The organism is Variovorax defluvii, from assembly GCF_039541515.1.
Taxonomy (GTDB): domain Bacteria; phylum Pseudomonadota; class Gammaproteobacteria; order Burkholderiales; family Burkholderiaceae_C; genus Variovorax; species Variovorax defluvii.
Genome location: NZ_BAABGJ010000072.1, coordinates 1 through 51,439, shown reverse-complemented (window position 1 = coordinate 51,439; position 51,439 = coordinate 1). Strand labels below are relative to the sequence as shown.

Here is a 51,439-nt window from a genome sequence, read left to right as displayed (position 1 = left end):
TTGATCAGTCGATCAGGTTGTTATGCCAAGTGACGCAATCAAACAAAAGCTGATTCCAGACTCTATGAATTCGCCGTCTTGGCCAAGCCAGGACAGCAACCTTTTATGCCTGATGACCATAGCGAGGTGGTCCCACTCCTTCCCATCCCGAACAGGACAGTGAAACGCCTCAGCGCCGATGATAGTGCGGGTTCCCGTGTGAAAGTAGGTCATCGTCAGGCTCTTACAGCCCTCAAAAAGCCCGACCACCAAACACGGTCGGGCTTTTTGTTTTTTAACGCACGCCTCACACCTCGCCACGCGCGCCTTGACTCACCTGCGGATTAGCGGATTACTCGTGAGCGTCCGGCCGTTCCACCTTGACTCGCGTCGGAGCCCGATCCTCAAGAGTCGGTCGCGGATCCAGCGATGGCAACGCATTCCACGAGGTTGAGTGCGGCCATGAGCAGGTATTTCTCGGCCTCGGTGCGTACGCGCAGCAAGTCGTGGTCGCCGAGGTATCCGTAGACGAACGCGAGCAGGTTGCGCTCGAGATGCTCGTCGCAGAATTGCTGGACGACCTGTTCTGCCAGATCGTCCGGCAATCCTTCATTGAAGCGGGCGCGGGCCGTCAAGCGCTGCATGCACGTCTCCTGCATCGCCTCCGTGACCATCGGCCACGCATGATCGCTGCGCTTCATCGCCTGGAACGTCACCAGCAGGATGTGCAGCGGCACCTCCAGTTGCACCATGCCCACGCCCATGCGATGCAGCGCAAGGATCGAGGCGAGCATGTTGGGCTGCTGAGCGAAGATCTCGTCGGCCAGGCGCACCTTCTGAGCCTGGTTCATGCCATTGACGTCGATGGCCGCCTGGCCCAGCACAGCCTGGGTGATCACGCCCATGGTCGTCAGCTCGGCCGCCAGCGATGCGGCAGCAATTCATCGAGTCGGTGGCTCGGGTGCGAGTGGATGCGCGCCAGCATGTCGCGCAGGTACGCCCGCGGATCCAGGCCGTTGAGCTTGGCTGACTGAACCAGGCTCATCACGACCGGCGCGTTGGCTGGCCAGTTCGCTGCCCGCGAACAGCCAGTTCTTCGCGCCGAGCTTCCACGGTCTGATCTGGCGCTCGACCAGGTTGTTGTCCACCGCCACGGCGCCGTCGTGTCCTGGAACAGGGCCCGTTGCTGGGCCGTCATGGCCTCGGTCTTGGTGCCGAACTTCCAGCGCTTGAGACGGGCGAGCTCGAAGTTGACCTTCTCCAGCTTGGCGTGCGCCCGCGCGATCTCGCGGGCCTGGGTCTGCACCTGCTGGCGCAGCCGCGAGATCAGCGCGCCCGCCGCCGGCGGAAGCTGCGCGATGTCGATGAGGGAAGCAGCGGTGTCGCCGAGCATGCCCAGCATGTTGCACGAGTCGGCGCGCGCAGCGCATTGGCAGATGCGATGTCAACGCCAGCGCCAGCGCCGGGTTGCCAGCGCGCTCATGATCGGCTGATGACGCTGAGTTCGCCCAGACGCTGCCACGGCAGGCCAACAGTGAGGGCTTCGAACTGCTGTGCGGTCAGCCGTAGCGCTGCAGGCGCTGGGGCGTCCCCTGGCGGATGCTGCAGCCAAGTGAATCGTCCTGCGTGCAGGCACCAAACACCGAAGCCGTCGTGCACGAGCAGCTTGATGCGCGTGGCCCTCAGGTTCGCGAAGAGGTAGCCATGGTGCGCACGGGCCGAGCCGACGATGTTGAGCAACCGGTCGCCGCCGGCGCGCATGTCCTGCGGCTGGGTGTACAGCCACAGGGTGTCGATGCGGATCAACGGGCAGGCTCCTCAGGCGGCACATAGCGCGTCGGCCAGGGCGCGCAGTTGCGCGCCGTACAGCGCGCCTGCGCTGGCAGCGCATTGGAGCTTCATGTGCAGGCCACCGCGCTGAAGTTCGATGCGGATGTCGGGCGTGGGTGCCGGGGCGGTGATCACGGGCTCAGACCGCGGCAACTCGACAGGCACGAACTGCAGCGTCGGCGCGATGCCACTGGCCGCAGGCGCCGCGGCGCCGATGCGCTTGAGGCCGCGACCCGCGAGCCACTTGCGCACGACGTTGGTGTTCAGGCCATGCGCGATGGCCACGCCAGAGACTGAAGCGCCGGGCTGCCGGCACTCGGCCAGGATCCGCGCCTTGGGCTCGGCACTGTGGACTCGGCGACTGGAAGTATTGGGATGCATAGGCGTCCGCCAAAAATAGGTGGACGCCATCCTCGGAAGGCACGGCGTCGGGCGCAAGGTGGGATCGCTGGACGATCACGATTACTCCGCAGAGCCCCAGAGCCCCAGAGCCCCAGAGCCCCAGAGCCGACGCACGCCAGTCATGTTCAAAGCGTTGCGCCCGGTCGCAGTTGCCGTCTAAGGATCTTGCCCACATTCGTCTTCGGCAGGCTCTCCCTGAACTCGATGTGCTTCGGCCGCTTGTAGCCCGTCAGCTGTTCATGACAGTAGCGCATGACAGCTTCCTCGGTGAGCGCCGGGTCCTTACGCCGCACAACAAAGACCTTGATCGCTTCGCCCTGCTTCTCGTCGGGAATGCCGATCGCCGCGCACTCAACCACGCCGGGGCACAAAGAAATGACGTTCTCGAGCTCGTTGGGAAATACGTTGAATCCACTCACGAGGATCATGTCCTTCTTGCGGTCCACGATCCGGCTGTACCCGTTCCAGTCCATGATGGCGATGTCACCGGTGCGCATGAAACCGTCGGCGGTGAAGGCATTGGCGGTTTCCGCGGGCTGGTTGTAGTAGCCGACCATCACGTTGGGTCCCTTGATGCATAGTTCGCCTGCCTCGCCCGGCGGCAGCGAACGCCCTTCGTCGTCTTTGATCGCGATCTCGATGCCAGGCAAGGGCAGCCCGATGGTCCCCGTGAAGGCTGTGTTGCTGACCGGATTGTTGGTCCCGATCGCGCAGGTTTCGCTCATGCCCCAGCCTTCGATCATCGGACAGCCCGTCGCCTCGAACCACTGCCGTGCGGTTCCTTCGGAGGCTGCCATGCCCCCGGCTTGAGAGACGAAAAGATTCGAGAAGTCGACTGTCTTGAACTCGGGGTGCATCAACAACGCGTTGAAGAGCGTATTGACGGCTGGAAGCATGTGGAACGGGCGCTTCTTGAGCACCGCGATGAACTTGTCGAGGTCGCGTGGGTTCGGGACCAGTGTGAGATGCGACCCCTGCCGAATCGCCAACAGGCACAGCGTCAGCGCGAAGATGTGATACAGCGGCAGCGCCGCGATGCTGTTGACCTTGGCCAGATCGCCTGCACGCGCCAACGCCGGCGTGAACCAGGCCTCGGCCTGCAAGGTCGCCGCGACGATGTTGCGATGCGTCAGTACCGCCCCTTTCGACAAACCAGTCGTCCCGCCCGTGTATTGCAGGAATGCAATCGAATCCAGTGTGCTCGGATCGGGCGCCAGCGCGCGACCTTTGCCCTCCGCGATCACCTTGGTGAACGGCGTCACGGTGCGCCCCCTGTCTAGGGGAAGCTTGTACGGCGGCACCATTTTCGCGAGATGCCGCACCGCCAATGTGATCCAGGTGCCATAGAGCCCACCCAACAGGTCGCCCATCGACGCGATCACGACATGTTTGATCGGGGTCTGTTCGATCACTTGCTCCAGCGTGGCAGCGAAGTTTTCGAGGATGACGATGGCTGTTGCACCGGAGTCCTTCAACTGATGCTCCAGCTCACGCGCCGTGTACAGCGGGTTGACGTTGACGCAGGTATAGCCCGCGCGCAGCACCCCCGCCATCGTGACCGCGAACTGCGGCACATTGGGCAGCATGATGGCCACGCGCGTCCCAGGCTCAAGGTTGCGCGATTGCAGCCAGGCACCCAGCGCCTTGGAAAGCTCGTCCAGTTCCGCGTAGCTCATCCACCGCTCCATGCACACCGAAAACATCCGGCTCGCGTAGTGCTGGAACGACTCTTCGAACATATGCCCGAGGGATCGGTATTGCTCGGGATGCACCTCATGCGGAACGCCGGGTGGATAGCTCTTCAGGACGTTGGCTTGCATACGATCTCCTTTGGCGCGGATTGTCAAAGCGGGCTCGGACGCCTTACAGCGGGCTTGTCCTAGGGTGGTGCCGATCGCTGTCGCGCATGCGATAGTTGGCCGCATGGTTGCCATTGTTCAGCAATGTATCGTGATGGCTTGGCTGCTGGCCGCATCTGCCTGGTTCGTCAACTGGTGGCCGCAGGCGCCGGCCGTCGCCGTTGGCGGCTTGTTGATATTGAGCACGGCCCACGCCGGCGTCCTGGGCGTCGAGTTCATCGCCACACGCCGTGTCAGCCGCTCCGATTCCGTGGCGCGCGCAAGTGCGTTCGAGTGCGGCAGGGCGTGGATCGCCGAGAGCTGGATCGCTGCGCGCGTCTTCTGCTGGCAGCAGCCATTCCGCTCACGCGCTTTTCCCGATCACTTGCCGCAGGCCAACGGCCGGCGGGGGGTGATTTTTGTGCATGGTTTCCTGTGCAACCGGGCATTCTGGAACCCGTGGCTGGAAGAACTGCGAGCGAGGGATCATGCCTTCGTTGCGGTGAACCTCGAGCCAATCTGGGCTTCGATAGACCATTACGTGCAAACCATCGAGAGTGCCGTGCAACGCGTGACCGCGCAGACTGGAAGGGCGCCGGTCCTGATCTGCCACAGCATGGGCGGATTGGCCGCCCGCGCCTGGCTTCGCTCCTCCGATCCCTCGCGGGTCCATCGCATCGTGACCATCGGCACACCACATCACGGTACCTGGTTGGCACGCTTCAGCCACACCGCCAACGGCCGCCAGATGCGCATCGGGAGCAACTGGATGCGACAGGCGGAGCGCGACGGCGTGCCGGCCGGCCTCTTCACCTGCTGGTACTCGAACTGCGACAACATCACTTTCCCCGTCTCTACCGCCACGTTGCCAGGCGCAGACAACCGGCTCGCATCCGGGCGAGGCCATGTGGAAATGGCATTCATGCCCAGCTTGCGCCACCAGACCCTCGACCTGCTCGAGAGCTGAGAGGCTGCGCACAAGGGCAACCGCCGCACTTCGCGCCATTGGGCGCGCCTGCGCAGGCTGCTCGAGCTTTGATGTGCAGCTCCCTCAGAGCGAGAGCGAGGCTTCGCCCGGCAGCAGCGCGCCGGGCTCGATGTCCGCTTGCGTGCCCAACGCCTGGTACAGCGGCGTGAAGTCCGGCGCCGTGAGATCGAACAGCTGCGCGAAGCTGTCGATCACGAAGTAGTTCGCCTGGTAGGTGTCGATCTTGTAGCGCGTCCGCATCGCGCGCAGCAGGTCCAGTGGCAGCCGCAGCGGCTCCGCGCTGCGAACGGCGTGCTGCAGTTCCCCGACCGAACTCAGGATGCCCGCCCCATAGGCACGGACCCCTTCGGCCTGCCGGATCAGCCCGAACTCGACCGTGTACCAGTAGAGCCGCGCCAGCTTTTCGCCCGCGCCGAGTTCGTGGGCCTTGATCCCTCCCTGCCCGTAGCGCTGCACGTAGTCGGCGAAGGTCGGGTCAAAGAGCATCGGTACATGGCCGAAGAGATCGTGGAACACGTCGGGCTCGACGATGTAATCGAACTCTTCCGGTTTGCGGATCCAGTCCGTGACGGGAAACTTGCGATTCGCCAGCAGCGTGAAAAACGGCAGCTCCGGGATCAACCCCGGCACCGCCACGATCTCCCAGCGCGTCGCTTTGTAGAGCCGCTCGTTGATCTCGTCGAAGCGCGGAATGCGGTCCTTGACGCCCAGCAGCGGCAGCGAGGCAATGAACGCATCGCAGGCCAGCCCGGCCAGCTGTGCGGCCTGGCGTTCATAGAGGCGCCGGTAGGTGTCGTGGTCGGCCGCCGTATAGCTGGCCCAGTCCTGTGGACAGGTGTAGTCGGACAGGACCGCGCCCCCGCGAGAATAGTCACCGCGGGGCGGCCTGTCGGACTGGCCATACACGGCGGGCATGACGGGACCGATGGGCGTCTCCATGAAGTGGCTCCGATCAGAAGTGTCGACGAGGGCTGGCAATTACTTCGTGGCGCCGAGCACCCCGCGGCGCATCTGGTCCAACTCGATGCTCTCGAACAGGGCCTTGAAGTTGCCGTTGCCGAAGCCATCGTCGCCCTTGCGCTGGATGAACTCGAAGAAGATCGGGCCCAACTGGTTCTCGCTGAAGATCTGCAGCAGCAGTGCATCCTTCTTGCCATCGATGAGGATCTTGCGCTTGCGCAGTTCTTCGACGCTCTCACCGTGGCCGGGGATGCGCTTGTCCACCAGTTCGTAGTAGGTGTCGATCGTGTCCAGCAGCTTGACGCCGTTGGCACGCAGCCCGTCCACCGTCTTGTAGAGGTCGTCCGAGCCCATCGCGATGTGCTGGATGCCCTCTCCGCGGTAGAGGTCCAGGTACTCCTGGATCTGCCCAGGTTGCTCCTTGCCCTCCTCGTTGATCGGAATACGGATCTTCCCGCAGGGGCTGGTCATGGCCTTGCTCTTCACGCCGGTGACCTGACCTTCGATGTCGAAGTACTTGATCTCGCGGAAGTTGAACAGGCGCTCGTAAAAGTCCGCCCACTCGTTCATGCGGCCGCGGTGTACGTTGTGCGTCAGATGGTCGATGTACGTCAGGCCATGGCCCGCAGGCGCCAGCGCCTGTTCGGCGCTCAGGCCGGGCAGGGCCTCGAAATCGACGTCGTAGAAGCCTATGTTGCCGATGTCGCCGGGCTGGGCGCCGTTTTTGCCGCGCCAGCGGTCCACCAGGTAGATCAGGCTGTCGCCAATGCCCTTGATCGCCGGAATGTTCAGCTCGCCAGGCCCCGCCTTGTCGGCGAAGCCCCATGCGCCCAACGAGGTAGCGCGCTCGTAGGCTGCCTTGGCGTCATTCACGCGGAAGGCGATGGCGCAGACGCTGGGCCCGTGTTGACGCGCAAAGCGCTGCGCGAAGGAATCCGGCTCCGCGTTGACGATGAAGTTGATCGTGCCTTGGCGATACAGAAGCACGTTCTTGTGGCGGTGCTTGGCCACGGCCCTGAAGCCCATGCGCTCGAATACCTGGCCCATCGCGGCCGGATCGGGAGCGGCGTACTCGATGAATTCGAAGCCGTCGGTGCCCATGGGGTTCTCCCAAGGCGCGAATGCGGGGGCGTCGGCGGTGCTCATGCGGGTCTCCAGGTGAAGGAAAGGTGAAATTCAGTGTCGCGCGGCGTCGATGCAGCCGCGTATGGAACTGTAAGAGCGCGGTGAGTCACGATTTCAGCGTAATCACGCCCAAAAATCGGAGGAAACGCAGAAAAAATGCAAAAATGATGTTATGACTGCATTGGACAAGCTAGATAAGCAGATTCTGCGCAAGTTGCAGGAGGACGGCCGAGCAACCTACGATCATCTTGCGGAAGAGGTCAGTCTGTCTCCCAGCGCCGTGCTGCGGCGCGTCAAGCGGCTCGAGGAAAGCGGCGTCATCGACCGCTACGTCGCGCTGGTGAAGCCCGAGGCCGTGGGACTGGGCCTCACCGCCTACCTCAATGTGCGCCTCGAGAAGAACACTGAAACTCACAAGCGCAATCCGATGGACCTGTTCCGCGCGAGCGTGCAGACCTGGCCCGAGGTGGTGGAATGTGCCGCCCTGACGGGCGAGATGGATTACCTGTTGCGCGTGGTGGTCGCCGACATGTCCCACTACAGCCGCTTCATCATGGACACCTTGCTCAAGCACCCCAGCGTGGAGGACTGCAAGACCAGCTTCGTGCTGGACCGGGTAAAGGCGACGACGGCCGTCCCTGTCTAGTCACAAATAAAGTAACGATGTAAGCATTTTTATCATTTAGATTTGCACTAAAGTATTACGCATGAGTCCTTACGGGCTTGTTGGTTTAGGGATAACCCTTATATTGACCGCATGCACACCGCCAAGGCACTCCTCCTCGCATCTCTGGGCCTCGGTTCATTCTTGAAGGCGCCGATCGTGGAAGCGCAACCGCGCGCCGCCGCGCCCGCCCCCGTCATGGTGCCGATCCGCTCGATTGGCCCGCGCGAGCGAGAGCGCATCGCGCAGCATCTGCTGGCCCTGAATTCCCACGATCGATACCTGCGCTTCGGCTACGCCGCGTCCGACGAGCAGGTGCGGCGCTATGTCGACGGCCTGGACTTCGACCGCGACGAGCTCTTCGGCATCTACAACCGCCGCCTCGACCTGATCGCAATGGCCCACCTGGCCTTCGCTCCCGACGACCAGCACAACGACTGCGCGGAGTTCGGCGTTTCCGTCGCCGAGCACGCCCGCAACCGCGGCTACGGCGCCCGCCTGTTCGAGCGCGCGGTCGTGGTCGCCCGCAACGAGGGCGTGCGCATGCTGTTCATCCACGCGCTCAGCGAGAACGCCGCGATGCTCAAGATCGCCCGCAACGCCGGCGCCACGGTGGTGCGCGGCGGCGCCGAGTCCGAGGCGCACCTCGAATTGCCGCACGCCACCTTCGACAGCCGCATGAGCGAGATCGCGCTGGAGCACTACGCCCAGGTCGACTACCAGCTCAAAGCCCGCGCCAAGCAGTTCTGGGCCTTCCTGGCCACGCTGCAGGAAATCCGCAGCGGCGTGCGCGCCGCGCGCGACCAGTCTTCGCCTTGACCTTCCTGAACCTGGAGCCCCCGGCCGGTCGACGGCCGGCCTCCTGCGGCGGGGACGCATTCCGTTATCCTTGTACTTCCCCAACTTCGCCCTCCCGCAGTGGCCGACCCTCACCCTGAACGCGCACCCGTCGAGCGCGAAGACAAGCGCAGTCTTCTGCAGAAACTTGCCGAGTTTCTCCATCCCGGGCCGGATTCGCGCGACGAATTGATCGAAACCCTCGCCGATGCCGAGGACAACGACGTGATCGGCGCCGAGTCCCGCGTCATGCTCGAAGGTGTTCTGCGCATGGCCGACATGACGGCCGGCGACGTGATGGTGGCCGCGCCGCGAATGGACCTGGTCAACATCGACGCACCCTACGAGTCGCTGCTGAACCTGGTGATCGACACCGCGCACTCGCGCTTCCCGGTCTACGAAGGCGACAAGGAAAACATCATCGGCATCCTGCTGGCGAAGGACCTGCTCAAGCTGCAGCGCTCGCCGGACCTCAACATCCGCGCCCTGCTGCGTCCGGCCACCTTCGTGCCCGAGAGCAAGGGCCTGAACGACCTGCTGCGTGAGTTCCGCGGCAACCGCAACCACCTCGCGATCGTGATCGACGAGTTCGGTCGCGTGGCCGGCCTCATCACCATCGAGGACGTGCTGGAGCAGATCGTCGGCGAGATCGAGGACGAGTTCGACATCGCCGAGGACGAGGGCGACATCTTCGGGCTGGCCGACCACACCTACCGCGTCTCCGGCGACACGCCGATCGAGCGCGTCGCAGAGGCCTTCGGCATCGTCTTCGACGAGCAGATGCTCAGCGAGGATTTCGACACCATCGGCGGCCTGATCGCGCACGAGATGGGCCACGTGCCCAAGCGGGGTGAGCACTACGCGCTGGGCGCCTTCGACTTCGTCGTGCTCCACACCAAGGGCGGCGCGGTGCGCTGGTTCAAGGTCTCGCCGGCACGCGGCGACGACGCGTCCGATTGAAGACGCTGGCGCGCGCACTGGGTTTCGGCATCGCGGGCCTGGCTCAGGCCGCGTCCATCGCAGTTCCCTGGAACGGCCAGCCGCTCTGGTGGCTGCAGCTGATTTCGCTGTCAGCGCTGGTCTGGCAACTCGATGCGCTGCGGGAACGCAGCGAACCGAAGCCCGCATGGCGCAGCGCTGCGCTGTATGCCTGGCTGTTCTCGACCACCTGGCTGTGCGGCACCTTCTGGTGGCTCTTCGTCTCCATGCACACCTACGGCGGACTCGCGGCCCCGCTGGCAGCATTTGCAGTGCTGGCCCTGTCGGCCGCTCTGTCGCTGTACTACGCGGCGGCGGCGGCCTTCTATGTCGCCTTCGCGCCGCGGCATCGGGCCGGCGCCGTGCTGCTGTTCGCCGCCGGCTGGACCCTGGCAGAGTTGCTGCGCAACAGCTGGTTCACTGGCTTTCCCTGGGGCGCCGGCGGCTACGCGCATGTGGAGGGACCGCTGGTGGCCTACGTGCCGTGGCTGGGCGTGTATGGCGTGGGCGCGGTCGCCGCCGCCGTCGCGGCATTGGCTGCGTCGGCCCTGAGCCGCAGCGGTCCGCGGGCCGTTCCGCTCGGACTGGCGTTGGTCTTGTTGGCCGTGCCGGCGCTCATCGGCAAGCTGCGCAGCGCCGGCGATGACCCCGCGCTTTCACGCGGCCGCCTCGAGGTCGCACTGCTGCAAGGCAACATCCCCCAAGACGAGAAGTTCATTCCCAGCGGTGGCATCGCCACCGCGCTGAAGTGGTATGGCGAGCAACTGCAGCGCGCCACCGCGCCATTGGTGATCACGCCGGAAACCGCGCTGCCCCTGCTGCCGACCCAGTTGCCGCCCGGCTACCTCGAGGCCATTGCCGCTCGCTATGCAAGCGGGACGCAGACGGCGGTGGTCGGCCTGCCGCTGGGCGACGGCCGCGACTACACCAATACCGTACTGGGCTTCGGCCCCGGGCGGAGCAGGCCCTACCGCTACGACAAGCACCATTTGGTCCCTTTCGGCGAATTCGTGCCCGGGCTGTTCCGCTGGTTTACGGAGATGATGAACATCCCGCTGGGCGACTTCGCCAGTGGCGGCTTGGCGCAGCCGCCGCTGGCCTGGCAGGGCCAGCGGATCTCGCCCAACATCTGCTACGAGGATTTGTTCGGCGACGAGATCGGCGCCAACTTCCGCGACGAGGCGCAGGCTCCCACGATCCTGCTCAACGTCAGCAACATCGCCTGGTTCGGCGACACAGTCGCCATCGATCAGCACCTGGCCATCTCGCGCATGCGGGCGCTGGAATTCCAGCGGCCCATGGTGCGTGCCACCAACACCGGCGCCACGGCGGTCATCGACCACCGCGGCCGCGTCACGCATGCGCTGCCGCGGCTCACTCGCGGCGTCCTGGTGGCGCCCGTCGAAGGCCGGGGCGGCCTCACGCCCTATGCGTTCTGGGTCTCCCGCTTCGGGCTCTGGCCGCTGTGGGGGCTGACGCTGGCGATCGTCGCGTTCGCCGCGGCTGTGCCCTTTGTCATGCGGCGACGGGCCAATCGCGCAGCTTCCCCGGGTTGAGCAGTCCCTGGGGGTCGAAGCGTCGCTTGAGTTCGATCACCTCCGGCGGCAGCGGACCGCCGGCCTTTCCGTCTTCCACGATGTTGACGTGCGGGTTGTTGATGTGCACGCCATGCTCGCAATGCAGGCGGATGATTTCGGCGAGCCGCTCCTCCGTGGTGAAGCGCACCAGCTGCAATCCGCTGCAGGTCATCAGGCCAGCCGCGTTGCGCAGGAATTCGAGGTGCATCATGACTTCGCCCGCGAAGCGCTTCTCCATCGCGATCACCTGCTCCACGTGCTGCCCCGGCGTGAAGCCGCTTTGCAGGTAGGTCAGATTCTTGGCCACCTTGAGCGCATGCAGCGTCGTGTGGTTCCAGGTGAATTCCACCAGTGTGCGGTTGCTTTTCTGCACTTCAATCGCGGTCTTGCGGTAGCTCCTGCGGCCGCCGTGCGCGGCGACCAGCTCCAGCATCGGTGCCTCGGAGGACTCGGCCACCAGTGAGAGCACCGCGTGGCAGCCGCGCGGCAGGTATTGCGCCAACTGCGCCAGGTGGTCCGGTACCGGGCTGCCGAAGAAGGCGACCTCGCGCTTCATGATGCCCGGCGCATGTGCCAGCGCGTCGGCGAAGCGCAGCGCTGGCTCGAAGTCATCGAAGACCACCAGGCTCTCGAGCCAGGGATGGGCGGGCGCGAGCGCCACTTCGAGTTCCAGCACCAACCCGTTGGTGCCCCACAGGTGGTGCATGCGCAGGGCCTCTTCGCCGCGCAGATCGAACACCTGCGGCTCGGCCTCGATCGTCATGGCACGCAGCCCGAGCACGTTGCCGGTGGCGCCGAGCGGCCCGTGGTTGATCGAGCCCACGCCGCTGAAGCCGCCGCCGAAGAGTCCGCCCAGGGTGGCGCTGCGGTAGGTGGAGGGCACGCAGCGCAGCTCCTGGCCCGTGGGCCGCGTGTACTTCTCCAGCTCGCCGAGCCGGAAGCGGAGGCGGGGGCGTTCATCGGAGGATCAGTCCTATGAGAGTTCGCTCGCATGCCACGAGCCCAGTGCGACCTTGGTGAGCCACGCCATCAACACGAAGAGTGCGACGCCGGTCAGCGAGATCAGCAGCAGGGCCGCGAACATGCGCGGGATGTTGAGCTGGAAGCCCGATTGCAGGATCTGGTAGGCCAGCCCCGCGCCGGTGCCGCCCGTGCCAGCCACGAACTCGGCCACCACCGCGCCGATCAGCGCCAGGCCGCTCGAGATGCGCAGGCCACAGAAGAAGTAGGGCAGGGCACTCGAATACCACCTTCCAGTCATGCAGCACCTGCATCAGAAGCTCTTCGTAGAGCTCCTCCTTGCCGGCGATGTAGTAGTGCAGCTGCGGCTTGGTCAGGCCGGCGCGCGCCGCAATCGCCTGGGTCGACGTGCTCTTGAGGCCATGCAGGCTGAATTCGGTGATGGCCGCGGAGCGGATGGCGGCCATGATGCGCTCGCGGCCGGGGCGGGCGCGCGACAGCGGGCCGTCCGGGGCCGGCATCTGCCGGGCCTCGGGCGCAGCGGGAAAGGTGGGCTTGGTCATTCGGGCGGGCGCCGGGGCAGCGGCCCGGCGATGGTAGCGCTTCGTTCGTACACGCCCGTTGCGGCGGCATCGACGCATGCGAAGGAAGCATTGCAAACTTGCGACGGCAATCCCTGCTTCCGGTATCGTCCCTGCGCTTCGTGAAATTCTTCACGCAACAGGAGCTTCTCATGTACTTCGCCCCCCGCTTCCGTGCCTTCGCGGCCACCGTGGCGCTGACCGCGGCTGCAGCCATCGCCCATTCACAGCAGGCCCTCCCCAACGTCGTGATCCTTGCGACCGGCGGCACCATCGCCGGTGCCGGCGCATCGGCCGCCAACAGCGCGACCTACGCCGCCGCCAAGGTGCCAGTGGACAAGCTCATCGCCGGCCTGCCCGAGATCTCCAAGGTCGCCAATGTGCGGGGCGAGCAGGTGTTCCAGATCGCCTCCGAGAGTTTCACCAACGACAACCTGATGGTGCTGGGCAAGCGGGTCTCGGCGCTGGCCAAGCAGGCCGATGTGGACGGCATCGTGATCACGCACGGCACCGACACGCTGGAGGAGACGGCCTATTTCCTGAACCTGACGGTGCGCACCGCCAAGCCCATCGTCGTGGTCGGCTCGATGCGCCCGGGGACCGCGCTGTCGGCCGACGGGGCGCTCAACCTGTACGACGCGGTCAACGTCGCCGCCAGCAAGGACGCGGCGGGCAAGGGCGTGCTGGTGACCATGAACGACGAGATCCAGAGCGGGCGCGATGTCAGCAAGCAGGTCAACATCAAGACCGAAGCCTTCAAGAGCCAGTGGGGCCCGCTGGGCATGATCGTCGAGGGCAAGAACTACTGGTTCCGCGCGCCGGTCAAGCGCCACACCATGGACTCCGAGTTCAACATCGACGAGATCACCGCCCTGCCCGCGGTGGACATTGCCTACGGCTACGGCAGCGTGCCCACCACCGCGATCGACGCGTTTGCCAGAAGCGGCGTGAAGGCCCTGGTCTACGCCGGCACGGGCAACGGATCGGTGGCCGACCGCGTCGTGCCCGTGCTGCAAAAGCTGCGCGGTGACGGCGTGCAGATCATCCGCAGCTCGCGCGTCTCCGATGGCTTCGTCATTCGCAACGCCGAGCAGCCGGACGACAAGTACGACTGGGTGGTCGCGCACGACCTGAAACCGCAGAAGGCCCGCATCCTGGCCATGGTGGCGCTCACGAAGACCAACGACCCGAAGCAATTGCAGCGCATCTTCTGGGAGTACTAGGCTCACGCCCAGGCGCCCCCACTTCGTGGGTCCGCCAACCCCCTACCGGGGGCGACACCAGCGGCCCGTGAGAGCCGCTTTTGCGGTGCCCCCGAGAAAGGCGGGCTCACGGCCGGGCAACGGGTCCACGGCCGCGGCAGCGCAAGCCCTGCGGCCGTTGCTTCGTTCGGGCGCTCTTAAAATGGCCGGTTCGCCGCGTCGCCGACGCGCGCGGCCACCAGGCCCACCATGCTGACCTTCCAACAGATCATTCTCAAGCTGCAGTCCTACTGGGACGCCCAGGGCTGCGCACTGCTGCAACCCTACGACATGGAGGTGGGGGCCGGCACCTCTCACACCGCCACCTTCCTGCGCGCCCTCGGCCCCGAGCCCTGGAAGGCCGCCTACGTGCAGCCGAGCCGCCGCCCCAAGGACGGTCGCTACGGTGAGAACCCCAACCGCCTGCAGCACTACTACCAGTACCAGGTGGTGCTCAAGCCGGCGCCGGCCAACATCCTGGAGCTCTACCTGGGCTCGCTCCAGGCACTGGGCTTCGACCTCAAGAAGAACGACATCCGCTTCGTCGAGGACGACTGGGAGAACCCCACGTTGGGTGCCTGGGGCCTGGGCTGGGAGGTCTGGCTCAACGGCATGGAGGTGACGCAGTTCACCTACTTTCAGCAGGTCGGCGGCATCGACTGCCGGCCTATCACCGGCGAGATCACTTACGGCCTGGAGCGGCTCGCGATGTACCTGCAGGGCGTGGACAACGTCTACAACCTGACATGGACCGAGGGCCTGAGCTACGGCGACGTCTACAAGCAGAACGAGGTCGAGCAGTCCACCTACAACTTCGAGCACAGCGACGCCGACTTCCTCTTCACCGCGTTCGCGGCCCACGAGACGCAGGCCAAGCACCTGATGGCGCAGCAGCTCGCGCTGCCGGCTTACGAGCAGGTGCTCAAGGCGGCCCACAGCTTCAACCTGCTGGATGCGCGCGGCGCGATCAGCGTGACCGAGCGCGCCGCTTACATCGGCCGCATCCGCAACCTCGCGCGCAGCGTGGCGCAGAGCTACTACGACAGCCGCGAGCGCCTCGGCTTCCCGATGGCGCCACGCGAATGGGTCGCCGAGATCACGAAGAAGGCGGCCTGAAGCCATGACCCTCAAGAACAACCTGCTCGTCGAACTCTTCGTCGAGGAGCTTCCCCCGAAGGCCCTGCGCAAGCTGGGTGAAGCCTTTGCCGGCGTGCTGCGCGACCAGCTGGTCGCCCAGGGCCTGGCCGATGCCGGCTCGGTGCTCACCGCGTACGCCTCGCCGCGCCGCCTGGCGGCCCACCTCACCCAAGTCGGCACGCAGGCGCCCGACCGCGCGCTCTCCCAGAAGCTGATGCCGGTGAGCGTGGCGCTGGATGCTTCCGGCCAGCCGACCCCGGCCCTCCTGAAGAAGCTGGCCGCCCTGGGCGCCGACGCGTCGGCCGTGCCCGGTCTGCGCCGTGCGATGGACGGCAAGGCCGAAGCCCTGTTCTTCGAGAGCACCGCCAAGGGTGCGACCCTCGCCGAGGGCCTGCAGAAGGCGCTGGCCGAGAGCATCGCCAAGCTGCCCATTCCCAAAGTCATGAGCTACCAGCTCGAGTCGGGCTGTGCGCTGCCCGGGTGGAGCAGCGTCAGCTTCGTGCGCCCCGCGCACGGGCTGGTCGCCCTGCACGGCGACACCGTGGTGCCTGTCGAGGCCCTGGGCCTGAAGGCCGGCCGCGAGACGCATGGCCATCGCTTCGAGGCCCTGCACGATCCGATCGTCCTGCGCGACGCCAACAGCTATGCCGTGCAGCTCGACGAAGAAGGGGCGGTGATCCCCGGCTTCGAGGCCCGCCGCAACGAGATCGCGCGCCAGCTCGCCGAGGCGGCGCTGTCCGTCGGCGCCGGCGCCCAGCCCATCCAGGACGACGCGTTGCTCGACGAGGTCACGGCGCTGGTCGAACGCCCCAACGTGCTGGTCTGCCAGTTCGAGCCCCAGTTCCTGGACGTGCCGCAGGAGTGCCTCATCCTCACGATGAAGGCCAACCAGAAGTACTTCCCGCTGCTCGACGCCGCGGGCCGGCTCACCCACAAGTTCCTGGTCGTCAGCAACATCCGCCCGGAGGATGCGAGCGCCGTCATCGGCGGCAACGAGCGCGTCGTGCGCCCGCGGCTGGCGGACGCCAAGTTCTTCTTCGACCAGGACCGCAAGAAGTCGCTGGCCTCGCGCGTCGAGGCGCTGGGCAAGGTGGTCTACCACAACAAGCTAGGCACCCAGGGCGAGCGCGTGGAGCGCGTGATGCGCATCGCCCACGCCATCGGCGAGCAGCTCGGCGCGGCCACCGCCAACCTCACGCTGGCGCCGCATGCCGTGCAGGCCGCCCAGTTGGCCAAGGCCGACCTGGTGACCGACATGGTCGGCGAGTTCCCCGAGCTGCAGGGCATCATGGGCCGCTACTACGCCCTGCACGATGGCCTGCCCCACGACGTGGCCGATGCCGTCGAAGACCACTACAAGCCTCGCTTTGCCGGCGATGCGCTGCCGCGCGGCCCGGTGGGCATCGTGGTGGCGCTGGCCGACAAGATGGAAACGCTGGTGGGCATGTTCGGCATCGGCAACCTTCCCACGGGCGATCGCGACCCCTTCGCGCTGCGCCGCCACGCGCTGGGCGTGATCCGCATGCTCATCGAGCGCCACCTGCCGCTGGACCTGCGCGCATTGATCGCCCAGGCCCATGCCGCCTTCGGCGCGCCCAGGGCCGGCGACCATCCCCTCTCCGACGCCACCGATGCGCTGGAGGCCTTCTTCTACGACCGCCTGGCCGGCAGCCTGCGGGAGCAGGGCGCCAGCGCGCAGGAGGTCGATGCCGTGCTCGCGCCTCTGCCGCAGCGCCTGGCCGATGTGCCGAAGCTGCTGGCGGCCGTGCGCGCCTTCGCCGAACTGCCCGAGGCGCCTGCGCTCGCCGCGGCCAACAAGCGCATCGGCAACATCCTCAAGAAGTCGCCGGAGGCCGATGCTCACGTCAGCGCGCTGCTGCTGCACGAGCCGGCCGAGAAGGCTTTGCACGCGGCCATGCAGGAGATCGTTCCGCTCGCCGACGCGCAGTTCGACGCCGGCGACTACACCGCCTCGCTGCAGACTCTGGCGGCGCTGCGCGAGCCGGTCGATGCCTTTTTCGACGGCGTGATGGTCAACGCCGAGCAGTCGGACCTGCGGCTCAACCGGCTCGGCCTGCTCATGTTGCTGCACCGGGCGATGAACCGGGTGGCGCAACTGGAGCGGCTGGCCACCTGATCGGGGCACCCCATGAAAATCGTCATCCTCGACCGCAACGGCACGCTCAACGTGCACCGCGAGGACTTCGTCAAGAGCGACATCGAGTGGACACCCCTGCCCGGGGCGTTGGAGGCGGTGGCGCGGCTCAACCATGCCGGGTGGCACGTGGTCATCGCGTCCAACCAGTCCGGCCTCGGCCGGGGGCTGTTCGACGTGGCCTCGCTCAACGCCATGCACGCCAAGATGCACAAGATGCTTGCGGCGGTGGGCGGGCGGGTCGACGCAGTGTTCTACTGCCCGCACTCCCCGGACGAGAACTGCGAGTGCCGCAAGCCCAAGCCGGGCCTGTTCCTGCAGATCGCGGAGCGCTATGGCATCGACCTCACCCACGTGCCCGTCGCCGGCGACAGCCTGCGCGACATGCAGGCCGGCGCAGCGGCCGGGTGCGAGCCGCACCTGCTGCTGACCGGCATGGGCGCGGCCTGCCGCGGCATGGTGCCGCTGCCGCCCGAGTACCCGCCGAACACCCGCGTGCACGAGGACCTGCCAGCGTTCGTCGACTTTCTGCTGGAGCGCGAAGAGCGCAATGCCCTGAACCTCGCCGTCTAGAGAAGGGATGAACGAACCCGTCATGTCCGCCGTCTTCATTCATCGCTTCTGACCCGCTCCCCGATGTCCCTTCTTCGATCCATCGTCCACGCGCTGTGGATGCTCGTCACCGTCGTGCCCTGGGCGATCATCATGATGGTCAGCTCGCTGTGGATACGTGGAGTGCCGCTCTACTGGATGGCGGTGCGCTGGCTGGGCTGGGCCATCGGCGGCGCGCGCGTGCTGCTCGGTATCCGCACGCGCGTGAGCGGCATGGAGAACCTGCCGCAGGACAATCTGGCCGGCGCGGTCCTGCTGGTCAAGCACCAGTCCACGCTCGAGACCTTCCTGATGCCCACGCTGATGCCGCATCCGCTGGCCTACGTGTTCAAGAAAGAACTGATCTACGTGCCCTTCTTCGGCTGGGCCATGGCGCGGCTGGACATGATCCACATCGACCGGAGCCAGCGCACGCAGGCCTTCAACAAGGTGGTGGCGCAGGGCCGCAAGCTGCTGGCGCAGGGCATCTGGATCATCATGTTTCCGGAAGGCACGCGCATCCCGCGCGGGCAGCAGGGCGTCTACAAGACCGGCGGCACCCGCCTGGCCTGCGAGACCGGCGTGCCGGTGATTCCGATCGCCGTCACCTCCGCCAAGGTCTGGCCGCGCAAGGCCTTCGTCAAGCATCCGGGCGTGGTGGACGTGTCCATCGGGCCGGCCATTTCCAGCGTCGGGCGCAGGCCCGACGAGCTGATGCGCGAGGTGGAGGCCTGGATCGAGGGCGAGATGCGACGGCTCGATCCGGAAGCGTACGTCTCCACGAAGACCGTATCCGCCTGAGGCGGCCGGAACAGACAGGCAATCGATCATGCGCGGCCTGCTGCAGCTCACCCTGGATTTCTTCGATCCGCCAGCCATCAACCCCTCGCCGCCGGTCCCGCGGGCGCCCGCGCGCGAGGGGCCCTCGCCACCTGCCATCCCGTTGGCGGACGCGCTCAGCCCGGCGAACTTCATCCATCCACGCGCCACGCGCGAGCTGCTGCTGGGCAACGCCCGCGTCGCCTACGAGTTCGCGCGCGGCAAGCGCCGCACCATCGGCTTCGTCGTCGGCGCCGAGGGGCTGTCGGTGCGGGCGCCGCGCTGGGTGGCGCTGCGCGACGTCGATGCCGCGGTGAGGGAAAAGTCGAGCTGGATCCTGCGCAAACTGGCGGAGACGCAGCAGCGCCATGCGAAGCTGGAGGCCACGCGCATCGATTGGAAGGACGGCGCGGTGTTCCCCTTCCTGGGCCAGCCGGTGGAGGTGCGCCTGGAACCGCAGCACGGCTTCGTGGGCGTAGGTGCTGTGCTGGATGCCGGGTCGGGGGAGGGAACCCGCATCCTGCGTCTGGCGTTGGCCAACAGCGCAGGCCCGGAGCAGATCCGTGATGGCGCGCAAGCCTGGCTGATGCGCCAGGCCCGCCGCATCTTCATCGAACGCCTGGACCACTTCGCGCCGAAGCTGGGTGTGAAGTGGACCAAGCTGTCGCTGTCGAACGCATCGACGCGCTGGGGGAGTGCGAGCGCGGACGGCACCATTCGCCTCCACTGGCGCCTGGTGCACTTCGGCATGCCGGTGGTGGATTACGTGGTCGCCCACGAACTGGCGCACCTGCGGGTGATGGACCACAGTCCCCGCTTCTGGGAAACGGTGGAGAGCGTGGTGCCAGACTACGGCACGCTGCGCAAGCAGCTCAAGGACCAGCCTGTTCCGAAGTGGTGAAGGGCCGTCTGTTTCCCGGGAGGGGAAAGGCGGCCTCGCGGCATCAGCGTGCGTGCGTGACGCCGCCGTCTACCACCAGCGTCGACCCCATCACGTAGTCCCCCGCCCGCGAGGCGAGGTAGATGGCCGCCGCCGCCATGTCCTCCGGCTCGCCGATGCGCCCGGCCGGAATGCGGCCCTGGATCTCCTCGGCGCGGTCGCGCGCGTCCTTGTTCATGCTGGAGGCGAAGGCGCCTGGCGCGATCGCGCTGACCACGATGCGATCCCGTGCCAGTCGCAGCGCCATGCGGCGCGTGAGCTGGATCAGCCCCGCCTTGCTGGCGGCGTAGGAGTAGGTCTCCTGCGGGTTGACGGAAATGCCGTCGATCGACGCGATGTTGATCACCTTCGCCAGGTGGTCGGTGGCAGCCTTCTTGAGCATCGGCGTCAGGGCCTTCGTCAGGAAGAAGGGCGTCTTGAGATTGAGGTCCACCACCTTGTCCCAGCCGCTCTCGGGGAACTCCTCGTACGGCGCGCCCCAGGCGGCGCCGGCGTTGTTGACCAGGATGTCCAGCGTGCTCTCGTGCTTCGCGTAGGCCGCGACCAGCGCCTGGGCGCCCTCCACGGTGGACACATCCGCCGGCAACGAGACGCACTGGCCGAAGGCCGAAAGCTCCTTGGCGGTGCGATCGCAGGCCTCGGCCTTGCGCGCCGAAATGTAGACGCGGGCGCCCTGTGCGAGAAAGCCCTCGGCGATCATGCGGCCGATGCCGCGCGAGCCGCCGGTGATGAGGGCGCTGCGGCCCTCGAGGGAAAAGAGTCGGGTGGTGTCCATGCGCGCTGTGTCTCCTCGAATCAAGCTCTTGCCCGGGCGCCGCACTTCGTGCGCGCCGTCCCGCTGGGATGGACACAAGCTTAGTGGGTGAGCGCGCGACCGGGCGTCACTTAGGCGCCACGGCCTGCGCGTCTTTTGGGCCCACGGCTGGCACCACTTCCTGCAAGGTGCGCGCGAGCCGCTCGCCGTCCAGCGGCTTGTGCAGGACGCGCGCAGCCACGGTCGAGAACTCGCGAAAGCGCGTCGGCGCCGTCTCGCCCGTCACGATCACGGACGGCAGCGCTGGCCGGTGCCGTCGGATGCGCTCGATCACCTGCAGGCCTGTTTCGTCGCGCAAACGGTAGTCCACCGCCATCACGTCCGGCACGAAGCCCTCGGCCAGCGCCAGCTCGGCCTGGTCGCCGGTGGCCACGCCCCGGACCGACCAGCCCAGTTCTTGCAAGTAGGCACTCAAGGCGGACAGCACCTCGGCCTCGTCGTCCACCAGCAGCACCGAAATGCGCCTGCCGTCGGCGGTGTGCTCCGGGGCATGGGCGTCCTCCGGCGGGCGCTCGTCCAGCGGCACCGCGGCCGGGATGTGCAGTGTGAAGGTGGTGCCCCGGCCGGGCTCGCTCTCGAGTTCGATCTCGATCTTCAGCAACTCCGCGGTGCGCCGCACGATGGCCAGGCCGAGTCCCAGGCCATGACTGCGGTCGCGCGACGGGTTGCCGATCTGGTAGAACTCCTCGAATACCCGCTCGCGCTCCTGCTCTGGAATGCCGGGGCCGGTGTCGCTCACCCGCACCAGCACGCGGCCGTCCATGCCTTCGTCGGCCCACAACGTCACGCCGCCGCGCGTGGTGAACTTGATCGCGTTGTTCACCAGGTTGCCGACGATGCGGATCAGCTGGTCGGCATCCGTCAGGCCCCACAGCGGCGTGTCCGGTGCCACCACCTTGAGGAACAGTCCCTGCTGGGCCGCCAACGCCGCATACTCGTCGCGCGAGGCCCGCAGCACGGCGGCGATCTCGTGCGGCGCGAACCTGGCTTCGATGGTGTGCGCGTCCAGGCGCGAGATGTCCAGCAGGCCGTCGAGCAGGCCGCTGCTCTGGCGCAGCGCGCTGCCGATGCCGCGGCTCACTTCCTTGAGCAGGGGATCGTGCGAGCGGCGCGCGAGGATGTCCAGCGTGGTGGCGTTGATCGACAGCGCATGCAGCGGCTGGCGCAGGTCGTGGCTGGCCGCCGCGAAGAAGCGGGTCTTGGCCTCGCTGGCGGTGGTCGCACGGTCGCGCTCCTGGCGCACCACCTCGGACAGCACGGCGTTGTCGTCGACCACGCTCATCAGCTTGTGCAGCATCTGGCCCTGGTCGTGGACGGTGGCCAGCAGCATGAGGTAGACCAGCACGATACCGGCCGCGAACATGTAGCCCACCGCGCCGCCGCGCCAGGCCCAGCCGGCGGCCAGGAAGCAGAAGGTGATGGTGCAGAAGCCGACGAATGCCCGCTGCGAGCCGGCGACCGAGGCCGCGCCGATGGTGCAGCCGGCCATCAGCACGGCGGCGACTGCCAGCGGTGCGAAGTTGCCGGGCGCGTGGAAGACGAAGGGAACGATGGCCGCCGTGGAGACACCGTTGAAATCGAAGCCGCGCAGGAGCTTGGGCAGGTAATGGAGCTGCATCTCCGGCTCGATCCGCTCCACGGCCAGGCTCAGGCGCCAGCGGTACACCATGACGGCGCCGGTCAGTACCAGCCAGACCCAGGGCCAGACCTGCACGCCCTGGCGGTGGACGATGACGGCCACCAGGATGTAGCCCAGGTAGTTGAGCGGCAGGCGCCGGGAGTACTGCAGGATCAGCGCCAGCCGGCGCTCGAGCACGCGCCGCTCGACTCGCGCCTCGCGCGACATGCCGGTCAGCGGCATCGGCGAGGACGCGGAGTCAGTCAATGCGCACGCCCTCGCGGGAGGCCTGGTACGCAGCCTCGGTCCGGTTGCGCACCCCCAGGGCGGTGTAGACGGCGGTGAGGTGCGCCTTGACCGTGGATTCGGCAATGTTCAGTTGCCGCGCGATCAGCTTGTTGGGCAGGCCACGCGCGGCGGCGCGGTAGACGTCCATCTGCCGGGCCGTGAGTCCGGCCAGCCGCGGGTCGTTGGCGGGGCGCTCGCCGGCCGGTGGCGGCGGCGGCGCCGCGTTGAGCGTTTCCAGCGGCAGGAAAATGCGCCCGGCGAGCACCTGTTCCAACGCCGCGACCATCATCTCCGAGCTGTACTTCTTGGGAATGAAGCCGGCCGCGCCCAGATCCACCGTGTTCCGGATCATGGTGGCGTTGGTTTCGCCGGACAGCACCACGATGCGGGCCATGCAACCGGCATCGCGCAGTCGCTGGATCGACTCTTCGCCGCTGCAGTCGGCCAGATGCCAGTCCAGCAGCACCAGGTCGAACTCGGCCAGTTCCACCAGCTTGACCGCATTGCCCATGTCGCCCGCCGTCTCCACGCGCAGCTCGGGCACCAGGACGCTCAGCAGGTTCTTCATGCCCTGCAGAAACATCACGTGGTCGTCGATCATCAGTACGTTCATCGGGGGCCAAGTATTCATCAGATCGGATGCGGAATGAACGAGGCGCGACTTTGGTCGAAGCGTGCGTTCCCTCAGAGAGTGAGGGAAAAGGAACTGGCGAATTCTCGCGGCTGGCCGTCGATCGGGTCCCGGAAGGCCAGTGACTTCGCCAGCAACTGCAGCGGCCGATCGAAGTCGTCCGAGCCCTCGGGCAGCAGCGTCGGGTACAGGGTGTCGTTGCGAATCGGCAGTCCCAGCGCGGCGCAGTGCACGCGCAGCTGGTGCCGGCGGCCGGTGCGCGGCGACAGGCGCAGACGGGCCCAGCCTTCGTGGGCCTCCAGCAATTCGAATCGGGTCTCGGCATTGGGCTGACCTTCGACCTCGCGCATGCGCATGAAATGCGTGTCGTCCGCCAGGCGGCTGCGGCGCAGCGGCGGCAGGGCGACGGTGCCGTCCCAGGGCACGATGGCCTCGTACACCTTCTCGACCGCGCGTGCGGCGAACAGTGCGTGGTAAGCATGCCGCGTGGCCGGCTGCACCGAGAACAGCACCACGCCCGCGGTCTCGCGGTCGATGCGGTGCAGGGGCGCGAGCTGGTCCAGGCCCAGGCGGCGCTGCAGGCGCACCAGCAGGGTCTGCTGCACATACTTGCCGACTGGCGCTACGGTCAGGAAATGGGGCTTGTCCACCGCGAGCAGGTGCGCGTCGCGAAACAGAACCCGTTCCTCGAAGGGCACGGGGCGCTCCTGCTCGAGCCAACGGTAGTAGTAGACGTGCAGCCGCGGCTGGTAAGGGCGATCGGGCGTGACGGGCACGCCTTGCCCATCGACCACAGCGCCCGCGCGCATGCGCGCCTCCCACATGTCCCGCGAGATGGCGGTGAAGCGCTGCGCCAGGAAGTCGGCGATGGTGGGCCAGGGACCGGCAGGCAATGCCACCCGGCTCGGGCCGACGCCATCGCGGGTGGGCAGCGGCGCGGCAGGCTTGGGCGAGGGTGGTCTCAGCACGTGTTAGCCAAGCTTTGCGAGGAGCGAGTCGCTTGCGGTCCCGGTTCGAAGGGAACCGGAATTTGGCTGCTTTCACCCACAAGTTGTCGGCAAAAGACAAGGAGCTCATCGTGAGCCAGAACGATGACGGCCATCCGGACAACCTCTCCGAAAGAACTCGGAAGGCGCTTGCTCAGGCAATGGCCACGATCGAGACCTACCGCCGGATGCTGGAGGAGCGCGGCGTGACGCCGGAAGCCTGCCTCTGACCTGCTCGTCGGGGATAGGGTGTTGGCAACCATGGAGAACAAAATAAAGGTTGATGCCGAGGTTCTACCGAGCGAGCCGGATTTGTACACGCTGCAGCTCCTGAATACGCGTTTTATCAATGGATGCCGAGCCTCACCCAACGGGGTATCTCTTTGGGGACTTGGGTGCCTCGCCGTGGTTGCACTTCTAGGGCGAGACTCCGCAGAGCGAGAATCGGACACAACGCAAATGCCTCCAAGCCAGGGATACTGCGCGCGGCGCCACCGCGTCTCACGCGGCGGCCAGGGCGGCGGCGATCTCGGCCAGCAGGGGGCGGGCAGCGGCCGCGGGCTGGGTGCAGCGCGCCTGCAGTTCAGACAGCCGTGCCAACCGCCGCGCGTCGGCATCGCTCTCGGAGTGGCTTCGCGCCAGCAACTCTCCCAGCAGTAGCCCGAAGGCACGCGCCTCGATGCGCTGCAAGCTGAGGGCTGTCTCCGGATCGTCCGTCGGCAGGAAGGAGGCTGCGCCGTAGTCGCCCAGGCGCCCCGCGCCCTCGCCATCCCACAGGATGTTGTGGGCATAGAGGTCGCCGTGCAGAACGCCGTGCGCATGCAACTGCGCGGCCGCCGGGGCGATGCATTGCGCCAGCCGAAGGGCGGTGGACAGCGGCCAGCGGGCATCCTTGGCGTAGACGTCGCGGGTGCACGTTTCGAGGCTTGGTGGGCCCGCCAGGTTTCGAAAGCGCGGATCCACCAGCGCCAGCACCAGGCCTGGCGTTCCCTCGGGATGGCCTTCGATGCGCCCCAGGGCCGTGATCAGGCCCGGATGGGCACCGGCGGCCATGCAGGCCGCCATCTCGCTGTGCGGCCAGCCGTCGCTGGTGACGGCGCCCTTGAACAACTTCACGGCGACGGGCTGCAGACGGCCGTCGTCCTGCGTCCAGTCCGCCCGGTGAATCCAGCCGGACGCGCCTTCGCCCAGTCGCTCGCGCAGCACCAGCCGCTGCCACGACACCGGCGCAATGCCCGCCGCCTCCACCGCGGCCGCCTCGGCCCGGTCATCGAAAGGGTTGCCCGCGAAGGCAAGCCAGGCTAGCCTCGGCAGAACTGGCAGCCACCCGGGCAGAGCCTCGAGGCGGTTGGCCGAGATGCGCAGCAATTCGAGGCCATGGCAGGCGGCCAGTTCGACCGGCAGCGTCTGCAGGCGATTGCCGGCCAGCATCAGCTTCTGCAGCCGCTCGCAGCGGCCGATTGCCGCGGGCAAGGCCTCGACTTCGTTGTCGGTCAGGATCAGCCAGCGCAGTGCGGGCGGCAGCGCCCCGGCAGGAACCGTTCGGATGCGGTTGGCCTTGAAGCCCACCATCTCGAGCCGCTTGCAGCGCCCGAGCACGGCGGGCAACTCGGTGTAGCGGTTGTCGGAGCAGAACAGCACCTTCAGCCGGTGCAGGCGATCCAGGTCCTCCGGCAAGTCCGAAAGCGCATTGCCAGACAGATCGAGCACCTCCAGGGTGTCGGCCAGATCGAAGATCTCGCGCGGAAACTCGGTGAGTCCGCAGCACTGCAGCGCGACCCCTCGCGCGCCGGCCAGCTGCCCCGTGCGCAGCTGGTCCAGGGTCACATTCATTTGAAGAGGCCGAAGCGCCACACCCCGTCCGGGTCCCTGCGGCGCTGGAGTTGCCCTCGGAAATACAGCGTGTGCAGATGAGCCACGGTCTCGCCCATGGCGAAGGTGGTCTGGTGCACGTCGAGCGCGCGCTTGAAGAGGATCGGCAAGGCTTCGGCGGCGGACAGCGGCCGCGCGGTGCAGGCCTCCTGCAGCTCCGCCAAACGGTCCCGGTGGTGGTCCTGCAGCTGCCTCACGCGCTGGTGGATGCCCGTGAAAGGCTTGCCGTGCGAAGGCAGGCCCAGCGTGTCCGCCGGCAGCGAATTGAAGCGGGCGATGCTGTCGAGGAAGAGCTGCAGCGGATCGGCCTCCGGCTCGCCCGCATGCACGCTGACGTTGCTGGAGATGCGCGGCAGCATCATGTCGCCGCCCAGGAGCGCATGGAGTTCCTCGCAGTACAGCGAGATGTGCTCCGGCGCGTGGCCGTAGCCGCTGATGCAGCGCCATTCGCGCCCGCCGATGCGCACGATGTCGCCGTCCATCATCCGCACGTAGGTGTCCGGCACCGAGGGCACCATGTTGGCGTAGTAGCTGGTGCGACCGCGGATCACGCCCAGCGCCTGGGGGTCGCTCATGCCGTGCGTCGCAAAGAAGTTCGCCGCCGCATCGCCGCCGGCGAGCGTGTCGCCGCTGATGGTCAGTACGCGCGCCACGTGGTAGTCGGTGGAGCTGATCCACAACGGGGCGTTCCAGCGCCGGCACAGCCAGTCGGCCAGCCCGATGTGGTCCGGATGCATGTGGGTCACGATCACCCGCAGGATCGGCAGGCCCTGCAGCTCCTTGTCGAAGATCTGCTCCCACTGCGCGCGCGATGCGTCGTGCGCGATGCAGCAGTCGACCACCGACCAGCCCTCCACGCCGTCGATCTCGTCACGCAGCAGCCAGAGGTTGATGTGGTCCAGCGCGAAGGGCAGTGCCATGCGCAGCCAGCGCACACCCGGCAGGACCTCGAAACTACCGCCCGGAGCCGGAAGATGGTCGCCGTGAGGGTAGTTGAGTTCGCGTTCGAGGAGGTTCATGTACGATTGACGTTAACGTAAACGTCATGTGAAAGACCCCACATTGTAGGCAGCGGTGGCAATATCCGCTGTCGCCGCCGGAATGACCGCCCCGTCCATGTCCACGCAGACTTTCTCCATCGGCGAGCTCGCCCGCGAATTCGACCTGACCACCCGGGCCATCCGCTTTTATGAAGACATGGGCCTGCTGGCGCCCGAGCGCGCCGGGCAGCAGCGGGTCTACAGTGCGCGCGACCGCGCGCGGCTGACGCTCACGTTGCGCGCCAAGCGTCTCGGCCTCAAACTCAACGAGATCAAGGACATCCTCGACATGTACGACAGCCCGCGCGACACCGTGCCGCAACTGGAGCGCTTCCTCGGCGTGCTGGCTGGCCACCGTGCGCGCCTCGAGTCTCAGCTCGAGGTGTTGCAGGTCAATATCGCCGAGGTGCGCGCTCAGGAAAAGAAGGCGCGGACGGCGCTCGCCCGAGCAACCCGGCCGAAGAATCGCTGACGAGGCGCTCGCAAGCCCCGGAACTCCCCGTTTCCCTACTCAACCGGAAGAAGACCCATGGAAAATGACACGCCTGACAACCTGGAGGACCTCTTTGCCCACAACCGCGCCTGGTCCTCGCGGATGGAGCGCGACCGGCCGGGCTTCTTCACCAGCCTGGTGAAGCAGCAGACCCCCAAGTACATGTGGATCGGCTGTTCCGACAGCCGCGTGCCCGCCAACCAGATCACCGGGCTGGAGCCCGGCGAGGTGTTCGTGCACCGCAACGTTGCCAACATCGTCGTGCACTCCGACCTCAATGCGCTTTCGGCGATCCAGTTCGCGGTCGAGCGCCTCAAGGTCCAGCACATCATGGTGGTGGGCCATTACGGCTGCGGGGGCGTCCAGGCCGCGCTGGAAAACATGCGCATCGGGCTGGCCGACAACTGGATCCGCCACATCCAGGACGTGCGCGACCGTCACCGCGTGATGCTCAACGCCTTGCCGGAGGCGCTGCGTGCCAATGCGCTATGCGAGCTCAACGTGACGGAGCAGGTGATCAACGTCGCGGTCAGCACTGTCATGGAAGACGCCTGGAGCCGCGGACAGGCCGTGGCCATCCACGGCTGGGCCTTCGGCGTGCACGACGGGCTGCTGCAGGACCTGGGCATGACACTCGACGGCTCCAAGCCCATGGAGGCCCTGTACGAAGCGGCCGTGGAGCGCATCCGCCACAAGTGGAGCAAGCGGGCCGAGGAGCAGAAGGCCCAGCAGCAAGCCGGATCCGGCGAGGCACAGCCGGCCGCCTGAGCGCGCGGACATGTTCCCGCAGCGCCTCGACTCGCCCCTCGCCTACGACATCGCGAAGGCGATGCGCGACGGTTTCGACCGCCACTACCGTCTGTTCCGCGCCGAGTCGGCACGGGCCAAGCACCGGTTCGAGACGGCCGACTGGTCGGGCCAGCAGCGCGCGCAGCGGGAGCGCATCGAGTTCTATGACCTGCGCGTGAGCGAGGCCGTTGCGCGCCTGGAAAAGGAGTTCAGGGCCGGCGAGCAGCCCATGGACGTGTGGCACCAGGTCAAACTGCACTTCATCGGCCTCCTGGTCGACCACCACCAGCCCGAATTGGCCGAGACCTTCTTCAACTCGGTGACCACCAAGATCCTGCACCGGGCCTACTTCCAGAACGACTTCATCTTCGTGCGGCCCGCCATCAGCACCGAGTACCTCGAGCCGCGTGGTGCGCCGACCTACCGCGCCTACTACCCCGAGCCGCACACGCTGGCCGCAACGGTGCGCCAGATGCTGGAGGATTACGCGCTGCTGGGCCGCTTCGCCGACATCCAGCGGGATGCGGAGCGCGTGGCCGCCGCCATTCTCGGACGCTTCCACCAGGTCAAGCTGCGGGCCAACTTCCAGCTCCAGGTGCTGTCGGGGTTGTTCTACCGGAACAAGGGCGCCTACGTGGTGGGAAAGATCATCAACGGCTTCATCGAGCTGCCGCTGGCCCTGCCGGTCCTGCACGACAGCGCCGGGCGCTTCTACATCGACGCCGCCCTCTTCGGCGAGGAAGACCTGCAGATGCTGTTCAGCTTCGCGCGGGCCTACTTCATGGTCGACATGGAGGTGCCATCGGCCTACGTGCAGTTTCTGCGCTCGCTGATGCCGCGCAAGCCGCGGGCCGAGATCTACAACGCCCTGGGGCTGGCCAAGCAGGGCAAGACGCTCTTCTACCGCGACTTCCTCTACCACCTGAACTACTCGACCGACAAGTTCCGCATCGCGCCCGGTATCAAGGGCATGGTGATGCTGGTGTTCGACCTGCCTTCCTTCCCCTACGTGTTCAAGGTGATCAAGGACTTCTTCCCGCCTCAGAAGGACACCACGCGCGAGCAGGTCAAGAGCAAGTACCTGCTGGTCAAGCAGCACGACCGCGTCGGCCGCATGGCCGATACGCTGGAGTACAGCAAGGTCGGCTTCCCGATGGACCGCTTCGAGCCGGAGCTGATCGAGGAGATCCGCAAGTTCGCACCCAGCCAGCTGGAGATCGGCGACCGCGACGGCAACGGGGAAATGGAAGTGGTGCTCAAGCACGTCTACATCGAGCGCCGGATGATCCCGCTGAACATATACCTGCAGGAGGCCTTCGACCAGTTGGAGCACCCCGAGCATGCCCAGCGCGCCGGCAAGCAGCTCGAGCATGCGGTGGTCGAGTACGGCAATGCCATCAAGGACATGGTTGCGGCCAACATCTTTCCCGGCGACATGCTCTGGAAGAACTTCGGCGTCACCCGCGGCGGCAAGGTGGTGTTCTACGACTACGACGAGATCGAGTACCTCACCGAATGCAACTTCCGCCGCGTGCCCCCGCCGCGCAACGAAGAAGACGAGATGAGCGGGGAGCCGTGGTATTCGGTCGGCCCGAAGGACGTGTTCCCCGAGACCTTCGGCCCCTTTCTGCTGGGCAACGAGGCGGTGCGAAAAGCCTTCATGGCCCACCATGCCGACCTGCTCGACGCCAGCTTCTGGCAAAGCCACAAGCAGCGCATCCAGGCCGGCCAGATGCTCGACGTGTTCCCCTACGACGAATCGCAGCGCTTCCGTCACGACGGCCGCGAGACCTATTTCTGAATCCACCGTACCCCGACCTCAACCTGACCCCCCAAGGAGATCCACATGTCCGAATCCATCGTCATCGTCGGCGCCGCCCGCACCCCCATGGGGAGCTTCCAGGGCGACTTCTCTTCCCTCGCAGCCCATGACCTCGGCGGCGTGGCCATCAAGGCAGCGGTCGAGCGCGCAGGCATCGCGCCCGGGGCGGTCGGCGAAGTGCTGTTCGGCAACTGCCTGATGGCCGGCCAGGGCCAGGCCCCGGCGCGCCAGGCCGCCTACAAGGGCGGGCTGCCCGACAGCGCAGGCGCCGTCACCCTGAGCAAGATGTGCGGCTCGGCCATGAAGGCCGCGATGATGGCGCACGACATGCTGCTGGCCGGCACGCACGAGGTGATGGTGGCGGGCGGCATGGAGAGCATGACCAACGCGCCCTACCTCATGCTCAAGGGCCGCGGGGGCTACCGCATGGGCCACGACCGCATCTTCGACCACATGATGCTCGACGGCCTGGAAGACGCGTACCAGCCTGGCCGCAGCATGGGCACCTTCGGCGAGGACTGCGCCGCCAAGTACCAGTTCACGCGCGCCCAACAGGACGAGTTCGCCATCGCCAGCGTGGAGCGCGCCAAGGCGGCCACCAGCTCCGGCGCCTTCAAGGCCGAGATCGCACCCGTGCTCGTCAAGGGCCGCGCCGGCGAGACGCTGATCGAGATCGACGAGGGCCCGGGCAAAGTCAAGCTCGACAAGATCCCCTCGCTCAAGCCGGCCTTCAAGAAGGAGGGCGGGACCATCACGGCCGCGTCGAGTTCCTCGATCAACGACGGCGCGGCGGCGCTGGTCATGATGACCGAGAGCACCGCGAAAAGGCTCGGCGCCAGGCCGATCGCCCGCATCCTCGGCCATGCCACCCACGCGCAGCAGCCCGAGTGGTTCTCCACCGCGCCGGTCGGCGCCGTGGCCAAGCTCTTCAAGAAGACCGGCTGGGGCGTGAAGGACGTGGACCTGTGGGAGGTCAACGAGGCCTTCGCCGTGGTGCCGATGGCGCTGATGCACGAACTCGACGTGCCGCATGCGGCGGTCAACGTGCACGGCGGCGCCTGCGCCCTGGGCCACCCGATCGGCGCGAGCGGCGCGCGCATCATGGTCACTCTCATCCATGCGCTGCAGCAAAAGGGCAAGAAGCGCGGCGTCGCCACGCTGTGCATCGGCGGCGGCGAAGGCACCGCTGTCGCGCTCGAACTGGTCTGAATCCGCGCAGGCACGATAAGTGCAATTCGAGAGCGAGCGATGGCGGTGATGCGAGCAAGGGGCACTGTCATTCGATGTGCAGTCGACCCTTGCCGGAGTGTTCATGCCGTCTTCGATCTCGAAGGTCCAGTGTCGCAAGCTTCGCGCCCTCCTGGCGAAGGGGCGCATCGTTTCGTTCTACAGCTACCTCGCCGACCACGGCTACTACTACGCGTGCTGGGCGGCGGGCGATGTCGACAGCGCCGATGCCGGCTTGCGCGGCGGCTCGGTGCCCGGCCTGTCGCAGGAGACCGCACTGCGCTTGACCGAGACCGAGCTCGTCAAGATCCGCGAGGCCATGGCCAGCGCCTATCTCTCGGCCCTGGAAGCGCAGTTGACGCAAGGCGACCCCATCACGCGGGACGTCACGGCGGAAGAAACCGCCGCCTTCCATGGCGATGTCTTTCGTTCTCACTTTCTCGGCCTCAAGGACTGGACGCTCTATCAGCCCTTCGAGCAGCAGGAGAAGGCCGGCGGCATCGAGGCCGTAGAGCGCTACTGGCAAACGGTGTTGCGCACCAGCGCGCAGCTCAGCGCGCGGGCCCTCGCGAGGTCCGCCGCCTTGCTGCAGGCCGCCTGAACCTCCTGACAATTTTGCAAATGCCGACGCGGGTCGGTGACATTTCTTGGCCCGGACTGCCGATTCATGTCGGGCGCATGCGCTACCTAGAATGCGGTGTTAATCCATTCCAGGAGACGCCCGCCATGCATCCGGCCTTCCATCGCAGCGCACTGGCCGCGCTTCTCTGCGCCGCCTCCGTTGCCAGCGCCGCATCGAGCCAAGCCCGTTTCGACGCTTCGAAGTAGGCCTCATCCAGGAACTGCCATGCTGCTGACACCCGACCAGGAAGCCATCCGCGACGCGGTGCGCGCTTTCGCACAGGAGCAACTGTGGCCCCACGCGCCGCGCTGGGACCGCGAGCACCTGTTCCCCAAGGAGGCCCATGCCGGCCTCGCGGCACTGGGCGCCTACGGCATCTGCGTGCCCGAGGAGGACGGCGGCGCCGGCCTCGACTACCTCAGCTTGGCGCTGGTGCTGGAGGAGATCGCGGCCGGCGACGGCGGCACCAGCACCGCCATCAGCGTCACCAATTGTCCCGTCAATGCCATCCTCATGCGCTATGGCAATGCGGCGCAGAAGAAGAAATGGCTGCAGCCGCTGGCGCAGGGCCAGATGCTCGGCGCCTTCTGCCTGACCGAGCCGCAGGCCGGCAGCGATGCATCGTCGCTGCGCACCACCGCGCGCAAGGAAGGCGACGGCTGGGTGATCGACGGCGTCAAGCAGTTCATCACCAGCGGCAAGAACGGGCAGGTCGCGATCGTCATCGCGGTCACCGACAAGGGGGCGGGCAAGCGCGGCATGAGCGCCTTCGTCGTGCCGACCGACGCACCCGGCTACACCGTGGCCAGGCTGGAGGACAAGCTCGGCCAGCATTCCAGCGACACCGCGCAGATCAACTTCGACGGCTGCCGCATCCCGGCCGGGAACCTGATCGGCCAGGAAGGCGAGGGCTACAAGATCGCGCTCGGCGCGCTGGAAGGCGGCCGCATCGGCATCGCGGCCCAGAGCGTGGGCATGGCCCGCAGCGCCTTCGAGGTGGCGGTCGCTTATGCCAAGGAGCGCCAGGCCTTCGGGCAGCCCATCTTCGAACAGCAGGCTGTGGGCTTTCGCCTGGCCGACTGCGCGACGCAACTGGAGGCCGCACGCCAACTGATCTGGCACGCGGCCAGTCTGCGCGATGCCGGCCGGCCCTGCCTGAAGGAAGCGGCCATGGCCAAGCTCTTCGCCAGCGAAATGGCCGAGCGGGTCTGCAGCGCGGCTATCCAGACGCTGGGCGGCTACGGCTACGTCAACGACTTCCCGCTGGAGCGCATCTACCGCGACGTGCGCGTGTGCCAGATCTACGAGGGCACCTCGGACATCCAGAAGCTGCTGATCCAACGCGCGCTGGTCTAGGCTCTCCCCCCGGCTCCCCCACTTCGTGTGGTCCGCCAACCCCCTCACCGGGGGCGCACCCAGCGGCCCGGCAAAGCCGGTTCCGCGGGTGCTCCCGAACGGGCTGGCTTCGCAGCCGGCGCCAGGGCGGATGACAGACAGGCGCCGGCGGGGGGCGCAACATGGGGGCTTCGCTTCACGGAGGAGTCCGTCATGTTCCTTTCTCTTCGGGTCCCGGCCCCTCGCGCCCTGGGCGCAGCGCTGTCCATGCTGTGCGCGGCCGTCCTGGCGCGGCCTGCGCTCGCGCAGGCTGCGCCGCTGGACATCGCGACGCTCACCGCCACGGACGCCGCCGCGCGGCTCTGTGCCGGCTCGTTGACCAGCGAGCAACTGGTCTCGGCCTACCTCGCGCAGGCCAAGGCCAAGGTGCAGCTCAATGCCTTCATCACCCTGGACGAGGCTGGTGCGATGAAGGGTGCGCGCGCGGCCGATGCGGCGCGCCGGCGCGGCGGGCCCTGCAAGCCCCTGGGCGGGCTGCCGGTGGTGATCAAGGACAACATCCAGGTCCAGGGCCTGCCCGCGAGCGCCGGCACGCCTGCACTCAAGGGCTTCGTGGCGAGCGCCGACGCGCCGGTGGTGGCCAAGCTGCGCGCGGCCGGCGCCGTGGTGCTGGGCAAGACCCACATGCACGAGCTGGCCTTCGGCGTCAGCGGCTATAACCCGGCCTTCCAGAGCGGACCCGAGGTGGGCGTGCGCAATGCCTATGACCCGAGCCGGGTGGCCGGCGGGTCTTCCTCCGGCAACGGTGCGGCCCTCGGGGCGCGCATGGCGCCGGCGGCCCTGGGCACCGACACCGGCGGCTCGGTGCGCATCCCCTGCGCCTTCAACGGCTGTACGGCGCTGCGTCCCACCGTGGGCCGCTACTCGCAACGGGGCATCGTGCCGATCTCGCACACACGCGACACCGCCGGGCCGATGGCGCTCTCGGTGGCCGACCTGGCCTTGCTGGACCGGGTCATCGCCGGCGGCGCGCCGGTGGTGGCGGCCAACGTGAGGCGTGTGCGCCTTGGCGTGGTGAAGGCCTTCTATGCCAATCTCGACGAGGACACCCGCACGGCCACCGAGGCCGCGCTGGCCAGGCTGCGCGACGCGGGCGTCACGCTGGTCGACGTGGACATGCCGCAGTTGTCCGAACTCAATGCAGCGGTGAGCTTCCCGGTCGCCCTTTACGAGATCCACGACGACCTGTCGGCCTACCTCGCGCGCTACCGCACCGGCGTCGACATCCGCCAGGTGGCGGCTGCCATCGCCAGCCCCGACGTCAAAGGCACCTTCGAGGGCCTGGTGCTGCCGCGCAAGCTGCCGGCGGAGAAGGGGGTGGTCGATGCCAAACCGGGGTACGAGAACGCCATGCGCAAGGCGCGGCCGGCACTGCAGAAGCTGTACGCCGAGACCTTCAGGAAGCATCGGCTCGACGCGCTCGTCTTCCCCACCGTGCCGCGCGTGGCGCTGCCGGCCACCCCGGAGTCCAGCAGCATCGAGAACTTCGGCCTGCTGATCCAGAACACCGATCCCGGCAGCAACGCCGGCATTCCGGGGCTGCAACTGCCCGCGGGGCTGGGGGCCACCAGCGGCCTGCCGGTGGGGCTGGAACTGGATGGGCCGGCCGGCAGCGACCGGCGCCTGCTGGCGGTGGGAATGGCCGTGGAGGAGGTGCTCGGGCGCGTGCCGGCGCCGGCGAAGTAGGAATCCCGCGGTGCTCGGCGCCCCCGCCGCCGGCGCGGGGGGCAAGGCAGGGGGACAATGCGCGGCGCCATGCCCAGACCCTCCTCGGACCCCTGCCCCTGCGGCCGCCGCGACCCCCGCGGCACCGCGCTCGGCTACGCCGCCTGCTGCGGCCGCTACCTGGACGACTTCGGGCGCACGCCCGCGCCCGATGCCGAATCCCTGATGCGCTCGCGCTACACCGCGTTCGTGTGCGAGCGCGCCGACTACTTGCTGGCCACGTGGCACCTGTCGAAGCGGCCCGAGCGCCTGGACTTCGAGGCAGGCACCCGATGGCTGGGCCTGGAGGTGCGCACCCATCGCGCCGTCGATGCGGACCATGCCGAGGTGGAGTTCGTCGCCCGCCAGCGTGGCCGCTCCGGCGCGGCCACGCGATTGCACGAGCGCAGCCGCTTCGTGCGCGAGGCGGGGGAGGGCGGCATCCTCCGTTGGTACTACCTCGACGGCGATCTGCGCTGATTCGTTCCGGCCGCCCTGGCAGCGCGAACGTCCCGTGCAGGCGGAGCGTCGCGCTACGGTTTCGATAGCGTGGGGCGCAGATTGTGCGCGAAAAGGAGACAGTCCGATTCCTTCCGGCTACTTTATCGGCGGCGTGTTCGCCCTCACACTCCCCTGCAGACTCAAACAGAAACTACGACAGAGGGCACCATGGCAGCGCACAACACGATCACTCCGACCATTCACCGCTGGATCGCCGCGGTGATGGCCGCGCCGATCGCCGCTGCCGCGCTCTGGCTCGCCGCACCCTCCGCTGCCCGCGCGGATGAGGCGGTCGTCACCCCTTTCTCCACCGCGCGCGGCACCCAGGCGCCCGAGCCCTGGCGCTTCGCCACCCTGCCCGGCAAGACGCCGACCCGCTTCGAGGTAGTCCAGGAGGGCGGCAAGAAGGTCCTCAAGGTCGAAGCCGACGGGTCCTACGGCAACCTGGTGCACGCCACCCGCGTGCCGCTCAACCCCTCCACCACCCTGGCCTGGCGCTGGCGCGTCGACACCTTCGTGCAGGACGCCGACCTGCGCAGCCGTGCCGGCGACGATGGCGCGGCCAAGCTGTGCGTCTTCTTCGACTTCCCGGCCGATCGGCTCTCCTTCGGCGAGCGCACCAAGATCTCGCTGGCACGCCGCACCACCGGCGAGGAGGTCCCCACCGAGGCGCTGTGCTACGTGTGGGACGGCAAGGAAGCCAAGGGCACCCAGTTGGTCAATGCCTTCACGCGCCGTATCCGCATGGTCGTGCTGGAATCCGGCGCGGCCGGCGCGGCCGGCACCGCCGGCCATTGGCTCGGCGAGCGGCGCAGCCTGCTGGCCGACTACCGCCGTGCCTTCGGCGACGAAGCCGGCGACACGCTGCCCGACGTGATCGCGGTGGCGGTCTCGGCCGATGCCGACAACACGCAGGGCCGCGGCCTGGCCTATTTCTCCGACATCGACCTGCGCAGCTTCCCCAGCACGCGCAGCGCCGCGGCCGCCCTCCCAGCACGCGCCGGCACAGGGGAATAGCGATGAACGATCTCGTTGCTCTTCTTTCCGCACAAGGCGCCGTCGTGGTCTTCCTGGTCACGGCGGCGACGCGCCTGGGCGCGCCGGTGCCGGCGGCGCCTTTCCTGGTCGTGGCCGGTGGCCTGGCCTTCGGTGGCCAGTTGTCCTTCGGCGTGGTGCTGCTGGCCGCCGTGTTGGGCAACATCGTCGGCGACGGCGCCTGGTTCCTGGCCGGGCGCCGCTGGGGTTACAGCGTGATGCGCCTGCTGTGCCGCATCTCGCTGTCTGCCGACACCTGCGTGCGGCGCAGCGAATCCATCCTCGGCCGCTGGGGCGGCCTGTCGCTGATCGCGGCCAAGTTCGTGCCGGGCGTGTCGGTGGTGGCTCCGCCGATGGCGGGCGCGCTGGGCATGTCGAACACGCGCTTCCTGACCTACGAGACCGGGGCGGCGCTGATCTGGTCGCTGGGCTTCATGGGGTTGGGCGCGCTGTTCCACGCGGCCATCCAGGACGTGCTGGCCGTGATGTCCAGCGTCGGCCTCACGGCCACCCTGGTGGGTGCGGTGCTGCTGGCGGCCTTCGTCGGCTGGCGGTACCGCACGCGCCGCATCGAGCGGCAGGCCGAGGACGTCGAGCACATCGATGTGAGCGCGCTGCGCCAGGCCTTCGAGGCCAGCCGGCGCCTCACGGTGGTCGACCTGCGTTCGGCGGACACGCGAGCCATCGATCCGCGCGTGCTGCCCGGTGCCGTCGCCATCGGCTACGGCCAGTTGCCGGAGCGCCTGGACGAACTGCGCGCCGCGCGCGAAGTGGTGGTGTTCTGCGACTGCCCGAACGACGAGACGGCCATCGCCGCCGCGCGCCTCTTGACGCAGGCTGGCCTGCCGCGCGTGCGCGTGCTCGCCGGCGGCATCGCGGCCTGGGTGGCGGCCGATGCGCTGGCTTCGGCGCCGGCGCCTCTTTCAGGCGACGTGCCGGACGTTGCTGCGCACGCCGCTTGATCCGTTTCGCCCTCGCGGCCTAGAATCCACCCCGCTCCGGGGTGCACGCAGGGCGCGTGCTGAGATGGCCAGGTGGGCCGAACCCGCGAACTTGATCTGGTTCATGCCAGCGTAAGAAGAGCTGCGACTCCCCGGCCACGGAACGTTCTATTTTCCGCCGCGCCGATCCTGGAGCGATTGCGGAGCACCCGTCCAACCCTGAAGGAGTGCCCCGCATGAATGCCGTCGACAAGTTCGCCTCCCTGCTCACGCTGACCCGCGAGCCTTTTCCCGCTTCCACCAAGAGCAGCATCGCCAGCCCCCGGCGTCCCGACGTCCGGGTGCCGGTGCGCGACGTCCGCCTGACCAACGGCGAGGTCGTGTCGCTCTACGATACCTCCGGCCCCTACACCGATCCCGCAGCCGAGATCGACGTCCGCCGCGGCCTGCCCAGCGTGCGCGGCGCCTGGATCGCCGAGCGCAACGACACCGAGGCCTACATCGGCCGCATGCGCCAGATGCTGGACGACGGCGCCACCCACGCCGACCGCGATGCGCAGAAGCTGGCCGAGCTTCGCGCAGCCGCTTCCGGCCTGCAGCGCCAGCCGCGCCGTGCGATCGCCGGGCGCAACGTGACCCAGATGCACTACGCGCGCCGCGGCATTGTGACGCCCGAGATGGAATACGTCGCCCTGCGCGAGAACGGCCGGCGCGAATGGATGGCCGAGTACCTCGCCGACGCTGCGCGCGAGAAGCGCCTGGCCGGCCACCCGATGGGCGCGCAGATCCCCAGGCTCATCACCCCCGAGTTCGTGCGCGACGAAGTGGCGCGCGGCCGCGCCATCATCCCCGCCAACATCAACCACCCCGAAGTCGAGCCGATGGCCATCGGCCGCAACTTCCTGGTGAAGATCAACGCCAACATCGGCAACTCGGCCGTCACCTCCAGCATCGAGGAGGAAGTGGAAAAACTCGTGTGGGCGATCCGCTGGGGCGCCGACAACGTGATGGATCTTTCCACCGGCCGCAACATCCACACCACGCGCGACTGGATCGTGCGCAACAGCCCGGTGCCCATCGGCACCGTGCCCATCTATCAGGCACTCGAGAAGGTGGGCGGCGTGGCCGAGGACCTGAGCTGGGAGATCTACCGCGACACGCTGATCGAGCAGGCCGAGCAGGGCGTGGACTACTTCACCATCCATGCGGGGCTGCGCCTGCCCTTCATCCACCTCACGGCTGACCGCCGCACCGGCATCGTCTCGCGCGGCGGCTCGATCATGGCCAAGTGGTGCATCGCTCACCACAAGGAGAGCTTTCTCTACACGCACTTCGAGGACATCTGCGAGATCATGAAGGCCTACGACGTGAGCTTCTCGCTCGGCGACGGGCTGCGCCCCGGCTGCGCCGCCGACGCCAACGACGAAGCCCAGTTCGCCGAGTTGCGCACCCTGGGCGAGCTCACCCAGATCGCATGGAAGCACGACGTGCAGACCATGATCGAAGGCCCCGGCCATGTGCCCATGCACATGATCCAGGCCAACATGGACGAGCAGCTCAAGCACTGCCACGAGGCCCCCTTCTACACACTGGGTCCCCTGACCATCGACATCGCACCGGGCTACGACCACATCGCCAGCGCCATCGGCGCCGCCATGATCGGCTGGGCCGGCACCGCGATGCTGTGCTACGTCACCCCCAAGGAACACCTGGGCCTGCCGGACCGCGAGGACGTGAAGCAGGGCATCATCGCCTACAAGATCGCGGCCCATGCGGCCGACGTCGCCAAGGGCCACCCGGGTGCGCGGGCGCGTGACGACGCGCTGTCCAAGGCGCGCTTCGAGTTCCGCTGGCAGGACCAGTTCAACCTGGGCCTGGACCCGGACACCGCGCGCGAATTCCACGACGAGACCCTGCCCAAGGACGCCAGCAAGGTGGCGCATTTCTGCTCCATGTGCGGCCCGAAGTTCTGCTCGATGAAGATCACGCAGGAAGTGCGGGAGTACGCGGCCTCGCGCGGGCTCGGCGAGGACGAGGCCGTGGCCGACGGCATGGCCGGCAAGTCGGCCGAGTTCAAGGCGGCGGGCGGGGAGATGTACATCCCGATCCGATCCAGCTGAGCGCGAGCGGGGGTTGGGGGGCGGTTGGTAGCATCGCCCGATGCCTTCCATCCCCTTCGACGCCGTCCTCTTCGACTGCGACGGCGTGCTCGTCGACTCCGAACCCATCACCAACCGCGTGCTCGCCCAGATGCTCGGCGAGCTGGGCTGGCAACTCAGCACGCAGGAGGCGATGCGCCTTTTCATCGGCAAGGCGGTGCGGGACGAGGGCGCGCTGATCCATGCGAAGACCGGCTTCACCCTCACCCCCGAGTGGCTCGCCGCATTCCGCGAGCGGCGCAACGCGGCGCTCGACAGCGACCTGGTCGAGATCGCCGGCGCCCCCTTGGCCGTGCGCACCTTGCATCGCGCGCTGGATGGCCGCATCGCCTGCGCCTCGGGCGCCGACCGGCACAAGGTGCGGCTGCAACTGGAAAAGGTGGGGCTGCTCGACGCCTTCGACGGCCGCATCTTCAGCGGCCATGAAACGCCGCGCTCCAAGCCGGCGCCCGACGTCTACCTGGCGGCGGCCGAGGCGCTGGGCGTGGACCCGGCCCGTTGCGCGGTGGTGGAGGACACGGTCACCGGCGCCACCGCCGGCGTCGCGGCCGGCGCCACGGTGTTCGGCTACAGCCCGAGCGACCTGGGCCACAGCGGACCGGAGGCGCTGCGCGCGGCCGGCGTGGCCCACGTGTTCAACGACATGGCGCAGTTGCCCGCGCTGCTGGCGGCCTGGCCGGACATGACGGCGTGATCGGCCCGATCAGTCCCGCGTCTGGAAGGCGGCCTTGGCCACCGCGGCCAGCGCCTGCGTCATGGCTTGCGCGCGGCCCGACAGGAAGTGCGCGCTGAGCTGGTCGGCGTTCTTGACGATGCTGGGGTGAACCCGTGAGCGGCCCGAGGTGGCGGCGAACTCGATCAGCGCCGCGTATTCGGAGGTGTCGGTGTCGGGAATCTGCATGCCCGCGATCCTAGGGGCAGAAACAGCCCTCTCCGGCCGGCGCACGACGCAAGGCGGCCACACTGGCAAACTTTTTCACAATTTCTCGGCGTTCGCCAGCCCCGGCTCCGGCTCATTCGCCCCGGCGCGCCGGAAGGCCCCCGGGGTCATCCCGGACCAGGCCCGGAACGCACGCGAGAAGCTCTTCTCGTTGCGGAAGCCCACGCCCAGCGCGATGTTCTTGATCGGCCGCGCGGTGCGCCGCAGTTGCTCGGCCGCCTGCTCGTGGCGCACCGCATCCTTGAGCTGCTGCAGGGTGAGACCCTCTTCCTGCAACTGCCGGTGCAGCGTGCGTGCCGAGACATGGAGCAGCCCGGCCAGCGACTCCGCCGTCGCGCCCTGCCGGCCCTGCGCGCGCAACAGCTCGCGTACCCGCTGGCCGAGCAGTCGGTCGCGGCGGTACTGCAGCACGGTCAGGGGAAGGGCACGGCGCAGCATGGTCCGCAGCGCCTGCTCGTCGCGGCGCAGTGGCATCGCCAGGTAGCGCTCGTCGAAGCTGTAGCTCGCGGTCTCGGCGCCGAAATGCAGTTCCCCGTCGAACATGTACGGGTAGGCATCTCGGTGCGGCGGGGGCTCGAAAGGGAAGCGTGCACTGCGCAGCGACACGCGCGAGTCGATCGCCCACGAGGCGTAGCCGTGCAGGAAGCGCAGGTTCGACACCAGGCAGAACTCGCGCAACGGGCCCAGGGCACGGTTCTCGCGGATCGTGACCGTGGCCACCCCGTCCGCCACCGTGAGCGCGAGGGCGATGTCTTCGGTCAGGAGCCGGTGGTGGCGGCACCAGCGCTTGATGGCCACACCCAGGTCGGGCGAGCTCAAGGAAGCCCGGCACAGCATGCCGTAGGTGCCCCAGGGCAGGCGGCGGCTGAACCAGCCCAGCGCCTCGTCGTCCAGCTCCTGCATCGCATGCGCGGACAGCGCCTCGAACTGGGCTGCTGTCACCCGTGCATGCGCTTTCGCCAGATCCCGCGGCGCAATCTGTGCCTGTGCCAGGGCCTCGGAGGGGTCCATGCCGTAGCGCTCGTAGCCCAGTACGATCGCTCGGACGAAGGCCATGGGCGTGGCCGCGCGGCGAGCCGGCTTGAAGGGGGAATGGGGCATCGGGACCGGGAAATTCTGTGGCGCAATATGCAACCATTGTGACGCCAATTGCAACGGCAGCCGGCGTAAGCTGCCGGCTGCCGCGCGGGATTTCCGGCGCGATCGAACTTGCACCCCAGGAGACAGCCCCATGCATGACCCCGGCCTCAACTTCGACCTCGGCGAGACCATCGACTCGCTGCGCAGCGCGATCGCCGACTTCGCCGCCCACGAGATCGCGCCGCGCGCCGCCGAGATCGACCGCGAGAACCTCTTCCCGCACGACCTCTGGAAGAAGCTCGGCGAGCTCGGCCTGCACGGCATGACGGTCAAGGAGGAATACGGCGGTACCGAGCTCGGCTACCTCGCCCACATCGTGGCGATGGAAGAGGTCTCGCGCGCCTCGGCCTCGGTGGGCCTGTCCTACGGCGCCCATTCCAACCTCTGCGTCAACCAGATCCACCGCAACGGCAGCGAGGCCCAGAAGAAGAAGTACCTGCCCAGGCTGGTGAGCGGCGAGCACGTCGGCGCGCTGGCGATGAGCGAGCCCAATGCCGGCTCCGACGTGGTCAGCATGAAGCTGCGCGCCGAGAAGAAGGGCGACCGCTACGTGCTCAACGGCGGCAAGATGTGGATCACCAACGGCGGCGATGCCGACACCCTGGTCATCTACGCCAAGACCGAGCCCGAGATGGGCGCGCGCGGCATGACTGCCTTCATCGTGGAGAAGGGCTTCAAGGGCTTCTCCGCCGGCACCAAGCTCGACAAACTGGGCATGCGCGGCTCCAACACCTTCCCGCTCTACTTCGACAACTGCGAGGTGCCGGAGGAGAACGTGCTGGGCGGCGAAGGGCAGGGCGCCAAGGTGCTGATGAGTGGCCTGGACTACGAGCGCGCCGTGCTGTCCGGCGGGCCGCTGGGCATCATGGCCGCGTGCATGGATGCGGTGATCCCCTTCGTGCACGAGCGCAAGCAGTTCGGCCAGAGCATCGGCGAGTTCCAGCTCATGCAAGGCAAGCTGGCCGACATGTACTCCACCTGGCAGGCCACGCGCGCCTACGTCTACGCCGTGGGCAAGGCCTGCGATCGCAAGGACCATGCGCGCACCTTCCGCAAGGACGCGGCCGGTGCCATCCTCTATTCGGCCGAGAAGGCGACCTGGATGGCCGGCGAGGCGATCCAGGCCCTGGGCGGCGTGGGCTACACCAAGGACTTCCCGGTCGAGCGCCTGTGGCGCGACGCCAAGCTGTACGAGATCGGCGCCGGCACCAGCGAGATCCGCCGGATGCTGATCGGGCGTGAGCTGTTCGCCGAGACGGCCTAGTCCACTGAAACATTGAATTGAATGGTGAGGGCCGCCCGAGACGGGATGCGATGCAAGGCGCAAAGTGCAGCGATACCGGTCGGTATCGCGAGCATTTGCAACGCCGCAGCGCGCCCGTATCGGGTGGACTGCACCAGTCGATTTCAGTGTTTCAGTGGACTAGGGTTGGACTTCATTCCTCTCCCGCAGGGGGAGGGAGCAACACAGGAGAGGGTATGGCATTGACTGAGAGCCTCGACCGCGGCCCCACCGACGTCCCGCTGATCGAGCAGACCATCGGCGACTTCTTCGACGACATGGCGCGCCGCCAGGGCGCGCGCGACGCGCTGGTCAGTGCGCACGAAGGCCGGCGCCTGAGCTACCTCGAGCTGCAGCGCGAGTCGAACCGGCTGGCCAGCGCGTTGCTGACGCTGGGCCTCGCGCCCGGGGACCGCGTCGGCATCTGGTCGCACAACAACGTGGCCTGGGTGCTGATGCAGATCGCCACGGCCAAGGTCGGCATCATCCTCGTCAACATCAACCCCGCCTACCGCACCGCCGAGCTCGAGTACGCGCTCAACAAGGTCGGCTGCAAGGCGCTGGTCACGATGCCGCAGTTCAAGACCAGCGACTACCTCGGCATGCTGCGCGAGCTCGGCCCGCAGCGCCTGCCGCTGCTGCAGCACATCGCGTGGATCGACAAGGAAGGGGCGGGCGACGAGGTCGCGGGCGTGCAGCGCTTCTCGGCCCTGCTGGCCGGCGGCGATCCGGAGGACCCTCGCATCGCGCAGATCGGCCGCACGCTGAAAGCCACCGACCCGGTCAACATCCAGTTCACCAGCGGCACCACCGGCTTCCCCAAGGGAGCCACGCTCACCCACCGCAATATCCTCAACAACGGCTTCTTCATCGGCGAGTGCATGAAGCTCACGCCGGAGGACCGGCTGTGCATCCCGGTGCCGCTCTACCACTGCTTCGGCATGGTGCTGGGCAACCTGGCCTGCCTGACGCACGGCGCGACCATCGTCTACCCGAACGACGGCTTCGATCCGCTCACCGTGCTGCAGACCGTGCAGGCCGAGCGCTGCACCGGCCTGCACGGCGTGCCGACCATGTTCATCGCCGAGCTGGACCATCCGCGCTTCAAGGAGTTCGACCTGAGCACGCTGCGCACCGGCATCATGGCCGGCTCGCCCTGCCCGATCGAGGTGATGAAGCGCGTGGTCGACCAGATGCACCTGTCGGAGATCACCATCGCCTACGGCATGACCGAGACCAGCCCGGTGAGCTGCCAGAGCTCCACCGACACGCCGCTGGACAAGCGCGTCGCCACCGTCGGCAAGGTCCAGCCGTACCTGGAGGTCAAGATCGTCGACCCGGAGACCGGCGCCATCGTCGCGCCGGGCACGTCGGGCGAGCTGTGCACCCGCGGCTACTCCGTGATGCACGGCTACTGGGAGGACGCGGAGAAGACCCGCGAGGCCATTGACGCGGAAGGCTGGATGCACACCGGCGACCTCGCCACCATGGACGCCGAGGGCTACGTCAACATCGTCGGCCGCATCAAGGACCTGGTGATCCGCGGCGGCGAGAACATCTACCCGCGCGAGATCGAGGAGTTCCTCTACCGCCATCCGAAGATCCAGGACGTGCAGGTGGTCGGCCTGCCCGACAGGAAGTACGGCGAGGAGCTCTGCGCCTGGGTCATCGTGAAGCCCGGCCAGGCCGCGACGGCCGACGAGATCCGCGATTTCTGCAAGGGCCAGATCGCGCATTACAAGGTCCCGAAGTACATCGAGTTCGTCAAGGAGTTCCCGATGACCGTGACCGGCAAGATCCAGAAGTTCAAGATCCGCGAAGCCATGAAGCAGCAGCTCGGCATCGACGAAGAAAAAACAGCATAGCCATCGCATGAGCCAACTCGAAACCAAACTCAACGCCCGTTCGGCCGAATTCCAGGCCAACGCCGCTGCGATGCGCGCGCTGGTGGACGACCTGCACGCCCAGTTCGCCAAGGTCGAGGCCGGCGGCGGCGAGGCCGCGCGCAGCAAGCACACCGCGCGCGGCAAGCTGCTGCCGCGCGAGCGCGTGGCCCAGCTGCTGGACCCCGGCACGCCCTTCCTGGAGATCGCGCCGCTGGCGGCCCACGCGATGTACCACGGCGCCGCGCCCGGCGCGGGCCTCATCGCCGGCATCGGCCGCGTCAGCGGGGTGGATTGCATGATCGTGTGCAACGACGCGACGGTGAAGGGCGGCACCTACTACCCCATGACGGTCAAGAAGCACCTGCGCGCCCAGGAGATCGCCGAGCAGAACCGCCTGCCCTGCATCTACCTGGTCGACTCGGGCGGCGCCAACCTGCCGAACCAGGACGAGGTGTTCCCCGATCGCGAGCACTTCGGCCGCATCTTCTACAACCAGGCCAACATGAGCGCCCAGGGCATCGCCCAGATCGCGGTGGTGATGGGCTCCTGCACGGCCGGCGGCGCCTACGTGCCGGCGATGAGCGACGAGTCCATCATCGTCAAGGAACAGGGCACCATCTTCCTGGGCGGCCCGCCGCTGGTGAAGGCCGCCACCGGCGAGGTGGTGACGGCCGAGGACCTGGGCGGCGGCGACGTGCACACGCGGCTGTCGGGCGTGGCCGATCACCTGGCGCAGAACGATCTGCATGCGCTGGCGCTGGCCCGCACGGCGGTCGCGAACCTCAACGCGCGCGGCGCAGGACAGGCTGTGCCGGCCACGCGCGAGCCCCGCCCGCCGGCCTTCCCCGCCGAAGAGCTCTACGGCGTGATCCCCACCGACACCCGCAAGCCCTTCGACGTGCGCGAGATCATCGCCCGCATCGTCGACGGCAGCGAGTTCCACGAGTTCAAGGCCCGCTTCGGCGCCACCCTGGTGTGCGGCTTCGCCGAGATCGAGGGCATGCCGGTGGGCATCGTGGCCAACAACGGCATCCTGTTCTCCGAATCGGCGCAGAAGGGCGCGCACTTCATCGAGCTGTGCGGCCAGCGCAAGATCCCGCTGGTGTTCCTGCAGAACATCACCGGCTTCATGGTCGGGCGCAAGTACGAGAACGAGGGCATCGCGCGCCACGGCGCCAAGATGGTGACGGCGGTGGCCACCGTCAACGTGCCGAAGTTCACCATCATCATCGGAGGCAGCTTCGGCGCCGGCAACTACGGCATGTGCGGCCGCGCCTACTCGCCGCGCTTTCTCTGGATGTGGCCCAACGCGCGCATCAGCGTGATGGGCGGCGAGCAGGCGGCCAGCGTGCTCGCCACCGTCAAGCGCGACGGCATCGAGGCCAAGGGCGGCCAGTGGAGCGCCGAGGAAGAGGAAGCCTTCAAGGCTCCGATCCGCCAGCAGTACGAGCAGCAGGGCCACCCCTACTACGCCACCGCCCGGCTGTGGGACGACGGCATCATCGACCCGGCCGACACGCGCCGCGTGCTGGCCCTGGGCCTGGCCGCCGCGCGCCATGCGCCGGTGCCCGAGCCGAAGTTCGGCGTGTTCCGGATGTGAAGGAGGAGAGGCCATGTCGCTGCAGAACTACTTCTCCAGCCTGGCGCGGTACCACGTGTGGGCCACGCACAAGCTGCTCGACGTCAATCTCAAGAGCCTGTCCGATGCGGACTGGCGTCGCGACTGCGGCCTTTACTTCCGCTCGGTGCACGGCACCGTCAACCACCTGCTGGTGACCGACAACATCTGGTACGCGCGCTTCGCCGAAGGCCATTCACCGCGCATCGCGCTGAACACGGAGCTGCACGCCGAGCGGGCCGCCGCCTGCGAGGCGCTGCGCCATGCCGTCACGCGCTGGAGCCCCTGGCTCGCCACGCTCCCGCCGGAGCGCTACGACGGGCAGCTCGCCTACACCCGCAACAACGGCGAGCAGGTCAGCATCCCCTTCGCGCCGGCGCTGGGCCACGTGTTCAATCACGCCACCCACCATCGCGGCCAGCTCACGGCGGCGTTGACCGGCATGGTCCAGCCCGGGCCGGAGCTGGATTGGGTCTATCTCCTTCAGCAGGAAGCAAAGTCGCCATGAGCACCTCCTTCACCACGCTCGAACTCGCCTTCGAAGGCGCCGTCGCGCGCATCTGGCTCAACCGGCCCGAGCTGCGCAACGCCTTCGACGAAGTCGTCGTCCGCGAATTGAGCGACGCCTTCTCGCAGGCCGGCGCGGCGCCCGAGGTGCGGGTGATCGTGCTCGGCGCCCACGGCCCGGCCTTCTGCGCCGGCGCCAACCTCCACTGGATGCGCCGCGCCGCCGAGTTCACGCACGAGCAGAACCTCGCCGATGCCGGCGCGCTGGCGCAGATGCTGCGCACCATCCACGAAAGCCCCAAGCCGGTGATCGCCCGCGTGCAGGGTGATGTCTATGCCGGCGGCATGGGGCTGGTGGCCGCCTGCGACGTGGCGGTGTCGGTCGACACGGCCTGGTATTGCCTGAGCGAGGTGAAGATCGGCCTGATCCCCGCCACCATCAGCCCCTACGTCCTGCGCGCCATGGGCACGCGCGCCGCGCAGCGCTGGTTCCTCACGGCGGAGCGCTTCGACGCGGCCGAGGCGCACCGCATCGGCTTCGTGCACGAGGTGGTGGCGGCCGATGCGCTCGATGCCAAGGTCGCCGAGATCGTCCGGGCCTTCACCGGCGCCAGCCCGGCCGCGGTGCGCGCCTGCAAGCAGCTGATCGCCGACGTGGCGGGCCGCGAGATCGACGATGCGCTGATCGAGAACACGGTGCAGGGCATCGCCGACATCCGCGCCAGCGAAGAGGGCCGCGAAGGCGTGCAGGCCTTCCTTCAGAAGCGCAAGCCTTCGTGGATCTCCGGCTGAGGAGCCCGGTGCCGTGGACGCACTCGACCTGCCCCAGCTGCTCGCCCTTTCCGCCGCCATCGGCTGGGCCAGCGGCGTGCGCCTCTACCTGGTGGTGCTGCTGACGGGGCTGGCCGGCTACCTCGGCTGGGTGCCGCTGCCCAACGGCCTGCAGATGCTTGCGCACCCGGTGGTGATCGCGGCCAGCGGCTTCATGGTCTTCATCGAGTTCTTCGCCGACAAGATCCCGGGCCTCGATTCGCTCTGGGACATGGTCCACACTGTGATCCGCATCCCGGCCGGCGCGGCCCTGGCGGCGAGCGTGTTCGGTGCCGACCACGCACTGATGGCGGTGGTCGCTGCATTGCTGGGCGGGAGCTTCGCCGCCACGGCCCACGTGGCCAAGTCCACCACGCGCGCGGCCATCAACACCTCGCCCGAACCTTTCAGCAATGTTGGCGCCTCGCTGGTCGAGGATGGGCTGGTGCCGGCCAGTTTGTGGCTGGCGGTGGCCCATCCCTTCGTCTTCCTGCTGCTCTTCCTCGCCGTGCTGGCGCTGTCCGTCTGGCTGATCCGCAAGAGCTGGCGCTTTTTGCGCGCGCTGTTCTCGCGCCTCGCCCGCATCTTCAGCGGCAAGCCCGATCCCGGTGTGACCCCTGCCTTCGGGGCCCCACGGCGTGAGGACAGGCAAATCTAGTTTTTTGTAACGGCGCCGGCGGGACGATGCCGGCCGGTTGAATGACGTTGAGGCAAAGATGATCCGAACGGCGGCGAACGTCGCGCAATCCGCATGCATTCCGCGCGCATCCGCTCATTTGCGGAGCGTTGGAGGCTTGCCTACGATGCGCGGCCCGAGCACCGTGGAACAAGGAACGCATCCATGCCCTTCGTGAATTCCTCGTCGCCGCCATCCGCCTCCACGCGCAATGCCGATTGGCAGCAGCGCAGCCGGCGTCATGTGTGGCACCCCTGCACCCAGAGCATCCGCCTGGAGGCGGTGCCGCCGCTGCCGATCGCCCGCGGAGAGGGCGCCTGGCTGATCGACCACGACGGCCGGCGTTACCTCGACGCCACCAGCTCCTGGTGGGTCAACCTCTTCGGCCACGCGCATCCGGCCATCAATGCCGCGCTGCACGCGCAGCTCGACACCCTGCCGCACGTGATGCTGGCCGGCTGCACCCACGCGCCGGCGGTGGAACTGGCCGAGCGCCTGGCCGCGCTGACCGGCGATGCGCTGGGCCATTGCTTCTACGCGTCCGACGGCGCCTCGGCCGTGGAGATCGCGTTGAAGATGAGCTTCCATGCCTGGCGCAACACCGGCCGTGACGGCAAGCGCGGCTTCGTCGCGTTGCGCGGCGGCTACCACGGCGAGACGCTGGGCGCGCTGCACGTGACCGACGTGGCCGTGTTCCGCGATGCCTATGCGCCGCTGCTGCGCGACGTGCATCTCGCCCCCTCGCCGGACGCGCGCGGCGCGCAGCCGGGCGAGGACGCGCAGGCGGTCGCCCGCCGCGCCGCCGATGCGCTGGACAGCCTGCTGGCCGCGCAGCACGAGCGCATCGCCGCCGTCATCGTCGAGCCGCTGGTGCAGTGCGCCGCCGGCATGGCCATGCACGACCCCGAGTACCTGCGCCGCGTGCGCGCGGCCTGCGACCGCCATGGCGTGCACCTGATCGCCGACGAGATCGCGGTCGGCTGCGGCCGCAGCGGCAGCTTCTTCGCCTGCGAGCAGGCGGGCATCTGGCCCGACTTCCTGTGCCTGTCCAAGGGCATCAGCGGAGGCTACCTGCCGCTGGCGCTGGTGATGACGCGCGAGGCCATCTACCAGGGCTTCGTGGACGACGACGTGGCGCGCAGCTTCCTGCATTCGCATTCCTACACCGGCAATGCGCTGGCCTGCCGCGCGGCGCTGGCCACGCTCGACCTGTTCGAGCGCGAGGACGTGCTCAACCGCAACCGCGCACGTTCGGCGCGCATCCTGCAGCGGCTGCGCGAGGGGCTGGACCCGGCGCGGGCGGAACACCTGCGCCAGCGCGGGATGATCACCGCCTTCGACCTGCGCGCGCCCGGCCCGCGCTTCGCGGAACGCTTCCACCTCGCGGCCCGCGCGCAGGGCCTGTTGATGCGCCCGATCGGCAGCACCGTCTACCTGATGCCGCCCTACGTGGTCGGCGATGCCGAGATCGACCAACTGGTCGATGGCACCCTGGCGACGCTCGATGCCGTGGCCACCACCCGTGCGCCGGAGGACCGCGATGTCGCGCTTGCTTGACCGCCTCCAGCACGAGATCGACGTGCTCGACGCCCAGTCGCTGCGCCGCCGGCGCCAGATCGCCGAGACGCCCTGCGCGCCCGAGCAGCGCCTCACGCTGGCCGACGCTGCGGCGCCGCGCACCATGCTGGCCTTCAGCAGCAACGACTACCTGGGCCTGGCCGCGCATCCCGCGCTCGCGGCCGCGCTGGCCGAGGGCGCTGCGCGCTACGGCACGGGCAGCGGCGGCTCGCACCTGATCCTCGGCCATTCGCGCGCCCACGCGCAGCTCGAGGAGCGGCTGGCCGGCTGGATGGCGCCGCACATCCCCGAGGCGCAAAGCCTGTTCTTCTGCACCGGCTACATGGCCAACCTGGCAGTGCTGTCGGCGCTGGGGGGCGCCGAGGCGGTGATCTTTTCCGAGACGCTCAACCATGCCTCGCTGATCGACGGCACCCGGCTGGCCCGGGCCGAGGTGCAGCGCTACCCGCATTGCGACATGCAGGCCCTCGACGCGCAGCTCGCCGCTTGCGATGCGCCGGTCAAGCTGATCGTCAGCGATGCCGTGTTCAGCATGGACGGCGACATCGCGCCCGTGGCCGAGCTGCTCGCGCTGGCCGAGCGCCACGATGCCTGGCTGGTGCTGGACGACGCGCACGGTTTCGGCGTGCTGGGCGCGCGCGGGCACGGCGTGCTCGAGGCCACCGGCCTGCGCTCCGAGCGCCTGGTGCTGATCGGCACGCTGGGCAAGGCGGCCGGCGTGTCGGGCGCCTTCGTGGCCGCGCACCGCACCGTGATCGACTATCTGGTACAGCGCGCACGCACCTACATCTTCACGACCGCGGCGCCGCCGGCCATCGCCCATGCGCTGCTCACCAGCCTGGACCTGATCGAGGGCGAGGAGGGTGCGCGGCGCCGGGCGCAACTGCGCGCCCGGATCGCCCAGCTGCGCGAGGGCGTGCGGACGGTGCTGCCGGCCGACGGCAGCGCCTGGATGCCCGATTCGCCGACCGCGATCCAGCCGGTCATCGTGGGCGACAACGCGCGTGCCATGCAGCTGTCGGCGCAGCTCGACGGCTTCGGCCTGCGCGTCGGCGCGATCCGTCCGCCCACCGTGCCGGCCGGCACGGCGCGGCTGCGCATCGCGCTGTCGGCCAGCCATGGCGAGGGGGAGGTGGCGCGGCTGGTCGATGCGCTGGGGCGGGCGTTGGGGCGGACTTTGACTTTGAAGGAGGCTGCATGAGAGCGGGGGCTGTGTTGCTCTCTTGCCGTTTGGGTGGGGGTGAGGGCTCTGGGCCTGGGCTTTGGCGTTGGTCTTGTCGTGGCTTGGGCTTGGGCTTGGCGTGCGGGTCTTTGTTTTGGCCTTTTTGGTTGTGTGGCGCAGCAGCCGGGAATTCGCTCCTGCGGCCTTTGTTTTGGCCTTGCCTGTTGTTTGGCGCAGGAGCCGGGAATTCGCCCCGGCGGGCGAGTTACTTTCTTTGTCTCGCCAAAGAAAGTAACCAAAG

General features: G+C 67.8%; 46 protein-coding genes, 1 rRNA gene, 4 pseudogenes and 1 riboswitch. Of the genes and pseudogenes, 33 read left to right on the top strand and 18 right to left on the bottom strand.

Annotated features, from left to right (window positions below; translation table 11 throughout):
- Positions 1-108 precede the first annotated feature (108 nt).
- Positions 109-221: ribosomal RNA gene (rrf, locus tag ABEA07_RS19725) — 5S ribosomal RNA — on the top strand.
- 162 nt (positions 222-383) lie between these two features.
- Here rrf and ABEA07_RS19720 read toward each other — a convergent pair.
- From ABEA07_RS19720 to ABEA07_RS19700, 5 genes and pseudogenes are all read right to left on the bottom strand, one after another.
- Positions 384-884, bottom strand: coding sequence for a hypothetical protein (locus ABEA07_RS19720; RefSeq protein WP_345539940.1), 501 nt, complete (start codon positions 882-884; stop codon positions 384-386).
- Between the two features lie 5 nt (positions 885-889).
- Positions 890-1,142, bottom strand: a pseudogene (locus ABEA07_RS19715) (transposase domain-containing protein); the annotation flags it as partial.
- A 316-nt stretch (positions 1,143-1,458) separates the two neighbouring features.
- Complete coding sequence (gene tnpB, locus ABEA07_RS19710) at positions 1,459-1,785, bottom strand: IS66 family insertion sequence element accessory protein TnpB (RefSeq protein ID WP_345539939.1); 327 nt, start codon at positions 1,783-1,785, stop codon at positions 1,459-1,461.
- Between the two features lie 12 nt (positions 1,786-1,797).
- Positions 1,798-2,190 (bottom strand): transposase, encoded by a 393-nt coding sequence (locus ABEA07_RS19705; RefSeq protein WP_345539938.1) that lies wholly within the window; start codon positions 2,188-2,190, stop codon positions 1,798-1,800.
- Positions 2,191-2,336: 146 nt separating this feature from the next.
- Positions 2,337-4,031: an AMP-binding protein gene (locus ABEA07_RS19700; protein WP_345539937.1), complete on the bottom strand. Its 1,695-nt coding sequence runs from the start codon at positions 4,029-4,031 to the stop codon at positions 2,337-2,339.
- 103 nt (positions 4,032-4,134) lie between these two features.
- Between ABEA07_RS19700 and ABEA07_RS19695 the strand changes: the two genes are divergently transcribed.
- Positions 4,135-5,016 carry an alpha/beta fold hydrolase gene (locus ABEA07_RS19695; RefSeq protein WP_345539936.1) on the top strand — a complete coding sequence of 294 codons (882 nt, stop codon included), beginning with the start codon at positions 4,135-4,137 and terminating at the stop codon, positions 5,014-5,016.
- A gap of 84 nt (positions 5,017-5,100) precedes the next feature.
- Here the strand turns inward: ABEA07_RS19695 and phhA are convergent, their stop codons facing one another.
- Together phhA and hppD are read right to left on the bottom strand one after the other, a co-directional pair.
- Positions 5,101-5,976: a phenylalanine 4-monooxygenase gene (phhA, locus tag ABEA07_RS19690; protein ID WP_345539935.1), complete on the bottom strand. Its 876-nt coding sequence runs from the start codon at positions 5,974-5,976 to the stop codon at positions 5,101-5,103.
- A gap of 39 nt (positions 5,977-6,015) precedes the next feature.
- A complete protein-coding gene (gene hppD / locus ABEA07_RS19685; protein WP_345539934.1) occupies positions 6,016-7,143 on the bottom strand; it encodes a 4-hydroxyphenylpyruvate dioxygenase in 1,128 nt (375 codons plus the stop codon).
- A 151-nt stretch (positions 7,144-7,294) separates the two neighbouring features.
- Between hppD and ABEA07_RS19680 the strand changes: the two genes are divergently transcribed.
- The 4 genes from ABEA07_RS19680 to lnt all read left to right on the top strand — a co-directional run bounded on the left by ABEA07_RS19680 (position 7,295) and on the right by lnt (position 11,157).
- Entirely contained in the window at positions 7,295-7,768 is a 474-nt protein-coding gene (locus tag ABEA07_RS19680; protein ID WP_345539933.1) for an Lrp/AsnC family transcriptional regulator, read from the top strand.
- Positions 7,769-7,879: 111 nt separating this feature from the next.
- The gene (locus ABEA07_RS19675; protein ID WP_345539932.1) at positions 7,880-8,605 is read left to right on the top strand and encodes a GNAT family N-acetyltransferase; all 726 of its coding nucleotides are present in this window, start codon (positions 7,880-7,882) and stop codon (positions 8,603-8,605) included.
- Between the two features lie 99 nt (positions 8,606-8,704).
- A complete protein-coding gene (locus ABEA07_RS19670; protein WP_345539931.1) occupies positions 8,705-9,583 on the top strand; it encodes a CorC family transporter in 879 nt (292 codons plus the stop codon).
- The gene (gene lnt / locus ABEA07_RS19665; RefSeq protein WP_345539930.1) at positions 9,580-11,157 is read left to right on the top strand and encodes an apolipoprotein N-acyltransferase; all 1,578 of its coding nucleotides are present in this window, start codon (positions 9,580-9,582) and stop codon (positions 11,155-11,157) included. Before ABEA07_RS19670 ends, lnt begins: the two co-directional genes overlap by 4 nt.
- On the opposite strand, the pseudogene ABEA07_RS19660 reads toward lnt, so the two are convergent.
- The 3 pseudogenes from ABEA07_RS19660 to ABEA07_RS19650 form a co-directional block, all read right to left on the bottom strand.
- Positions 11,117-12,118, bottom strand: a pseudogene (locus tag ABEA07_RS19660) (FAD-binding oxidoreductase); the annotation flags it as partial. The gene lnt and the pseudogene ABEA07_RS19660 overlap by 41 nt on opposite strands.
- Positions 12,119-12,151: 33 nt before the next feature.
- A pseudogene (locus ABEA07_RS19655) lies at positions 12,152-12,418 on the bottom strand (ABC transporter permease subunit); the annotation flags it as partial.
- A gap of 1 nt (position 12,419) precedes the next feature.
- Positions 12,420-12,659 (bottom strand): annotated as a pseudogene (locus ABEA07_RS19650) (helix-turn-helix domain-containing protein); the annotation flags it as partial.
- Between the two features lie 212 nt (positions 12,660-12,871).
- Between ABEA07_RS19650 and ABEA07_RS19645 the strand changes: the two are divergent.
- From ABEA07_RS19645 to ABEA07_RS19620, 6 genes are all read left to right on the top strand, one after another.
- A complete protein-coding gene (locus tag ABEA07_RS19645) occupies positions 12,872-13,942 on the top strand; it encodes a type II asparaginase (protein WP_345539929.1) in 1,071 nt (356 codons plus the stop codon).
- Positions 13,943-14,170: 228 nt separating this feature from the next.
- Positions 14,171-15,076 (top strand): glycine--tRNA ligase subunit alpha, encoded by a 906-nt coding sequence (gene glyQ / locus ABEA07_RS19640; protein WP_345539928.1) that lies wholly within the window; start codon positions 14,171-14,173, stop codon positions 15,074-15,076.
- 4 nt (positions 15,077-15,080) lie between these two features.
- Entirely contained in the window at positions 15,081-17,234 is a 2,154-nt protein-coding gene (gene glyS, locus ABEA07_RS19635) for a glycine--tRNA ligase subunit beta (RefSeq protein WP_345539927.1), read from the top strand.
- Positions 17,235-17,246: 12 nt separating this feature from the next.
- Complete coding sequence (gene gmhB, locus ABEA07_RS19630) at positions 17,247-17,825, top strand: D-glycero-beta-D-manno-heptose 1,7-bisphosphate 7-phosphatase (RefSeq protein ID WP_345539926.1); 579 nt, start codon at positions 17,247-17,249, stop codon at positions 17,823-17,825.
- A 63-nt stretch (positions 17,826-17,888) separates the two neighbouring features.
- Positions 17,889-18,644, top strand: coding sequence for a lysophospholipid acyltransferase family protein (locus ABEA07_RS19625; RefSeq protein ID WP_345539924.1), 756 nt, complete (start codon positions 17,889-17,891; stop codon positions 18,642-18,644).
- Positions 18,645-18,672: 28 nt separating this feature from the next.
- Positions 18,673-19,563, top strand: coding sequence for a M48 family metallopeptidase (locus ABEA07_RS19620; RefSeq protein WP_345539922.1), 891 nt, complete (start codon positions 18,673-18,675; stop codon positions 19,561-19,563).
- Positions 19,564-19,606: 43 nt separating this feature from the next.
- Here ABEA07_RS19620 and ABEA07_RS19615 read toward each other — a convergent pair whose 3' ends face one another.
- From ABEA07_RS19615 to ABEA07_RS19600, 4 genes are all read right to left on the bottom strand, one after another.
- The gene (locus ABEA07_RS19615) at positions 19,607-20,377 is read right to left on the bottom strand and encodes an SDR family oxidoreductase (protein WP_345539921.1); all 771 of its coding nucleotides are present in this window, start codon (positions 20,375-20,377) and stop codon (positions 19,607-19,609) included.
- Positions 20,378-20,483: 106 nt separating this feature from the next.
- On the bottom strand, positions 20,484-22,301 hold the full coding sequence (locus tag ABEA07_RS19610) for an ATP-binding response regulator (protein WP_345539920.1): 1,818 nt from the start codon (positions 22,299-22,301) through the stop codon (positions 20,484-20,486).
- Complete coding sequence (locus ABEA07_RS19605; protein ID WP_345539919.1) at positions 22,294-22,953, bottom strand: response regulator; 660 nt, start codon at positions 22,951-22,953, stop codon at positions 22,294-22,296. Before ABEA07_RS19605 ends, ABEA07_RS19610 begins: the two co-directional genes overlap by 8 nt.
- A 53-nt stretch (positions 22,954-23,006) precedes the next feature.
- Positions 23,007-23,921: a pseudouridine synthase gene (locus tag ABEA07_RS19600; protein ID WP_345539917.1), complete on the bottom strand. Its 915-nt coding sequence runs from the start codon at positions 23,919-23,921 to the stop codon at positions 23,007-23,009.
- A gap of 110 nt (positions 23,922-24,031) precedes the next feature.
- On the opposite strand from ABEA07_RS19600, the gene ABEA07_RS19595 reads away from it, so the two are divergent.
- Entirely contained in the window at positions 24,032-24,169 is a 138-nt protein-coding gene (locus ABEA07_RS19595; protein ID WP_345539916.1) for a hypothetical protein, read from the top strand.
- A 271-nt stretch (positions 24,170-24,440) separates the two neighbouring features.
- Here ABEA07_RS19595 and ABEA07_RS19590 read toward each other — a convergent pair whose 3' ends face one another.
- Both ABEA07_RS19590 and ABEA07_RS19585 read right to left on the bottom strand, forming a co-directional pair.
- Positions 24,441-25,772, bottom strand: a complete 1,332-nt coding sequence (locus tag ABEA07_RS19590; protein WP_345539915.1) for a protein kinase — start codon at positions 25,770-25,772, stop codon at positions 24,441-24,443.
- A complete protein-coding gene (locus ABEA07_RS19585; RefSeq protein ID WP_345539913.1) occupies positions 25,769-26,830 on the bottom strand; it encodes an MBL fold metallo-hydrolase in 1,062 nt (353 codons plus the stop codon). Before ABEA07_RS19585 ends, ABEA07_RS19590 begins: the two co-directional genes overlap by 4 nt.
- A gap of 97 nt (positions 26,831-26,927) precedes the next feature.
- Here ABEA07_RS19585 and ABEA07_RS19580 point away from each other — a divergent pair, with 97 nt between their 5' ends.
- The 12 genes from ABEA07_RS19580 to ABEA07_RS19525 all read left to right on the top strand — a co-directional run bounded on the left by ABEA07_RS19580 (position 26,928) and on the right by ABEA07_RS19525 (position 40,233).
- Entirely contained in the window at positions 26,928-27,323 is a 396-nt protein-coding gene (locus ABEA07_RS19580) for a MerR family transcriptional regulator (RefSeq protein WP_345539942.1), read from the top strand.
- A gap of 57 nt (positions 27,324-27,380) precedes the next feature.
- Complete coding sequence (gene can / locus ABEA07_RS19575) at positions 27,381-28,112, top strand: carbonate dehydratase (RefSeq protein WP_345539912.1); 732 nt, start codon at positions 27,381-27,383, stop codon at positions 28,110-28,112.
- A 10-nt stretch (positions 28,113-28,122) separates the two neighbouring features.
- Positions 28,123-29,934: a bifunctional isocitrate dehydrogenase kinase/phosphatase gene (aceK, locus tag ABEA07_RS19570; RefSeq protein WP_345539911.1), complete on the top strand. Its 1,812-nt coding sequence runs from the start codon at positions 28,123-28,125 to the stop codon at positions 29,932-29,934.
- A 45-nt stretch (positions 29,935-29,979) separates the two neighbouring features.
- Positions 29,980-31,164: an acetyl-CoA C-acyltransferase gene (locus ABEA07_RS19565; protein ID WP_345539909.1), complete on the top strand. Its 1,185-nt coding sequence runs from the start codon at positions 29,980-29,982 to the stop codon at positions 31,162-31,164.
- Positions 31,165-31,267: 103 nt separating this feature from the next.
- A complete protein-coding gene (locus ABEA07_RS19560) occupies positions 31,268-31,783 on the top strand; it encodes a hypothetical protein (protein ID WP_345539908.1) in 516 nt (171 codons plus the stop codon).
- A gap of 246 nt (positions 31,784-32,029) precedes the next feature.
- Entirely contained in the window at positions 32,030-33,160 is a 1,131-nt protein-coding gene (locus tag ABEA07_RS19555; RefSeq protein WP_345539907.1) for an acyl-CoA dehydrogenase family protein, read from the top strand.
- A 246-nt stretch (positions 33,161-33,406) separates the two neighbouring features.
- On the top strand, positions 33,407-34,885 hold the full coding sequence (iaaH, locus tag ABEA07_RS19550) for an indoleacetamide hydrolase (RefSeq protein WP_345539941.1): 1,479 nt from the start codon (positions 33,407-33,409) through the stop codon (positions 34,883-34,885).
- 69 nt (positions 34,886-34,954) lie between these two features.
- Entirely contained in the window at positions 34,955-35,383 is a 429-nt protein-coding gene (locus tag ABEA07_RS19545) for a YchJ family protein (protein WP_345539906.1), read from the top strand.
- Positions 35,384-35,572: 189 nt separating this feature from the next.
- Positions 35,573-36,421, top strand: coding sequence for a DUF3047 domain-containing protein (locus ABEA07_RS19540; protein WP_345539905.1), 849 nt, complete (start codon positions 35,573-35,575; stop codon positions 36,419-36,421).
- A gap of 2 nt (positions 36,422-36,423) precedes the next feature.
- A complete protein-coding gene (locus ABEA07_RS19535; protein ID WP_345539903.1) occupies positions 36,424-37,401 on the top strand; it encodes a rhodanese-like domain-containing protein in 978 nt (325 codons plus the stop codon).
- Between the two features lie 27 nt (positions 37,402-37,428).
- Positions 37,429-37,536, top strand: a riboswitch (TPP riboswitch).
- An 80-nt stretch (positions 37,537-37,616) separates the two neighbouring features.
- Positions 37,617-39,500, top strand: coding sequence for a phosphomethylpyrimidine synthase ThiC (thiC, locus tag ABEA07_RS19530; protein WP_345539902.1), 1,884 nt, complete (start codon positions 37,617-37,619; stop codon positions 39,498-39,500).
- Between the two features lie 40 nt (positions 39,501-39,540).
- Positions 39,541-40,233, top strand: coding sequence for an HAD family hydrolase (locus ABEA07_RS19525; protein WP_345539901.1), 693 nt, complete (start codon positions 39,541-39,543; stop codon positions 40,231-40,233).
- A 9-nt stretch (positions 40,234-40,242) separates the two neighbouring features.
- Here the strand turns inward: ABEA07_RS19525 and ABEA07_RS19520 are convergent, their stop codons facing one another.
- Together ABEA07_RS19520 and ABEA07_RS19515 are read right to left on the bottom strand one after the other, a co-directional pair.
- A complete protein-coding gene (locus ABEA07_RS19520) occupies positions 40,243-40,440 on the bottom strand; it encodes a hypothetical protein (RefSeq protein WP_345539900.1) in 198 nt (65 codons plus the stop codon).
- Positions 40,441-40,515: 75 nt separating this feature from the next.
- Entirely contained in the window at positions 40,516-41,580 is a 1,065-nt protein-coding gene (locus ABEA07_RS19515) for an AraC family transcriptional regulator (RefSeq protein ID WP_345539899.1), read from the bottom strand.
- 130 nt (positions 41,581-41,710) lie between these two features.
- Between ABEA07_RS19515 and ABEA07_RS19510 the strand changes: the two genes are divergently transcribed.
- The 8 genes from ABEA07_RS19510 to bioF all read left to right on the top strand — a co-directional run bounded on the left by ABEA07_RS19510 (position 41,711) and on the right by bioF (position 51,177).
- Positions 41,711-42,883 (top strand): isovaleryl-CoA dehydrogenase, encoded by a 1,173-nt coding sequence (locus ABEA07_RS19510; RefSeq protein ID WP_345539897.1) that lies wholly within the window; start codon positions 41,711-41,713, stop codon positions 42,881-42,883.
- Positions 42,884-43,098: 215 nt separating this feature from the next.
- On the top strand, positions 43,099-44,766 hold the full coding sequence (locus ABEA07_RS19505) for an AMP-binding protein (protein ID WP_345539896.1): 1,668 nt from the start codon (positions 43,099-43,101) through the stop codon (positions 44,764-44,766).
- Between the two features lie 7 nt (positions 44,767-44,773).
- Positions 44,774-46,387, top strand: a complete 1,614-nt coding sequence (locus tag ABEA07_RS19500) for a carboxyl transferase domain-containing protein (protein ID WP_345539895.1) — start codon at positions 44,774-44,776, stop codon at positions 46,385-46,387.
- 13 nt (positions 46,388-46,400) lie between these two features.
- The gene (locus ABEA07_RS19495) at positions 46,401-46,913 is read left to right on the top strand and encodes a DinB family protein (protein ID WP_345539894.1); all 513 of its coding nucleotides are present in this window, start codon (positions 46,401-46,403) and stop codon (positions 46,911-46,913) included.
- Positions 46,910-47,704 (top strand): enoyl-CoA hydratase/isomerase family protein, encoded by a 795-nt coding sequence (locus ABEA07_RS19490; protein ID WP_345539893.1) that lies wholly within the window; start codon positions 46,910-46,912, stop codon positions 47,702-47,704. The genes ABEA07_RS19495 and ABEA07_RS19490 overlap by 4 nt, the downstream gene beginning before the upstream one ends.
- A gap of 13 nt (positions 47,705-47,717) precedes the next feature.
- Entirely contained in the window at positions 47,718-48,380 is a 663-nt protein-coding gene (locus ABEA07_RS19485) for a DUF4126 domain-containing protein (protein WP_345539892.1), read from the top strand.
- A gap of 183 nt (positions 48,381-48,563) precedes the next feature.
- Complete coding sequence (locus tag ABEA07_RS19480) at positions 48,564-49,955, top strand: adenosylmethionine--8-amino-7-oxononanoate transaminase (RefSeq protein ID WP_345539890.1); 1,392 nt, start codon at positions 48,564-48,566, stop codon at positions 49,953-49,955.
- On the top strand, positions 49,939-51,177 hold the full coding sequence (gene bioF / locus ABEA07_RS19475) for an 8-amino-7-oxononanoate synthase (protein ID WP_345539889.1): 1,239 nt from the start codon (positions 49,939-49,941) through the stop codon (positions 51,175-51,177). The genes ABEA07_RS19480 and bioF overlap by 17 nt, the downstream gene beginning before the upstream one ends.
- The last annotated feature ends 262 nt before the right edge of the window (positions 51,178-51,439 follow it).

Coding starts and splice junctions, on each gene's coding strand:
- ABEA07_RS19620 (WP_345539922.1), top strand. CDS start 18,673: ATGCGCGGCCTGCTGCAGCTCACCCTGGATTTCTTCGATCCGCCAGCC.
- ABEA07_RS19500 (WP_345539895.1), top strand. CDS start 44,774: ATGAGCCAACTCGAAACCAAACTCAACGCCCGTTCGGCCGAATTCCAG.
- ABEA07_RS19495 (WP_345539894.1), top strand. CDS start 46,401: ATGTCGCTGCAGAACTACTTCTCCAGCCTGGCGCGGTACCACGTGTGG.
- ABEA07_RS19555 (WP_345539907.1), top strand. CDS start 32,030: ATGCTGCTGACACCCGACCAGGAAGCCATCCGCGACGCGGTGCGCGCT.
- ABEA07_RS19540 (WP_345539905.1), top strand. CDS start 35,573: ATGGCAGCGCACAACACGATCACTCCGACCATTCACCGCTGGATCGCC.
- ABEA07_RS19705 (WP_345539938.1), bottom strand. CDS start 2,190: ATGCATCCCAATACTTCCAGTCGCCGAGTCCACAGTGCCGAGCCCAAG.
- ABEA07_RS19645 (WP_345539929.1), top strand. CDS start 12,872: ATGTACTTCGCCCCCCGCTTCCGTGCCTTCGCGGCCACCGTGGCGCTG.
- ABEA07_RS19695 (WP_345539936.1), top strand. CDS start 4,135: ATGGTTGCCATTGTTCAGCAATGTATCGTGATGGCTTGGCTGCTGGCC.
- hppD (WP_345539934.1), bottom strand. CDS start 7,143: ATGAGCACCGCCGACGCCCCCGCATTCGCGCCTTGGGAGAACCCCATG.
- ABEA07_RS19565 (WP_345539909.1), top strand. CDS start 29,980: ATGTCCGAATCCATCGTCATCGTCGGCGCCGCCCGCACCCCCATGGGG.
- ABEA07_RS19510 (WP_345539897.1), top strand. CDS start 41,711: ATGCATGACCCCGGCCTCAACTTCGACCTCGGCGAGACCATCGACTCG.
- ABEA07_RS19535 (WP_345539903.1), top strand. CDS start 36,424: ATGAACGATCTCGTTGCTCTTCTTTCCGCACAAGGCGCCGTCGTGGTC.
- can (WP_345539912.1), top strand. CDS start 27,381: ATGGAAAATGACACGCCTGACAACCTGGAGGACCTCTTTGCCCACAAC.
- ABEA07_RS19560 (WP_345539908.1), top strand. CDS start 31,268: ATGCCGTCTTCGATCTCGAAGGTCCAGTGTCGCAAGCTTCGCGCCCTC.
- glyQ (WP_345539928.1), top strand. CDS start 14,171: ATGCTGACCTTCCAACAGATCATTCTCAAGCTGCAGTCCTACTGGGAC.
- aceK (WP_345539911.1), top strand. CDS start 28,123: ATGTTCCCGCAGCGCCTCGACTCGCCCCTCGCCTACGACATCGCGAAG.
- bioF (WP_345539889.1), top strand. CDS start 49,939: ATGTCGCGCTTGCTTGACCGCCTCCAGCACGAGATCGACGTGCTCGAC.
- ABEA07_RS19605 (WP_345539919.1), bottom strand. CDS start 22,953: ATGAATACTTGGCCCCCGATGAACGTACTGATGATCGACGACCACGTG.
- ABEA07_RS19525 (WP_345539901.1), top strand. CDS start 39,541: ATGCCTTCCATCCCCTTCGACGCCGTCCTCTTCGACTGCGACGGCGTG.
- ABEA07_RS19580 (WP_345539942.1), top strand. CDS start 26,928: ATGTCCACGCAGACTTTCTCCATCGGCGAGCTCGCCCGCGAATTCGAC.
- ABEA07_RS19625 (WP_345539924.1), top strand. CDS start 17,889: ATGTCCCTTCTTCGATCCATCGTCCACGCGCTGTGGATGCTCGTCACC.
- ABEA07_RS19675 (WP_345539932.1), top strand. CDS start 7,880: ATGCACACCGCCAAGGCACTCCTCCTCGCATCTCTGGGCCTCGGTTCA.
- thiC (WP_345539902.1), top strand. CDS start 37,617: ATGAATGCCGTCGACAAGTTCGCCTCCCTGCTCACGCTGACCCGCGAG.
- ABEA07_RS19490 (WP_345539893.1), top strand. CDS start 46,910: ATGAGCACCTCCTTCACCACGCTCGAACTCGCCTTCGAAGGCGCCGTC.
- ABEA07_RS19515 (WP_345539899.1), bottom strand. CDS start 41,580: ATGCCCCATTCCCCCTTCAAGCCGGCTCGCCGCGCGGCCACGCCCATG.
- ABEA07_RS19520 (WP_345539900.1), bottom strand. CDS start 40,440: ATGCAGATTCCCGACACCGACACCTCCGAATACGCGGCGCTGATCGAG.
- ABEA07_RS19615 (WP_345539921.1), bottom strand. CDS start 20,377: ATGGACACCACCCGACTCTTTTCCCTCGAGGGCCGCAGCGCCCTCATC.
- ABEA07_RS19585 (WP_345539913.1), bottom strand. CDS start 26,830: ATGAACCTCCTCGAACGCGAACTCAACTACCCTCACGGCGACCATCTT.
- ABEA07_RS19720 (WP_345539940.1), bottom strand. CDS start 884: ATGGGCGTGATCACCCAGGCTGTGCTGGGCCAGGCGGCCATCGACGTC.
- ABEA07_RS19505 (WP_345539896.1), top strand. CDS start 43,099: ATGGCATTGACTGAGAGCCTCGACCGCGGCCCCACCGACGTCCCGCTG.
- ABEA07_RS19545 (WP_345539906.1), top strand. CDS start 34,955: ATGCCCAGACCCTCCTCGGACCCCTGCCCCTGCGGCCGCCGCGACCCC.
- ABEA07_RS19590 (WP_345539915.1), bottom strand. CDS start 25,772: ATGAATGTGACCCTGGACCAGCTGCGCACGGGGCAGCTGGCCGGCGCG.
- ABEA07_RS19480 (WP_345539890.1), top strand. CDS start 48,564: ATGCCCTTCGTGAATTCCTCGTCGCCGCCATCCGCCTCCACGCGCAAT.
- ABEA07_RS19700 (WP_345539937.1), bottom strand. CDS start 4,031: ATGCAAGCCAACGTCCTGAAGAGCTATCCACCCGGCGTTCCGCATGAG.
- ABEA07_RS19680 (WP_345539933.1), top strand. CDS start 7,295: ATGACTGCATTGGACAAGCTAGATAAGCAGATTCTGCGCAAGTTGCAG.
- iaaH (WP_345539941.1), top strand. CDS start 33,407: ATGCTGTGCGCGGCCGTCCTGGCGCGGCCTGCGCTCGCGCAGGCTGCG.
- glyS (WP_345539927.1), top strand. CDS start 15,081: ATGACCCTCAAGAACAACCTGCTCGTCGAACTCTTCGTCGAGGAGCTT.
- phhA (WP_345539935.1), bottom strand. CDS start 5,976: ATGGAGACGCCCATCGGTCCCGTCATGCCCGCCGTGTATGGCCAGTCC.
- gmhB (WP_345539926.1), top strand. CDS start 17,247: ATGAAAATCGTCATCCTCGACCGCAACGGCACGCTCAACGTGCACCGC.